General features: G+C 71.8%; 52 protein-coding genes and 2 pseudogenes (1 of these 54 only partly in view). 31 read left to right on the plus strand and 23 right to left on the minus strand.

What is annotated here, in order from left to right; genetic code table 11:
• Positions 1–48 precede the first annotated feature (48 nt).
• Together AB0H82_RS28875 and AB0H82_RS28880 are read right to left on the minus strand one after the other, a co-directional pair.
• Positions 49–1,389, minus strand: coding sequence for an NAD(P)/FAD-dependent oxidoreductase (locus AB0H82_RS28875; RefSeq protein WP_362997800.1), 1,341 nt, complete (start codon positions 1,387–1,389; stop codon positions 49–51).
• 191 nt (positions 1,390–1,580) lie between these two features.
• Positions 1,581–1,976 (minus strand): glyoxalase superfamily protein, encoded by a 396-nt coding sequence (locus AB0H82_RS28880; protein WP_362997802.1) that lies wholly within the window; start codon positions 1,974–1,976, stop codon positions 1,581–1,583.
• Positions 1,977–2,059: 83 nt separating this feature from the next.
• On the opposite strand from AB0H82_RS28880, the gene AB0H82_RS28885 reads away from it, so the two are divergent.
• Positions 2,060–2,611 carry a GNAT family N-acetyltransferase gene (locus tag AB0H82_RS28885; protein WP_362997804.1) on the plus strand — a complete coding sequence of 184 codons (552 nt, stop codon included), beginning with the start codon at positions 2,060–2,062 and terminating at the stop codon, positions 2,609–2,611.
• A gap of 21 nt (positions 2,612–2,632) precedes the next feature.
• Here AB0H82_RS28885 and AB0H82_RS28890 read toward each other — a convergent pair whose 3' ends face one another.
• The 3 genes from AB0H82_RS28890 to AB0H82_RS28900 form a co-directional block, all read right to left on the minus strand.
• Positions 2,633–3,316 (minus strand): glycerophosphodiester phosphodiesterase family protein, encoded by a 684-nt coding sequence (locus AB0H82_RS28890; protein ID WP_362997806.1) that lies wholly within the window; start codon positions 3,314–3,316, stop codon positions 2,633–2,635.
• Between the two features lie 367 nt (positions 3,317–3,683).
• Positions 3,684–4,223 carry a PadR family transcriptional regulator gene (locus AB0H82_RS28895; protein ID WP_362997944.1) on the minus strand — a complete coding sequence of 180 codons (540 nt, stop codon included), beginning with the start codon at positions 4,221–4,223 and terminating at the stop codon, positions 3,684–3,686.
• A gap of 286 nt (positions 4,224–4,509) precedes the next feature.
• Positions 4,510–6,060: a phosphatase PAP2 family protein gene (locus AB0H82_RS28900; RefSeq protein WP_362997808.1), complete on the minus strand. Its 1,551-nt coding sequence runs from the start codon at positions 6,058–6,060 to the stop codon at positions 4,510–4,512.
• A gap of 96 nt (positions 6,061–6,156) precedes the next feature.
• Between AB0H82_RS28900 and AB0H82_RS28905 the strand changes: the two genes are divergently transcribed.
• Positions 6,157–6,351, plus strand: a complete 195-nt coding sequence (locus AB0H82_RS28905) for a DUF488 family protein (protein ID WP_362997810.1) — start codon at positions 6,157–6,159, stop codon at positions 6,349–6,351.
• Positions 6,352–6,366: 15 nt separating this feature from the next.
• On the opposite strand, the gene AB0H82_RS28910 is transcribed toward AB0H82_RS28905, so the two are convergent.
• The 7 genes from AB0H82_RS28910 to AB0H82_RS28940 form a co-directional block, all read right to left on the minus strand.
• On the minus strand, positions 6,367–7,818 hold the full coding sequence (locus tag AB0H82_RS28910; protein ID WP_362997812.1) for a UbiD family decarboxylase: 1,452 nt from the start codon (positions 7,816–7,818) through the stop codon (positions 6,367–6,369).
• 1 nt (position 7,819) lies between these two features.
• Positions 7,820–8,563 carry a hypothetical protein gene (locus tag AB0H82_RS28915; RefSeq protein WP_362997814.1) on the minus strand — a complete coding sequence of 248 codons (744 nt, stop codon included), beginning with the start codon at positions 8,561–8,563 and terminating at the stop codon, positions 7,820–7,822.
• A gap of 88 nt (positions 8,564–8,651) precedes the next feature.
• Entirely contained in the window at positions 8,652–9,584 is a 933-nt protein-coding gene (locus AB0H82_RS28920) for an amidohydrolase family protein (RefSeq protein ID WP_362997815.1), read from the minus strand.
• A gap of 77 nt (positions 9,585–9,661) precedes the next feature.
• Entirely contained in the window at positions 9,662–11,932 is a 2,271-nt protein-coding gene (locus tag AB0H82_RS28925; RefSeq protein WP_362997817.1) for a molybdopterin cofactor-binding domain-containing protein, read from the minus strand.
• A gap of 44 nt (positions 11,933–11,976) precedes the next feature.
• Entirely contained in the window at positions 11,977–12,696 is a 720-nt protein-coding gene (locus AB0H82_RS28930) for a GntR family transcriptional regulator (protein ID WP_362997819.1), read from the minus strand.
• 14 nt (positions 12,697–12,710) lie between these two features.
• Positions 12,711–14,162, minus strand: coding sequence for a nucleobase:cation symporter-2 family protein (locus AB0H82_RS28935; RefSeq protein ID WP_362997820.1), 1,452 nt, complete (start codon positions 14,160–14,162; stop codon positions 12,711–12,713).
• A gap of 117 nt (positions 14,163–14,279) precedes the next feature.
• Positions 14,280–15,695, minus strand: a complete 1,416-nt coding sequence (locus AB0H82_RS28940) for an amidohydrolase (protein ID WP_362997822.1) — start codon at positions 15,693–15,695, stop codon at positions 14,280–14,282.
• A 203-nt stretch (positions 15,696–15,898) separates the two neighbouring features.
• Here AB0H82_RS28940 and AB0H82_RS28945 point away from each other — a divergent pair.
• The 3 genes and pseudogenes from AB0H82_RS28945 to AB0H82_RS28955 all read left to right on the plus strand — a co-directional run.
• Positions 15,899–16,174 (plus strand): annotated as a pseudogene (locus AB0H82_RS28945) (SDR family oxidoreductase); the annotation flags it as partial.
• Positions 16,175–16,348: 174 nt separating this feature from the next.
• Positions 16,349–17,344 (plus strand): alpha/beta hydrolase, encoded by a 996-nt coding sequence (locus tag AB0H82_RS28950; protein ID WP_362997824.1) that lies wholly within the window; start codon positions 16,349–16,351, stop codon positions 17,342–17,344.
• A gap of 59 nt (positions 17,345–17,403) precedes the next feature.
• Positions 17,404–17,871 carry a hypothetical protein gene (locus AB0H82_RS28955; RefSeq protein WP_362997826.1) on the plus strand — a complete coding sequence of 156 codons (468 nt, stop codon included), beginning with the start codon at positions 17,404–17,406 and terminating at the stop codon, positions 17,869–17,871.
• Here the strand turns inward: AB0H82_RS28955 and AB0H82_RS28960 are convergent.
• Positions 17,858–18,655, minus strand: coding sequence for a hypothetical protein (locus tag AB0H82_RS28960; protein WP_362997828.1), 798 nt, complete (start codon positions 18,653–18,655; stop codon positions 17,858–17,860). The two genes, AB0H82_RS28955 and AB0H82_RS28960, sit on opposite strands and share 14 nt — an antisense overlap.
• A gap of 336 nt (positions 18,656–18,991) precedes the next feature.
• Between AB0H82_RS28960 and AB0H82_RS28965 the strand changes: the two genes are divergently transcribed.
• The 10 genes from AB0H82_RS28965 to AB0H82_RS29010 all read left to right on the plus strand — a co-directional run bounded on the left by AB0H82_RS28965 (position 18,992) and on the right by AB0H82_RS29010 (position 29,741).
• The gene (locus tag AB0H82_RS28965) at positions 18,992–20,710 is read left to right on the plus strand and encodes a dihydroxyacetone kinase subunit DhaK (protein WP_362997830.1); all 1,719 of its coding nucleotides are present in this window, start codon (positions 18,992–18,994) and stop codon (positions 20,708–20,710) included.
• A 129-nt stretch (positions 20,711–20,839) separates the two neighbouring features.
• Positions 20,840–21,415 carry a WHG domain-containing protein gene (locus AB0H82_RS28970; RefSeq protein WP_362997832.1) on the plus strand — a complete coding sequence of 192 codons (576 nt, stop codon included), beginning with the start codon at positions 20,840–20,842 and terminating at the stop codon, positions 21,413–21,415.
• Between the two features lie 46 nt (positions 21,416–21,461).
• On the plus strand, positions 21,462–22,649 hold the full coding sequence (locus AB0H82_RS28975) for a GDSL-type esterase/lipase family protein (RefSeq protein ID WP_362997834.1): 1,188 nt from the start codon (positions 21,462–21,464) through the stop codon (positions 22,647–22,649).
• 133 nt (positions 22,650–22,782) lie between these two features.
• The gene (locus AB0H82_RS28980; protein ID WP_362997836.1) at positions 22,783–23,964 is read left to right on the plus strand and encodes an LLM class flavin-dependent oxidoreductase; all 1,182 of its coding nucleotides are present in this window, start codon (positions 22,783–22,785) and stop codon (positions 23,962–23,964) included.
• A complete protein-coding gene (locus tag AB0H82_RS28985) occupies positions 23,961–24,998 on the plus strand; it encodes an alpha/beta hydrolase (protein ID WP_362997838.1) in 1,038 nt (345 codons plus the stop codon). Before AB0H82_RS28980 ends, AB0H82_RS28985 begins: the two co-directional genes overlap by 4 nt.
• Before the next feature lie 81 nt (positions 24,999–25,079).
• The gene (locus tag AB0H82_RS28990) at positions 25,080–26,492 is read left to right on the plus strand and encodes a DUF6421 family protein (protein WP_362997840.1); all 1,413 of its coding nucleotides are present in this window, start codon (positions 25,080–25,082) and stop codon (positions 26,490–26,492) included.
• A 26-nt stretch (positions 26,493–26,518) separates the two neighbouring features.
• On the plus strand, positions 26,519–27,259 hold the full coding sequence (locus AB0H82_RS28995; RefSeq protein WP_362997842.1) for an SDR family NAD(P)-dependent oxidoreductase: 741 nt from the start codon (positions 26,519–26,521) through the stop codon (positions 27,257–27,259).
• 20 nt (positions 27,260–27,279) lie between these two features.
• Positions 27,280–28,350 (plus strand): low specificity L-threonine aldolase, encoded by a 1,071-nt coding sequence (locus AB0H82_RS29000; RefSeq protein WP_362997844.1) that lies wholly within the window; start codon positions 27,280–27,282, stop codon positions 28,348–28,350.
• 94 nt (positions 28,351–28,444) lie between these two features.
• Positions 28,445–29,041, plus strand: a complete 597-nt coding sequence (locus AB0H82_RS29005) for a transglutaminase family protein (RefSeq protein ID WP_362997845.1) — start codon at positions 28,445–28,447, stop codon at positions 29,039–29,041.
• A 13-nt stretch (positions 29,042–29,054) separates the two neighbouring features.
• A complete protein-coding gene (locus tag AB0H82_RS29010; protein ID WP_362997847.1) occupies positions 29,055–29,741 on the plus strand; it encodes a phenylalanine--tRNA ligase beta subunit-related protein in 687 nt (228 codons plus the stop codon).
• A 27-nt stretch (positions 29,742–29,768) separates the two neighbouring features.
• On the opposite strand, the gene AB0H82_RS29015 is transcribed toward AB0H82_RS29010, so the two are convergent.
• Positions 29,769–30,497 carry a lysophospholipid acyltransferase family protein gene (locus AB0H82_RS29015; protein WP_362997849.1) on the minus strand — a complete coding sequence of 243 codons (729 nt, stop codon included), beginning with the start codon at positions 30,495–30,497 and terminating at the stop codon, positions 29,769–29,771.
• A 234-nt stretch (positions 30,498–30,731) separates the two neighbouring features.
• Between AB0H82_RS29015 and AB0H82_RS29020 the strand changes: the two genes are divergently transcribed.
• The 4 genes from AB0H82_RS29020 to AB0H82_RS29035 all read left to right on the plus strand — a co-directional run bounded on the left by AB0H82_RS29020 (position 30,732) and on the right by AB0H82_RS29035 (position 33,855).
• Positions 30,732–31,058 carry a thioredoxin family protein gene (locus AB0H82_RS29020; RefSeq protein WP_362997851.1) on the plus strand — a complete coding sequence of 109 codons (327 nt, stop codon included), beginning with the start codon at positions 30,732–30,734 and terminating at the stop codon, positions 31,056–31,058.
• A gap of 238 nt (positions 31,059–31,296) precedes the next feature.
• Positions 31,297–31,806, plus strand: a complete 510-nt coding sequence (locus AB0H82_RS29025) for a flavin reductase family protein (protein WP_362997853.1) — start codon at positions 31,297–31,299, stop codon at positions 31,804–31,806.
• Between the two features lie 230 nt (positions 31,807–32,036).
• Positions 32,037–32,822 carry an electron transfer flavoprotein subunit beta/FixA family protein gene (locus tag AB0H82_RS29030; RefSeq protein WP_362997855.1) on the plus strand — a complete coding sequence of 262 codons (786 nt, stop codon included), beginning with the start codon at positions 32,037–32,039 and terminating at the stop codon, positions 32,820–32,822.
• A gap of 58 nt (positions 32,823–32,880) precedes the next feature.
• A complete protein-coding gene (locus AB0H82_RS29035) occupies positions 32,881–33,855 on the plus strand; it encodes an electron transfer flavoprotein subunit alpha/FixB family protein (protein WP_362997857.1) in 975 nt (324 codons plus the stop codon).
• Between the two features lie 58 nt (positions 33,856–33,913).
• Here AB0H82_RS29035 and AB0H82_RS29040 read toward each other — a convergent pair whose 3' ends face one another.
• Complete coding sequence (locus AB0H82_RS29040) at positions 33,914–34,813, minus strand: endonuclease/exonuclease/phosphatase family protein (protein ID WP_362997859.1); 900 nt, start codon at positions 34,811–34,813, stop codon at positions 33,914–33,916.
• Between the two features lie 246 nt (positions 34,814–35,059).
• On the opposite strand from AB0H82_RS29040, the gene AB0H82_RS29045 reads away from it, so the two are divergent.
• Positions 35,060–36,352: an aldolase/citrate lyase family protein gene (locus tag AB0H82_RS29045; RefSeq protein ID WP_362997861.1), complete on the plus strand. Its 1,293-nt coding sequence runs from the start codon at positions 35,060–35,062 to the stop codon at positions 36,350–36,352.
• 9 nt (positions 36,353–36,361) lie between these two features.
• Positions 36,362–36,856, plus strand: coding sequence for a hypothetical protein (locus tag AB0H82_RS29050; RefSeq protein WP_362997863.1), 495 nt, complete (start codon positions 36,362–36,364; stop codon positions 36,854–36,856).
• Between the two features lie 11 nt (positions 36,857–36,867).
• Here the strand turns inward: AB0H82_RS29050 and AB0H82_RS29055 are convergent, their stop codons facing one another.
• Entirely contained in the window at positions 36,868–37,422 is a 555-nt protein-coding gene (locus AB0H82_RS29055) for an isochorismatase family cysteine hydrolase (RefSeq protein ID WP_362997865.1), read from the minus strand.
• Between the two features lie 75 nt (positions 37,423–37,497).
• The gene (locus AB0H82_RS29060) at positions 37,498–38,580 is read right to left on the minus strand and encodes a LacI family DNA-binding transcriptional regulator (RefSeq protein ID WP_362997867.1); all 1,083 of its coding nucleotides are present in this window, start codon (positions 38,578–38,580) and stop codon (positions 37,498–37,500) included.
• 107 nt (positions 38,581–38,687) lie between these two features.
• Between AB0H82_RS29060 and AB0H82_RS29065 the strand changes: the two genes are divergently transcribed.
• Complete coding sequence (locus AB0H82_RS29065) at positions 38,688–39,656, plus strand: ROK family protein (RefSeq protein ID WP_362997869.1); 969 nt, start codon at positions 38,688–38,690, stop codon at positions 39,654–39,656.
• A 149-nt stretch (positions 39,657–39,805) separates the two neighbouring features.
• Here AB0H82_RS29065 and AB0H82_RS29070 read toward each other — a convergent pair whose 3' ends face one another.
• On the minus strand, positions 39,806–41,830 hold the full coding sequence (locus AB0H82_RS29070) for an NPCBM/NEW2 domain-containing protein (protein ID WP_362997871.1): 2,025 nt from the start codon (positions 41,828–41,830) through the stop codon (positions 39,806–39,808).
• Positions 41,831–42,576: 746 nt separating this feature from the next.
• On the opposite strand from AB0H82_RS29070, the pseudogene AB0H82_RS29075 reads away from it, so the two are divergent.
• Positions 42,577–42,837 (plus strand): annotated as a pseudogene (locus AB0H82_RS29075) (helix-turn-helix domain-containing protein); the annotation flags it as partial.
• A gap of 54 nt (positions 42,838–42,891) precedes the next feature.
• On the opposite strand, the gene AB0H82_RS29080 reads toward AB0H82_RS29075, so the two are convergent.
• On the minus strand, positions 42,892–43,416 hold the full coding sequence (locus AB0H82_RS29080) for a hypothetical protein (protein ID WP_362997949.1): 525 nt from the start codon (positions 43,414–43,416) through the stop codon (positions 42,892–42,894).
• Between the two features lie 792 nt (positions 43,417–44,208).
• Between AB0H82_RS29080 and AB0H82_RS29085 the strand changes: the two genes are divergently transcribed.
• A complete protein-coding gene (locus AB0H82_RS29085) occupies positions 44,209–44,358 on the plus strand; it encodes a hypothetical protein (RefSeq protein WP_362997873.1) in 150 nt (49 codons plus the stop codon).
• Positions 44,359–44,518: 160 nt separating this feature from the next.
• Positions 44,519–46,420: an SMI1/KNR4 family protein gene (locus AB0H82_RS29090; protein ID WP_362997875.1), complete on the plus strand. Its 1,902-nt coding sequence runs from the start codon at positions 44,519–44,521 to the stop codon at positions 46,418–46,420.
• A gap of 16 nt (positions 46,421–46,436) precedes the next feature.
• On the opposite strand, the gene AB0H82_RS29095 is transcribed toward AB0H82_RS29090, so the two are convergent.
• Complete coding sequence (locus AB0H82_RS29095) at positions 46,437–46,787, minus strand: STAS domain-containing protein (RefSeq protein ID WP_362997877.1); 351 nt, start codon at positions 46,785–46,787, stop codon at positions 46,437–46,439.
• A 405-nt stretch (positions 46,788–47,192) separates the two neighbouring features.
• Between AB0H82_RS29095 and AB0H82_RS29100 the strand changes: the two genes are divergently transcribed.
• A complete protein-coding gene (locus tag AB0H82_RS29100) occupies positions 47,193–48,233 on the plus strand; it encodes an NUDIX domain-containing protein (RefSeq protein ID WP_362997879.1) in 1,041 nt (346 codons plus the stop codon).
• Positions 48,234–48,301: 68 nt separating this feature from the next.
• Here the strand turns inward: AB0H82_RS29100 and AB0H82_RS29105 are convergent, their stop codons facing one another.
• Positions 48,302–49,657, minus strand: coding sequence for a dipeptidase (locus AB0H82_RS29105; RefSeq protein ID WP_362997881.1), 1,356 nt, complete (start codon positions 49,655–49,657; stop codon positions 48,302–48,304).
• A gap of 135 nt (positions 49,658–49,792) precedes the next feature.
• On the opposite strand from AB0H82_RS29105, the gene AB0H82_RS29110 reads away from it, so the two are divergent.
• Positions 49,793–50,995, plus strand: coding sequence for a geranylgeranyl reductase family protein (locus AB0H82_RS29110; RefSeq protein ID WP_362997883.1), 1,203 nt, complete (start codon positions 49,793–49,795; stop codon positions 50,993–50,995).
• A 22-nt stretch (positions 50,996–51,017) separates the two neighbouring features.
• Here AB0H82_RS29110 and AB0H82_RS29115 read toward each other — a convergent pair whose 3' ends face one another.
• Positions 51,018–51,572 (minus strand): nitroreductase family deazaflavin-dependent oxidoreductase, encoded by a 555-nt coding sequence (locus AB0H82_RS29115; protein WP_362997885.1) that lies wholly within the window; start codon positions 51,570–51,572, stop codon positions 51,018–51,020.
• Between the two features lie 267 nt (positions 51,573–51,839).
• On the opposite strand from AB0H82_RS29115, the gene AB0H82_RS29120 reads away from it, so the two are divergent.
• The 4 genes from AB0H82_RS29120 (at position 51,840) to AB0H82_RS29135 (ending at position 56,261) form a co-directional block, all read left to right on the plus strand.
• Positions 51,840–52,544: a TetR/AcrR family transcriptional regulator gene (locus AB0H82_RS29120; RefSeq protein WP_362997887.1), complete on the plus strand. Its 705-nt coding sequence runs from the start codon at positions 51,840–51,842 to the stop codon at positions 52,542–52,544.
• 127 nt (positions 52,545–52,671) lie between these two features.
• A complete protein-coding gene (locus tag AB0H82_RS29125; protein ID WP_362997889.1) occupies positions 52,672–53,592 on the plus strand; it encodes an EamA family transporter in 921 nt (306 codons plus the stop codon).
• 741 nt (positions 53,593–54,333) lie between these two features.
• Positions 54,334–55,599 (plus strand): sensor histidine kinase, encoded by a 1,266-nt coding sequence (locus AB0H82_RS29130; protein ID WP_362997891.1) that lies wholly within the window; start codon positions 54,334–54,336, stop codon positions 55,597–55,599.
• On the plus strand, positions 55,596–56,261 hold the full coding sequence (locus tag AB0H82_RS29135; protein ID WP_362997893.1) for a response regulator transcription factor: 666 nt from the start codon (positions 55,596–55,598) through the stop codon (positions 56,259–56,261). The genes AB0H82_RS29130 and AB0H82_RS29135 overlap by 4 nt, the downstream gene beginning before the upstream one ends.
• Here AB0H82_RS29135 and AB0H82_RS29140 read toward each other — a convergent pair.
• On the minus strand, positions 56,222–56,268 hold the 3' portion of the coding sequence (locus tag AB0H82_RS29140; protein ID WP_362997895.1) for a DUF6332 family protein. The gene runs 229 nt beyond the window's last position; only the last 47 of its 276 coding nucleotides appear in the window; its start codon lies beyond the right edge, outside the window; the stop codon is at positions 56,222–56,224. The genes AB0H82_RS29135 and AB0H82_RS29140 overlap by 40 nt on opposite strands.

The following is a 56,268-nucleotide window of genomic DNA, read 5'->3' on the forward strand; positions in this document are numbered from 1 at the left end:
GACAGGCTCTCAGAGCCTGTCTTTGAACCCCAGCCGGTGCCGACGGGCTCAGGCCACCCTCTTGCTGATCTCCTCCGGCGTCAGATACGCGTCGGTCATCTCGAAGTCCTTGAGGGTGGCGGGGCGCTGGGCCTGGAAACCGGTGCGTACGTAGTCGTCGCCCGCGAGCGCGTTGAGCCCCCAGTTGGCGGCCGTGCGGAAGCGGGCGGTCACGGTGCGCAGGGCGCCCAGGTGATAGCCGCGCGCCACGACCTGGGCCGGCAGCCCCGACAGCTGCACGCCCAGCGGCTTCGACACCGCCTGGATGCCGCCGAGGTCGACGACCAGACCCATGTCCTTGTGCCGGTAGTCGGTGAGCGGGAAGCCGCGCAGCGCCGCGAGGACGTTCTTCGCCGCGGCCCAGCCCTGGCGCATGGCGTGCTGCGCCGTCGGCGGGCAGATCGCGTCGCCGCCCTTGGTCACGTCCGGCACGGCCGCCGCGTCGCCGAGCGCGAAGACGCCGTCGAGCCCGGGGACCGTCAGATCGGCCCTGACGACCAGCCGGCCCTTGTTGGTGTCCGCGCCGAGCGTCGCGATGAGGGGGCTCGGCGCCACTCCCGCGGTCCAGATCAGCGTGCGGCACGGCAGGACACGGTCGTCGGTGAGCGTGACGGTGTCCTCGGTCGCCTTCGCCACGGACACGCCGAGCGAGACGTTCACGCCCCGGCGCTGGAGGATCTCCATCGCCTTGTCGCCGAGCCGCTCGCCCAGCTCGGGCATCAGCTTCGGCGCGACGTCCACCACGTGCCACTTGATCTGCGAGACATCAAGGCCCGGATAGCGCTTGACGGCCGCGCACGTCAGCCGCTGGAGGTACGCGGCGGTCTCCACGCCCGCGTAGCCGCCGCCGACCACCACGAACTGCAGCCGCTGCTCGCGCTCCTCACGGCTCGTGCTCGCCGCCGCCAGGTCCAGCTGGGAGATGACGTGGTCGCGGATCCAGGCGGCCTCCGCGAGCGTCTTGACGCCCACCGCGTGCTTGTCGACGCCGGGGATGTCGAACTGCCGCGTGACGCTGCCGGGGGTCAGGACCAGGTAGTCGTAGCGCTCCACGACCTCCTCGCCGTTGATCTTCCGTACGACCACGGACTTGGACTTGGGATCGATGCCGATGGCGCCGCCGGGCACGATCCTGGTGCGGCGCAGCATCCGGCGCAGCGGCACCGCGACCGACTGCGGAGTGAGGACTCCGGAGGCGACGTGCGGCAGCAGAGGCAGATACAGCTGGTGGTCCATTGGGCTGATCAGCCGCAGCTCCGCCTCATGCGGCGAGAGCTTCTTCTCCAGCTTGTGAGCGCACTCCATGCCGGCGAAACCGCCGCCGACGATGAGGATCCGGGGAGCTGCCATGTGATGTCTCTCCTGGGCTGTTGGAGATCGACTTCAGGGCTGTCGGGCCTGTCGGGTTCTGGCCCTTCGGGCCTGTCAGGGCTGTGGAAGATCTTCTGCGGACCGTACCCGTGGCCATGTACCCCTGCATCCCGGATGGATTGCTCGTGTGACGTGCTTCACATCTGCGGTCCGTCCTGGTCGACGTCCGGTCACTCGATCCCGGGGCGGTAGCGCAGCGGGTGGTCGCGCGGGACCTCGACGAGGACGATCCGGACGCCGTCCGGGTCCGCGATCCACATCTCGATCAGGCCCCACGGCTCCTGGACCGGCGGGCGCAGCACCTCGACGCCGCGCTCCGCCAGCTCCGCGTGCGCCGCCCGGACGTCCGCCACCTGGAGCCACAGCTGCATCCCGGGGGCGGGCGGGGCGTCGGAGCGGCCGGAGAGTTCCAGGAAGCCGCCGCCGAGGAAGTAGACGGTGCCGCGCTCGGGCCCCGTGCCGAACTCCCGGTGGACGGCGAGTCCCAGCGCCTCGCCGTAGAAGGCACGGGAGCGCTCCGGATCCGTGGGGCGCAGCAGCGTCCTGCCGCTCAGTACGTGCACCATGCGGCCGCACCCTAGCTGCCTGCGCCGGGGGTTAGGCTCGGCGGCGTCCCGTATCGCGCCACGAATCTCGGAGAGTCAGCTCCATGGACACCGCCCCGCGCCCCACTTCCGGTGAACTCACCTACCGCGACGCCGGCACCGCCGACGTCGACGCGCTCGTCGCGCTGATCGAGTCGGCGTACCGAGGGGACGCGAGCAGGGCCGGGTGGACCACCGAGGCGGACCTCCTGGAGGGGCAGCGCACCGACCCGCAGGGCGTCGTCGAGGTCATCGAGTCGCCCACGAGCCGGCTGCTCGCCGTCGAGCGGGACGGCGTACTCGTCGCCTGCTGCCAGCTCGCCCACCGCGGTGACCACGCCTACTTCGGAATGTTCGCCGTGAGCCCGGCGCTGCAGGGCGCGGGCCTCGGCAAGGAGATCATCGCCGAGGCCGAGCGGGCGGCGCGCGAGACGTGGGGCGTCCGTGAGATGCACATGACCGTGATATCCGCCCGCGAGGACCTCATCGCCTGGTACGAGCGGCGCGGCTACCGCCGTACGGGAAAGATGACCCCCTTCCCGTACGGCGACGAGCGCTTCGGCATTCCGCAACGCGACGATCTGCAGTTCGAACTGCTGGTCAAGGACCTTGCCTGAGGCCCCGCCGGGGGATGACGCCTAGGCCGTGAAGCGGCCCGTCCGCTTGATCTCGGGGTAGTCGGTGGTCGCTCCGTCCAGCTGCAGCGCCCGTACGAGGCGCAGATCGTCCTGCGTGTTCACGACCCAGCCGATGATCCGCAGGTCGGCCTTCCTGGCGTGCTCGACGATCTCCAGGGTCAGGCGCCGGATGTTGAGGATGAGCGTGGTGGCGCCGACGGCGGTGGCGCGCTGCACGACGTCGGTGCCGTAGCGGCTGGCGACGAGCGCGGTGCGCACCCCGGGGACAAGGCGCGCGATCTCGGCGATCGCCTCGTCGTGGAAGGAGATCACCTCCACCCGGGCGACCAGGTCGCGGCGGTGCATGACCTCGGCGAGGGCGCGCGCGGCGGCGACGTCCTTGATCTCGGCCTGCAGCGGCGCCTTCACCGCGTCGAGGACCTCTTCGAAGACGGGGACGCGCTCGCCGCGGCCGGCGTCGAGCTCGCGCAGTTCGGCCAGGGTCTTCTCGGCGATCGGCCCCTTGCCGTCGGTCGTACGGGCCACGTCGGCGTCGTGCATGACGACGAGGGCGCCGTCCTTGCTCAGATGCAGATCGAGCTCGATGAGATCGAGGCCCGCCGCCTGTGCGGCGACGAACGAACGGAGGGTGTTCTCGGGTTCGACACCCATGACCCCGCGGTGACCGATGGTGAGGAAGTTCAAGATCCACTCGCTTCCGTCGACGGAGGCTCGGCGACCGCGCGGCGAGGACGGATGAAGCCGTGCGGCAATGTCGCAGCCTAATGGCCCGCTCCGGCGTGGGAACCGGGTGGACGCGAGTGAGTGGAGCTGTCCGCTCTGGTTCCCGAGATGCCGAGCAGGAGCCCGGTGATCAGGGCGGCGACAAGGACGGCGCGGGTGCTCACGGGTACGCGGCTCCGTACGGCGGGGGGCGGTTGGCCCGTCCGTCCTACCGCCGGGAGCGCCGCCGGGGCGAGTCGCTTCACCCGGGCGTGGGCGAGTCCTCCACGCGTTGACCGGCGCCCTTCCGCGGTCGGCCCGTCGAGCCCGTCCCGGCCCGTCGCCGTGGTCAATTCGCTGAAGTCGTCCTCGCGTCCAGCTCGTCGAGGTCGCCGAGCATCGCCTGCGCCAGCTCGACCTCCGACTCCAGGCGCCGCTCGCTCCACCGCAGCGCGACCTGGGGGTGCGACCACGCCGGCGCGCCGTCCGCCCGCGCGAGCGCGGCCCTGACCTCCCGCAACTCGTCCTCGGTCCGCGCGATGTGCTCGGCGACCAGCGCCCGCAACTGCTCCGGTGCGGTGAGGTGGCCGAGCCAGATCCGCAGCAGCAGCGGGTGCTTGAGGACGGGCGGGCCCACGTCCTGGCCGCCGCCCGCCCAGGCGGCCAGCGCGGCACGGCCCTCGTCGGTGATGGCGTACGCGCGCTTGGTGCGGGGCGCCTCCGGCCCCGAGCGCCGTGACGTGGCGTACCCGAGCCCTTCGAGGCGGCGCAGCTCGGCGTAGATCTGACTGATGGCGGGCGACCAGTAGAAGAAGCGGAGCGAGGCGTCGGCCCACTTCTTGAGCTCGTACCCGGTCCGCTCCCCGGGGAAGGAGAGCAGCCCGAGCACGGCCCACGCGGTCGGCGGCAGCCCGCCGCTGTCGGGGGTTCCGGTGGCGTCGGCGGCCACCTGCTGCTGCGAGGTCGTTCGACGGGCTGCCATACGCCGCATTGAAGTGAACGGCCCGCTCCCCGCGCAAGGGTGTGCTCGATTCGCTCACCGCCACCACCGGAACAGGGGCGCCCGCGAGGTTCGCGGCGTCGCGGGCCGGCGCGTCACGGCGCGGCTCTCGCTACAGCATCAACAGCTCTTCCCTGTCGGGTAGTTGCCGGTCCGAGGGCGAGAGCGGCAGCGGTCAGGCCGGGTCGCGGCGCGGGCGGTGGCTCGCTGCCCGCGTCATGGTGCGGGCCCGCTGCGCGATCTCGTCCAGGCGTGCGGCCGGGCTGTAGACCGTCAGGGCGGCGTGCCGCTTGTCGAGGTGCAGGGAGTCCGGCGCGGGCGCGGTCTCGCCGTCGTACGCGAGGGTGGCCACGTCCTCCAGGCCGCTGAGCCTCAGCTGTTCGGCACGCTCGGCACGGAACACCCGGGAGCGCCGCAGCGCGCCGCCCAGGGCGGAGAGGGCGACGCGGGTGCGGGCCAGCGGCGCCCCGGCGTCGACGGTGCGGATGTCGAGCAGGCCGTCGTCCATGCGGGGCCGGTGCGTGGGCGCGAGACCGTCCGGCACGTACTGACCGTTGCCCGCGAAGAGCAGCCACAGCACGCGGTCGTGGCCGTCGAGCCGGATCCGCAGGGGCGTCGCCGTCCGCAGCACCTCCACGACCGACCACGCCGCGGCGGGCCACTTGCCGATGCGGCCCTCCAACTTCTCCCGCCTGCGCACCATTTCCGGGTAGAGGCCGATGCTGAAGGTGTTGACGAAACCGGTCACGTCCGCGCCCTCGCCGTCCCGCACCCGTGCCAGGTCGACGCGGACGGCCTCGCCCCGCAGCACGGCGTGCGCGGTGTCCTCGAAGGTGGGCACGCCCACGTCCAGGGCGAAGTGGTTGAGGGTGCCCCCGGGGAACACCGCCAGCGGGAGCCCGGCGTCCGCGGCCCGCCGGGCGACGGCGTTCACCGTGCCGTCGCCGCCGCAGACGCCGAGCACACCGGCCGACCCGCTCGCCCGCGCCACCGCCTCGTCCAGGACCTCACGGAGGTCGTCCGCCGGGCCGCACGCCACGATCTCGGCCTTCGGCAGCAGCAGCTCCAGGTGTTCGCGTGCGGGCAGCCGGCCCGGCACGCCCTTTCCGGAACCGGAGTTGAGGACCACGACAAGGCCCTCGCCCTCCGGCAGGGCGGGCACCCGCACCCGGGTCCGCCGCTGCCGCTCGGGCGAGGGGCGCGGCGGCCACCAGTAGCAGGTGACCGCGGCGGCGGCCGCCCCCAGCGCGCAGCCCGCGAGCACGTCGCCGGGATAGTGGACCCCCACGTACACCCGGGAGAAGGCCACGGCCGCCGCGACCGGCGCGATCAGCGCGCCGTACCGGGGCGCCTCCAGGGCCACCCCCACGGCGAACGCCGCCGCCGAAGCGGAGTGCCCGGACGGGAACGACGACGTCCACGGAGACTTCGACAGGCGCCGTACCACGGGGACCGCGTCCAGGCCGGGGCGGCGCCGGCGCACGGCGTACTTGGCCGCCACGTTCGTCGTCAGCGAGGCCAGCGCGAGGGAACCCACCCCGCGCCGCGCGGCACGCCGGGCCGCGGGGCCGCCGACCGCCGCGAGGGCCGCCGCCGAACCGAACCACAGCCGCCCGTGGTCGGCCGCGGCGCTGAGCGGCGGCAGCACCTGGTCGGCGCCGGGCAGCCGCGCCGAAGCCACCCGTTCGAACCACCGCCGGTCGATGCTGCCGATCCGTCGCCTCATGGCCTCACTGGAACAGGGCGCGGGGGCCACGGCCCGCGCTGGTCGCCCGAACGGGTCACGCGCGCGGTCCGCGCCCGGCGGCAGCACGATGTCGACATGATGACGACCCGCCCTCTCGACGCACGGGTCAAGCGGATCCACGACACTGTGGAGCGGGACGACGGCGCCCGTGCCCTCGTCGACCGGCTGCGCGCCGTCGCGCGCGCGGGGCGGCTGGCCCTGCTCACGGCGGCCAAGGACCTGCCGCACGGACATGCGCGGGTCCTGGTCGACGTACTGAAGTCACCGTGAGCCGGTGCGGAGACCTCAGCCGCGTGGCCCGTCCCCGTCGAGCAGGCGTCGCGCGGTCTCCATGCGCCTCGGCTCTACACGGATGCGTACGCCGTGGAAGTCCGCGCCGCGCGTCGCGTCGAGGGCCATGCGGGACGTGGTGCCGTCCGTGGTCGACGACGGGTCGAGGGGGCTGCCGGGGAGGCCGTCGACGACGAACAGGTCGCGGTGCGGCTGCAGATGGGCGGCCATCGCCCACAGCACGTCCGTGTCACGGGTGACGTCCACGTCCTCGTCGACCGCGACGACGGTCTTCAGATACGGGTCCCAGCCGAGCAGCGCGAGCATGACCTGCCGCGCCTGGCCGGGGCGGGCCTGGCGGAGGGCGACGTACGCGTGGAAGTGCGTCCCGGACGTGGGGTAGTGCAGGGCGGTGACCTCGGGAAAGCGGCGGCGGAGCTGGTCGGCCATCTCCGCCTCGCGGGGCAGCCGGGCGAGGTTGAGGTGCTCGGCCGTGTTGCCGCCGACGACATCGAGGAGGAGGGCGTCACGGCGGCGCAGGACCGTCTCCACGGTGAGGACGTTGTTGGTGGAACGGTCGGAGGAATAGCCGGAGAACTCCCCGAACGGCCCTTCCGCGGCCCGCCGTCCCGGATCAATGAACCCTTCCAGGACGATCTCGGCCCCGGCCGGCACCCGGATGCCGCGGCGCGGGGTCCGCACGACGTCGAGGGGAGCGCCGAACAGGCCGCCCGCGATGGTGCGTTCGTCGACGTCGGGGCCGACCCGGGCCGACGCGGCGAGCAGGAACAGCGGATGCGCGCCGATCACCATCGCCACCGGAAGCACCTCGCCCCGCTCCTCGGCGAGCCGCAGGAGCTGCCACAGATGGCCGCGCGAGTGCAGGCTCGTGGCGAGTTCGGTGCGGGAGTGGACCATGGAGCGGTGGTAGCTGAGGTTGCCCGCGCGGCCGGGTGTGCCGGGTGTGCCGTGTGTGCCGTGTGTGCCGGGTGTGTCGGGCGGTGCCTCCGCCGTGATGATGCCGTTGGTGATGTACGGGGCGCGGTCGGAGGCGAAGTGCCGGATCAGCGGCAGCGTGCCGAGGTCCACCGCGTCGCCCTCCTCGACCACCTCCAGGACAGGACCGTCGTCGACCACGCGCGGCTCCCAGCGGCGCGCGGCGGCCGCCTGGTAGGCGCGGTGCAGGCCCGCGCGGTCCGTACCGAGCAGCCGGGCGATGCGGTCCCGCGACGCGAAGACATTGGTGATCAGCGTCGTGCCGAGCCCCGCGACCCGCGGGCACATAAGGAGGTCGGCACGGCCCCGCCCGGCGAGCTCCATGACCAGCGCGGCCACGTCCTCGCCCTCGATCTCCTGCGTCACGGTCAGTACGTCGGCGGCCTGCCCCGGGCCGTGGGCGCGCAGGAACGCGCGCAGATCCTGCGCACTCGTGTACGCGGTCTCCGTGGTCGCCTCAGTGGATGTCACCTCAGTGTGTGTCACAGCACACTCCCGTGTGGGCGCCGGAGGTGAACAGCCGACCCCAGACAGGCGAGTCGACATGCAGTCCCAGGAGCTCCAGGCCCGTGTGCACCGCGACCCGCGCCCCGTCGAACACGGGCTTGCCGAGCTCCCGCTCCACGAGCGCCGCCACCGGCGCCACCGGCAGCTCCGTGCCCGCCACCACCAGACACCGCGCGTCGTCGGAGCCCGCGTCGAGCAGCAGCCGCCGCAGCCGCGCCACCGGCAGCTCCGCCGCCTCCCGGGGCGTCCCCAGGCCGAGCGCGGTGACCGAGGTGACGCGCAGCCCCGCGGCGACGTACGTGTCGGCGACGCGCCCTGCGCTCTCCCGCGATCCCGCGGCCACCAGGGCCAGGGAGGGCAGGGCGTGGCGGGCCAGGAGGTCGAGCTGGCCGAGCGTGACCGTGGAGACCGGCACGCCCGCCGTGGCCTCGATCGTGCGGGCGACGGCCCGGGCGTGCGCCAGGCCGTGCAGCCCGCACGAGCCGCCGTTCCACACGACGGCGTCCGCGCCCGCCTGCGCCAACTGGGCGGCGCCGCGCGCAAGTTCGGCGGCCTGGGCGCCCGCGATCGCGGGACCGCACAGCTGCTCGGGCAGTGCGGCCCGCGCCGTGGGGTGTGCGGCTTCCACCGAGAGGGGTGCGCAGATCTGCGCCGCCCAGCGGTCGGCGCCGAGTGAGGTGGAGGGGAGGAGGTGGCCGATGCGCCGCATGGGGAGCTCCGTTTCTCGTCGCCGCGAACACGGGCAGAGGGCAGGGCGGGCCGCCCCCGGTCTCCCGAGGGCGGCCCCGAGGACGCGGTTACGGCCCCGACAGCGTGGCCGGCGAGGAGGCGTACGTGTCCTTCAGGCGCAGCTGCGCCTCCACCCGGTCGCGCGGCGGGGGAGTGGGCTTCAGGCCGAGCAGCTTGGCCATGTTGTTCCCGAGGTAGCCCTCCAGGTCGTCCTCGGACAGGTGCATGCCCTGCGGCGGCGGGCCGCACAGCACCTCCAACTCCCGCGCCCACATGCCCGGTTCGTTGGGCGGCGAGTCCGTGCCGAACACCAGCTGGTGGCGCTCCATCTGCTGGGCGAACTCCACGATCCGCGACTGCAGCAGCCAGCCCGACTCCCCGTACACGTTGGGCGAGTCGAGGATCATGTACAGCGCCTCGAAGCAGTACACCCCGCCCGTCTGCACCCCGAAGTGCGCCAGGATGAAGTTGACGTCCTTGAACTCCCGGATGATCGGGTAGAACTGCGTCGGAATGGAGTAGGGCCCGTCCCCGGTGTGGATCAGGACGACGAGCCCCAGCTCGTCGCAGACCCGCAGCACGGGGCGGAGCCAGTCCAGAGCCCGGTCCGGACGGTAGGCGTGCATGTTGGCATGCAGCTTCACCATCTTGTAGCCGTACTCCTTGACGTGGAACTCCAGCTCCTTCGCGCCGTTCTCGGGGCCGAAGCGCGGGTTGTACATGAAGTTCCCGATGAAGCGGTCCGGGTGCCGCTGGACCAGTTCGGTGATGTACGCCATGTAGTCGCGGATGCCCTCGCGGCCGGTACGCATCCCGTCCTGCCAGACGCTGTTGCCGGGCGGCGGCATGATGCAGCCGTAGTCGATGCGGCGCGGCTTGCCGTTGATCATGTACGGGCCGTCCATCATCTCGATGGTGCGCTCGCCCGTGAACGGGGAACCGTCGTGCCGCCACGCCTGGTCCACGACGTTCGTGGGATGCATGTGGGTGTCGATGATCAAGGTGCTCGTTCCTTCCCGGCTGGTACCGACCGTGTGTCTGCTGGTGGACCGTTTGGGGACCCGGGGCAGGGCCCGCCTCACCTCCCTTCCGTGTCGTGGGGACCCTGGGGGCCGCCGTCGGTGGGCCCGAGCCCGGTGATGTCCTCGGGGCGCACCGGCACCCTGGTCAGGTCCAGGCCCGTCGCGTCGCGCAGCGCGTTGACGATCGCGGGCGTCGACGACAGGGTCGGCGGCTCGCCCACGCCGTTCAGGCCGTACGGCGCGTCCGGGTGCGGGAGTTCGAGCAGGTCGATGGGGACGGGCGGCATGTCCGCGATGGTGGGGATCAGGTAGTCGGTGAAGGACGGATTGCGCACCCGCCCGCCGGAGACCCGCAGCTCCTCCATGAGGGCGAGGCCCAGGCCCTGCGCGCTGCCGCCCTCGATCTGCCCCTCCACCGCCAGGGGATTCATCGCTTTGCCGACATCCTGCGCGGTGGCCAGCTCCACCACCTTCACCAGGCCGAGGTCGGTGTCGACATCGACGACCGCCCGGTGTGCCGCGAACGCGAAGGCGATGTGCGCGTCGCCCTGTCCACGCTCGGGATCGACGGGGTACGTGCGGCGGTGCGCGAACTCGTACTCCGCCTCCAACGGGCCGTGCTCGGTCAGGAGTTCGGGGAGCGGCCGGTCGCCGAGACCGGCGAGCCGCTCCCGCAGCTCCTTGCACGCGCCCTGGACCGCGCCCCCGCTCATCCAGGTGATCCGCGACGCGGACGCCGAGCCCGCGTCGCCGGCCCGGGTGTCCGCGGGGAGGACCACGACCCGGTCCACGCCCAGCTCGGTGCGGACGATCTGCGCCTGGACGGTGACGATGCCCTGCCCGCACTCGGCCGCCGCCGTGCGGATCTCGGCGACGGGTTCGCCGTTCACGAGGGAGAGCCGCACGCGAGCCACCGAGCGGTCGTCGACGCCACCGGAGAAGCCGATCGCCTTGACCCCGATCGCGTAACCGACACCACGCCTGACGCCCTCGCCGTGCGAGGTGTTGTTGAGGCCGCCGGGGAGGCCGAAGGGACCCTCGGCGGCGGCCGGGAGCGGGCGGGCGCGGAGCCTCTCCAGAAGTTCCGCGGCGGGCGCGGGCCCGTCCACCGCCTGCCCGGTCGGCAGTACGGTCCCGGTCCGCATGGCGTTGCGTACGCGTAACTCGACCGGGTCAAGGGCCAGTTCGCGTGCCAGCTTGTCGAGGTTGGACTCCACGCCGTAGCAGGACTGGACGGCCCCGAAGCCGCGCATCGCCCCGCAGGGAGGGTTGTTCGTGAAGACGGAGTAGCCGTCGATCTCCACGTGCGGCACGTCGTAGGCGCCCGCGGCGAAGTACGAACCGTTCGCGATGACGACCTGTGACGTGGAGGTGTACGCCCCGCCGTCGAAGAGCAGCCGCGCCCTGACGAATACGAGCCTGCCCTCGCGCGTGGCACCGTGCTCGAACCACATCCGCGCCGGATGGCGGTGCACGTGCCCGAAGAAGGACTCCTCACGGTGGTAGCTCATCTTCACCGGACGGCCCGTGTGCAGCGCCAGCAGCGCCGCGTGGATCTGCACCGACACGTCCTCGCGCCCGCCGAACGCGCCGCCCACGCCGGACAGCGTGAGCCGCACCTTCCCGGGCGGCAGACCGAGCGCCGCGCACATCTGGCGCCGGTCGTCATGGAGCCACTGCGTGGACACGTACACGTCCACGCCGCCGTCCTCGCCCGGTATCGCGAGCCCCGCCTCCGGGCCGAGGAAAGCCTGGTCCTGCATCCCGACCTCGTACGTCCCCGAGACCATCACGTCCGCCGACCTCCGCGCGGCGGACAGGTCCCCGTGCCGGATGCGGACATGGCGTACGACGTTGCCCCGCCCGCCGTCCACACGCCGCTCGTGGACCGGCGGTCCCGTGCCGGCGAGCGCCTGCCGGGGGTCGGTGAGCGCGGGCAGCTCCGCGTATTCCACCTCGATGAGGCGCAGCGCCCGGCGGGCCGTCTCCGGGTGTTCGGCGGCCACCAGGGCGACCGGCTCCCCCTGATGGCGCACGCGGTCCCCGGCGAGCACCGGCTGGTCGGCGACCTTCATCCCGTACAGCCGCCGCCCCGGCACGTCCTCGTGGGTGAGCACCGCCACCACGCCCGGCAGCCGCATCGCCCGGGTGGTGTCCAGGCGCAGGATGCGGGCGTGAGGGTGCGGGCTGCGCAGGGTCGCGCCCCACACCATGCCCTCCCAGCGCAGGTCCGACGCGTAGGCGAAGTCGCCACGGACCTTCAGCCTGCCGTCGGGGCGCCGGACGCTCTCGCCGACGCCGCGACGCACACCGGTGGCGGTGTTCACGGGCAGTCACATCCCTTCGCTGGTACGGGTGATGGGCCGTGCTGCTACGCGATGGGGCGTACCGCCCGGCGGTCCGTGTCCTGCGCCGGGTCCGCCGTCACGGCCTGGGAGAGGCGGGTCCGCAGGCGCCTGATGTGGTCACGGGCGGCCTGCTCGGCGGCGTCCGGGTCGCCCGCCGTCATCGCCTCGAAGATGCGCCGGTGCTCGTCGACCGCGAGCCGCGGGGCCTGCGGGCTGCGCCACAGCGAGTGGAGGGCCAGATGTGCCTTGCCCTGAATGGTGTCGAGGGCGGCGGTCAGATGGTCGTTCCCCGCCGCCTCGCGGATCAGCCGGTGGTACGCCATGTCCATCTCGATGTGCGCCTGCTCGTCGAACTCCGAGGCGACGACGGCCTCGTGGCGCTCCAGGAGGCGGCTCAGCTCGTCCACCGTGGCGGCGTCCAGACGCTCCGTCGCCAGCCGCGCCGCCAGGCCCTCCATCACCTCACGCACGACATAGAGCTGACGCACGTCCTCGATGTCGACCGTGGAGACGACGGCGCCCCGGTGGGCGGCGTGGGTGGCGAGGCCGTCGTGGATGAGCCGCTGCACGGCCTCGCGGACGGGGCTGCGGCTGATGCCCATCTGCACGGCCAGCGCGGGCACCGACAGGGCGTCGCCGGGGCGCAGCCGGCCCGCGAGCACGGCGCTCTTCAGCTCCTCGTACGCGCGCTCCGCCAGCAGGCTGCCCGCCGCCACCGGATTCACCGCCCTCTGCGTGGACATCCCCAACTCCCTTGTCACGAAGCCTCTTTGGCCGGTGTGCCGGACCCGGCCACCTGTTCTTCATGTTGCATGTAATGTTCCGACCGGTCAATGGAGCGTGCGTGCCTCTGTCCCGGCAGCCTCAGGTGGTGGAAGAAGAGGTTGAGCAGCACCGCCGTGAGGGTGCCGAGGATGATGCCGTTCTCGAAGAGTGCATGCAGTTGCCGCCCCGGCATCTGCTCGGCGAACTGCGGGAACGCGGTGGGCAGGAAGCCGACGCCGACACTGGCCGCGACGAGGATGGTGTTGCGCTGGTCCGTCAGGTCTGCCTGGCCGAGTATCTGCACGCCGACCACCGCGATCGTCGAGAACAGCACGATCGTCGCCCCGCCGAGCACGGACGTCGGCATCGACGCCACCACGGCCCCCACCTTCGGCACCAGACCGAGCAGCATCATGATCACGCCGCTCGCCGCGACGATCCAGCGCGACTTCACCCGGGTCAGCTGGATCAGCCCGATGTTCTGCGAATAGACGGTGCTGGGAAAGGAGTTGAGGGCGCCGGCCGCGGCCGTGGCCAGGCCGTCGGCCCGCAGGGCGCGGGTGACGTGCCGGCCCGACACCTCCCGGCCCACGATCCGCCCGACGGCGAAGAACTGTCCGATGGACTCCACCGCGATGATGACCATGACGAGGAAGACGGAGAGCACGGCGACCGCGTCGAGCCGTGGCGCGCCGTAGTGCAGGGGCGCCGCCACGCCAAGCCAGGCGGAGTCCCCGATCCCGGAGAAGTCCGTACGGCCCGCGAGCGCGGCGACCACCGTGCCGATGGCGAGTCCGGCCAGGACGGCGACGGTGGCGAGAAACCCCCGCGAGAGTTTGTTGAAGAGCAGGATCGCGGCCAACGTGACGCCTGCCAGGCCGAGTTGGGAGGGCGAACCGAAGGAGCTGGCCGACGGGTCGCCGCCGCCGACCTGCCGCGCGGCCACCGCGAGCAGGGTGATGCCCACGATCGTGACGATGGTGCCGGTGACCAGCGGCGGGAAGAACCGCACCAGCCTGCTGAAGACGGGCGCGATCACGAACAGCGCGAGCCCGGCGGCGATCACCGCGCCGAACACCGTCGGCAGCCCGGCCTTCGCACCGCCCGCCGCGAGGCCGACGGAGACGAGCGAGGGGACGGCGGTCGTCGACGTGCCCTGGACGACCGGCAGCCGGATGCCGACCCCCGGCAGCCCCACGGACTGCAGCAGGGTGGCGATGCCGCAGGTCAGGAGCGAGGCGTTGACGAGCAGGCCGATGTCGTCGCCCGACAGGCCGATGCCCTCGGCGACGAGCAGCGGCATGACCACGGCCCCGGCGTAGAAGGCGAGGACGTGCTGCAGGCCGTAGACACCGAGCCGCCAGACGGACGGCACGGCCTCGACGGGATCCGGGACCTCTTTCCGGTGCGCTGTGTGGTTCCGGGTTCGCTTCCGGTGCGGCATGTGCGTTCTCCCTCCGCCCTTGGGGCGTGAGCCGACGACCCGACGGGACGTGACGTGTGGCGCACGTACGAGGCCGCGGACGGGCAGCCGGAGAAACTTTGAGGCAAGGGGGACTCTTCAGTGCAGCCACGGTGTGCGCAGACCGCCGAACGACGCCCGCTCCACCAGGTGTTCGGCCCGCTCCTGCGCCTCGGTGAGCAGCGCTTCCTCGTCGACCAGCGGGCAACGGCCGTCCTCGAAGACGACCCGTCCGTCGACGATGGTCATGTCGACGTCCGCGCCGCGCGCCGCGTGGACGAGCGTCGCCACGACGCGGTGCAGCGGGCGCAGATGCGGCCGGCCGAGGCCGACCACGACGAGATCCGCGGGCGCGCCGACGCACAGCGACCCCGCGCCGGCCCAGGGCACCCCCGTGCCGCCCTGCATGGGCCCCGCGCCGACCGCGGCGTACCTGCCGCCCTCGCGCGTCGCCAGCTCCAGGGCTTCCTCGGCCCGCAGCACGGCCGGGTCCAAGGTGTGCTGACGCTGACCGAACACGGCCTGCTTCATCACCTCGAACATGTCCTGCCGGTGGCCGGCGGCGGGCCCGTCCGTGCCGAGCGACACCACGGCCCCGGCCTCCCGCAGCGCCCGCAGCCGCATGACCCCCGAGGCGAGGTACGCGTTGGACGCCGGGTTGTGGGCGACGCCCGCCCCGCGCTCACCCAGCCAGGAGATCTCGTCGTCGTCCAGCCACACGGCGTGCGCGAGCGTCGCCCGCTCGTCGAGCAGCCCCGCGCGTTCGAGCCACTCCACCGGGCGCAGGCCGTACGCCTCCCGGTAGCTCACCGGATCCTTCGCACCTTCGCAACAGTGCGTGTGCCAGCGTGTGTTGAACTCCTCGGCCAGCGCCACCGAGCCGGTGACCAGCTTCTGGTCCACGTAGCTGAGGTTCAGCGGGGCGGGCCACACGCTCACCCTCGAACCCGGTGGACGCCTCGTCAGACAGTCGCGGGTGAGCTCCAGTTCCTCGGCGGTGGAGTGGCGGAACAGCTCCTCGGGCAGGCGCCGCGCCGCCGCCACGGCCGTCCGGTCGCCCAGCATGCCGCGGGCTATCGCGCCGCGCAGACCCGCCGACTCGACCGCGTCGGCCACGGCGAGGACCGTCTCGGCGTCCGTGGGCGCGTAATGGTTGTCGACGACCGTCGTGATGCCCGAGCGCAGGGCCTCCACCGCGCCGAGGGCCGCCGCCACCCGGGCGTCGTCCGGGCCCATGGCGATGGAGTACGGCCACATGAACTCGCACAGCCACGGCCAGATGGGCAGTCCCTCGCCCAGGCCGCGGGCGAGCGACTGGAACAGATGGGTGTGCCCGTCGGTGAAGCCCGGCAGCACCGCCCGGCCCCGGCAGTCCACGGTCCTGGCCGCCCGCCAGGCCGCGTCGACCTCGGCCGCCGGCCCCACGGCCGCGATACGGCCGCCCACGACGGCGACCGACCCCGGCTCGTACACCGCCCGGCGGTCGTCGACGGTGACCACATGGGCGTACGACAACAGGAGATCGCACGGGCGCGGTCGTTGATCGCTGGTGTGTGGCACAGAGCCCCCGGTTGTTCGACGGCATGTTCCATATTGCATGTAACGTATTCCGGCCACCGGGTGTGTCAACCCCCGGCGCAGGGACGGGACTTGGCGTATGTCTGGGGAAGGGGAGTGGATATCGGGGTGAAGCGCAGGGCTTCGAAGCGGTGCCGCACACCGACGTCCTCGTCAACAACGTGATCGCGGGGCCGACGCACACCGGCGGCGGCGTCGAGGACTTCGTCCACGAACTGGTGGACCGGTCCCTGCCCCGGGACGAGGCACAGCGGAAGCTCATGACCGAGCACCGCCCCCAGTCGCTGATCCAGCGGCTCATCGAGCCGGAGGAGATCGCGCACATGGTCGTCTACCTCAGCTCCCCGCCGGCGTCGGCGACGACGGGCGGCGCGGTGCGGGTGGACGGCGGGTATGTGGACTCGATCGTTCCGTAACCGGTGCCGGTGCCGGTGCCGGTGCCGGTGTCGGCGGCCGGTGGAGAGGCGGCTCGGGCCCGCGCCGCTTTGCCGGAACGGCAACAAACGTCGTCCTGCGGCCGGCCCGCGTCGCATGCTCGTGGCCCGAGTCGTCGCCGGAGCCCAGAAGGGCCCGTGCCGCCAGGAGGATTCATGTCCCTGACCCAGTCCCCGACTGCCACCGACCGCACCCACCGCCTCATCCCCTCACCGGCGGGCCGGATCCACCTGGTGGAACAGGGCATGGGCCCCCTCGTCCTCCTCGTGCACGGCTTTCCCGAGTCCTGGTACTCCTGGCGCCACCAGCTGCCGGCCATCGCCGCGGCCGGATACCGGGCGGTCGCCGTCGACGTGCGCGGCTACGGCCGCTCGTCGAGGCCCGCGGAGGTCTCCGCGTACCGGATGCTCGACCTCGTCGAGGACACCGTCTCCGTGGTGCACGCCCTCGGCGAGGAGACCGCGGTGATCGTCGGGCACGACTGGGGCGCGACCGTCGCCGCGCACGCCGCGCTCGTCAGGCCGGACGTCTTCCGCGCGGTCGGCCTGCTGAGCGTCCCCTACACGCCGCCGGGCGGCCCGCGCCCCAGCGAGGTGTTCGCGGGAATGGGCGGCGACGAGGAGTTCTACGTCGCGTACTTCCAGGAGCCCGGCCGCGCCGAGGCCGAGATCGAACCCGACGTCCGGGGCTGGCTCGCGGGCTTCTACGCCGCGTTCTCCGGCGACACCATGCCGGGTCCCGACGCGCTGGACCCGCACTTCGCGAGCCGCGGCGGCCGGCTGCGGGACCGGTTCCCCTGCGGGCGGCTGCCCGGCTGGCTCACCGGGCGCGACCTCGACGTCTATGCCGGGGAGTTCGAGCGGACCGGCCTGACCGGCGCGCTCAACCGCTACCGGAACATGGACCGCGACTGGGAGGACCTCACCCCCGGCTTCGCGGGCGCCCCGATCACGCAGCCGTCCCTGTTCATCGGCGGCGCGCTGGACGCCTCGACCACCTGGCTCGCCGACGCGATCGCGGCCTTCCCCGACACGCTGCCCGGACTGTGCTCCTCGCACGTCCTCGACGGCTGCGGCCACTGGCTGCAGCAGGAACGCCCCGCGGAGGTCAACCGGCCGCTGGTCGACTGGCTCGCCGGCCTGCCGGGCTGACGGCCGTATCGTGACACCCCGGCGGGGGCTGCTGGTGGACACGGGGCGGGAGACGCGGTGTGAGTGGTGGTGGTCGGCGTACGACGGGCAGCAGCCGGAGCGGAATCCGCGGGGTCCTGACGGTGATGGTGTGGGCGGCCGTCCTGACGGCCTTCGCCCTCCCGCTGCGTCACGCGCTCGTCGCCACCGACACCTACCTCTCCGGGTACTGGGCGACGGTCACCGACGGGGACGAACTGGACCACTTCGCATGGCGGGACCCCCAGGGCCGCACGGTGCGCGGCGCCGTCCGGGGCGTCCCGGAGGACGGCGTGTGGGACGAGGAGGGGGAGGGGACGAGCAGCATCACCGGCGACCGCGTCTGGGTGTCGGCGCAGGGCGTCGCCCACATCAGCGAGTCCCCCGCCCAGCAGGACATGGTCGTCGGATACGCCGGGGCAGGGGCGGTCCTCGGCGTCGCGCTGCTGGTGACGCGGGCCCGCCGCCGGGCGCGGCGGGGCCCTCACCCTGTTCTCAAGGAAACATGACGGCCGGGTCCACCGGGGTGAGGACCAGCCAGCGCAGCGACGTGTCGCCGAACCGGCCGTAGGCAGCGACGCGCACGTCGACCGGATCGGGCGCCACCAGCGGGAAGTACATGGGGAGCGCCGCGTCGCCGGAAGGGCCCCGGACATCGGCCGTACGCTCCCACAGCTCGGCGACGCCCGGCTCGCGCCGCACGGTCCGCACCACCTCGTCCAGGCGCTCGTTGTCCGGCCAGCGCTGCCAGGCGAGGCGCAGCCGCCCGAGCAGCGGCGCGGCCCACTTCGTGTCCCAGTCCCGCAGCTGATACCGCGCCTCGGCGGAGAACGCCCAGGTCATGACGTTGGCACCGGTGCGGGCCAGCCAGGGGCAGTGGCGCGCCGCCACGGCATTGGCGGCGAGCACGTCCCAGGCCTGGTCACAGATCCAGCTCACCCGGCGCTGCTGGTGCAGCAGGTCCAGCAGCGCGGCGTCCGGCCGCGCGCCCTCGGCCCGGTGGCGTGGCGGCTGGTGGCCGGTGCCCCGGTACAGAGCGGTCGCCTGCCGGGGGGAGAGGTCCAGGATGCGCGCGACACCGGCGATCATCCCGCGCGCGTACTTGCGGTCCTCGCCGCGCTCCAAGGCGCGGTACCAGCGTTCGGAGACGCCGAGCAGCAGGGCCATGTCGAGCTGGGTGAGATATCTCCGGTGGCCGCGGAAGGGCACGGGGCCGGGCAGCAGCGCGGGGTCCCGCGCCATCCGCCAGGCCCGCAGCATCCGTCCGAGATCCTTGCGCCGCGCGTCCAGCAACTGTAAAGACCTCGCAAAGATGGGGCTGTCGTACGAAGAGTGCCGCGCCCGCAGCGGATCGCCGCCCGCGCCGGTGCGCGGTGCCAGCCTCGCACAAGGACCCGGCCACCGGAACGCGGGAGTGCCGGTATCCGTGAGTGCCGACCTTGGGGCGGGGCGGACGGCCATGGTGAGCGCCGCATCACCTGGCACGGCCGGAACTCCGAGGTGCCGGGTGCCGGATGGGGTGCCGGGTGCCGGAAGCAGTCGTACGTTGTACGCCTCACGCCCGTTGCCCGCATGCACGCCGACCGCCGCGTACGCCACGCACCACCGCACACTTACGGAGAGCCGCCGATGAGCCACTTCCTGCCGGAGACCGACGCCGTGCTGACCGCCGCCCGCGGGCTGGCCCTGGCGCATTCCGGGTTGATCGAGGTGAACAGCAGCCCGCTCTACCTGCGGGCGCGCGACGCCGACCCGGCCCGCACGGTCGCACTGGTCTCCGGCGGCGGCTCCGGGCACGAGCCGCTGCACACGGGCCTCCTGGGGCGGGGCGGCCTGGACGCCGTCTGTCCCGGCGAGATCTTCGCCTCCCCGCACAACCGGCAGATCTACGAGGCGAGCGCGGCGGCCGCCAAGAGCGACGGCGTCCTGCACATCGTCAAGAACTACACCGGCGACGTGATCAACTTCCAGATCGCGGCGGAGCGCCTGCGGCACGACGGGATCCCCGTCGCCACGGTGCTCGTCGACGACGACCTGGCCACCGACAGCGCGGACAGCGCCACCGGCCGCCGGGGCACCGCCGCCACGGTCGTCGTCGAGAAGCTCCTGGGCGCGGCGGCCGACCGGGGCGCGACGCTGGAGGAGCTCGCCGATCTCGGCCGGCGGGTCGTGGCCCGGTCCCGCAGCATCGCCGTCGCGGCCCGCGCCCAGACGTCGCCCACCACGGTGAGCCCCGCGTTCGCACTGGAGCAGGGAACCCTCGACTACGGAGTCGGCATCCACGGCGAGCGCGGCACCCGCACCATCGCCCGGCCCGCGACCGGCGACCTCGTCCGGCGCATGACGGACGACCTCCTCGACGCGCTGCCCGACGGCCCCGACGAGGTGCTCGCCCTCGTCAACGGCCTCGGCGCCACCACCGAGCTGGAGCTCAACGCCATCGCGGTGCTGCTGAGCGACGAACTCACCGCCCGCGGCCTCCGGCCGGTCCTGGTCGTCCCCGGCACCTTCACCGCGGCCCTGGACATGGCCGGCTTCTCCCTCACCCTCACGCGGCTCGAAGACGGGTGGGCCGACCTGTGGACCGCCCCCACCCGCACCCCGCTCGTCCTGCCGCGCCCCTCGCTCGCCCCGGGCGAGTCCGTGCCGCCGGTGCCGACGTCCGCGAGCTCCCCGGCTCCCGCGCCGCGCACGGGCGGCGACCGCGCCCTGCTCGACCGCTACGCACTCACCGTCACGCAGGTGCGCGACAACCTCACCAAGCTCGACCAGCTCGTCGGCGACGGCGACTTCGGCGACAACCTCGCGGGCGGCGTACGCCGTGCGGTGAAGCTCGCCGACGAGACCGGCGTGGACGGCACGACAGCGCTGGCCGAGGCCTTCCTCAACGACGTCGGGGGCACCAGCGGGCCCCTGTTTGGGCTCCTCTTCCAGCACCTGGCCGCCGCGTCGCCCGCGGACGGCGGGGCGCCGTCGGTCGCCGCGCTCGCGGAGGCCGCCGCGGCCGGCCACGCCGCCATCCACCGGGTGGGAGGCGCGGTCCCCGGCGACTGCACGCTGGTCGACGCACTCGCACCCGCCGCCGCATCCCTGGCGGCGGCACGGGCCGACACCCCGCTCACCGAGGCCCCGCTCACCGACGCCGCCCAAGCGGCCATCCGCGGCGCCCTCGCCACCGCGTCCCTGCGCCCCCGGCGCGGCCGCGCCAGCTACGTCGGCGACCACGCCCTCGGCGTCCCGGACCCCGGCGCCCTCGCCGTCGCCCTGCTCTTCATGGCCCTCGCGGACATCCACGAACCGGCCACCGCGCCGCGCCTGCCCGCCCCCGGCCACATCACGGTGCCCTGACCGGGGGGGGGAGAGAGCCCGAGCGCGACGCGCTCCCTCATCTGCATGGCGGACCCCTAATCGACATGCCGGTTTGCCTAAAGGCTTTAGGCAACTGCATAATCGGTTATGCCGAGAGAGGGGTACGCCATGGTGCGCGTGGGGCTGACCACGGAACGTCTGGTCCAGGCAGGGGCCGAGCTGGCCGACGAGGTCGGCTTCGACCAGGTGACCGTCTCGGCGCTCGCCCGCCGTTTCGACGTCAAGGTCGCGAGCCTGTACTCGCACGTGAAGAACTCCCAGGACCTCAAGACCGGGATCGCCCTCCTCGCCCTGGCCGAGCTCGCCGACCGGGGCGCGGACGCGCTGGCCGGCCGGGCGGGCAAGGACGCGCTGGCCGCCCTGGCGAACGTCTACCGCGACTACGCCCGTGAGCACCCCGGTCGCTACGCCGCCGCCCAGCTGCGGCTCACCCCCGAGGCGGCCGCGGCCAGCGCCGGCGGCCGCCACGCGGAGATGACGCGGGCGATCCTGCGCGGGTACGACCTGACGGAACCCGACCAGACGCACGCGGTCCGCCTCCTCGGCAGCGTCTTCCACGGCTACGTGAGCCTGGAGCTCGGCGGCGGGTTCAGCCACAGCGCGCCCGACTCGCAGGAGACGTGGACGCGCGTCATCGACGCCCTGGACGCCCTGTTGCGCAACTGGCCCGCACCGGCCGCCTGAGCAGCCCAGTCCACATACTTGATTCACTTGATCACAGGTTGAGGCCATGCATACCGACCACCACCACTGGACCGCCACGCCCATCACCGCCGAGCTGCTGCGCGGCGCGCTCGACGTGGAGCACACCGAGCACGGCGTGCTGCCGCACCGGCTCCCCGCCTGGGCCCGCGCCCAGAACACCGACGGCCAGCTCGCCATGGCCGAGTCCCAGCCCTCCGGCGTACGCCTGGCGTTCCGCACCCGCGCCACCGCGGTCGAGCTCGACACGCTGCCCACGAAGCGGTTCTACGTGGGCGCGCCGCCCCGCCCCGACGGCATCTACGATCTGCTCGTCGACGGCCGCCCGGCCGGCAGCGCGAGCGTGACGGGCGGCAACGTCCTGACCATCGACATGACCGCAGGGACCGCCGAGCGCACCGCCGGGGACCCCGGCACCCTGCGCTTCACCGCGCTGCCCGACGGGATGAAGGACGTCGAGATCTGGCTGCCGCACAACGAGACCACCGAGCTCATCGCCCTGCGCACCGACGCCCCCGTCGAGCCCGCACGCGACCCGGGCCGCAAGGTGTGGCTGCACCACGGCAGCTCGATCAGCCACGGTTCCGACGCCGCGAGCCCCACCGCCACGTGGCCCGCGCTCGCCGCGTCGCTCGGCGGTGTGGAGCTGATCAACCTCGGTCTGGCCGGCAGCGCCCTGCTCGACCCGTTCACCGCGCGCACCATACGGGACACCCCCGCCGACGTGATCAGCGTCAAGATGGGCATCAACGTGGTCAACGCCGACGTGATGCGGCTGCGCGCGTTCGCCCCCGCGGTGCACGGCTTCCTCGACACCATCCGCGAGGGACACCCCGAGGCGCCCCTGCTGGTCGTCTCCCCGATACTGTGCCCCATCCACGAGGACACCCCCGGGCCCAGCGCACCCGACTTCAGCGACTTCGGCGAGGGGCGGCTCCGCTTCAAGGCCATGGGCGACCCCGCGGAACGGGCGATGGGCAAGCTCACCCTCAACGTCATCCGCGACGAGCTGGCCCGCATCGTGAAGCAGCGCTCCGCCGACGACCCGAACCTCCACTACCTCGACGGCCGCGACCTTTACGGGCCCGACGACGCCGAGGAACTCCCCCTCCCCGACGACCTCCACCCGGACGCCCCCGCCCACCGCCGCATGGGCGAACGCTTCGCGGCCCGAGCCTTCACCCCGGGCGCCCCCTTCGCGGACACCCCTGCCTGACCCCCGAGGCGCCCGCTCCGGGCCGCGGATTTCCCGCACGTGTCCCTTGCGACTTCACGACCTGACGGCTAGTCATATGACTAATCGAAACACCAAGGGCCATGCCGTAACGGCACAACTCCCTGGAGGGCACGTGAAGTTCTCCGTCATCTTCGAGGCGCAGCTCGCCGACCCGACCGTCGAGCGCGAGCATCAGGTCATCCACGACTGCGTCGAACAGGCCGTGCTCGCGGAGGAGATGGGGTTCGACCGCGTCTGGGCGGTCGAGCACCACTCCCTCAAGTGGTACGCGCACATGAGCGCACCGGAAATCTTCCTGACCTGGGTCGCCGCACGCACCAGCACCATCCGCATCGGCCACGGCGTCGTCTGCATGCCGTTCAACTTCAACCACCCGGTGAGGGTCGCCGAGCGCGCCGCCATGCTGGACCTGCTCTCCGGAGGACGGCTCGACCTGGGTGCCGGGCGGGGCGGCACCGAGCAGGAGACGTCGCTCTGCGGGGTCGACAGGGAACGTACGGCCCAAGAGGTCGAGGAAGCGCTGCGGATCATCGGGAAAGCCTGGGAGAAGGAGGAGTTGGAGCATCACGGCGAGCTCCTCGACATCGGTCCGCACCCGATCCTGCCGCGCCCCAAGCAGACCCCGCACCCGCCGCTCTTCCTCGCGTGCAGCAGGACCGAGACGCTGACCCAGGCGGCCGAACTCGGCGTCGGCGCCCTGGTGATGGGCTTCGCGGGACCCGAGTCCATCGCCGGGATGCGGCAGGCGTACGACGCCGCCATCGCGGCCCGCACCGACGCCCGCCTCGTGTCGAGCGCCGTCAACGACCACTTCTCCGTGCTCTGTCCGACGATCGTGCTCGACGACGGGGAGGTGGCGCGGCGCGTCGGCATCCGCGGGCAGCGGTTCTTCGCGCAGTCCATCGGGCACTGGTACGGCGGCGCCGGCATCCCCGACGAGGCGGTCGTCGAGGGCAGCGACGAGGCCGCCGAGATGCGCAAGGCCGCCGAGCAGGTCGTGGCACGCCTGCACGAGCACGACATCCCGGTGCGGCCCACCTCGACCGCCACGTTCAACGCCGACCACGCGTACGGCACCGCGAACGACGCCATCGCCTATGTGGAGCGGCTCCGCGACGCAGGGGCCGACGAGATCATGTGCCTCGTCCAGATGGGCACCGTCCCGCAGGAGGCCTGCCTGGAAACCCTGCGGCAGTGGGGCGAGAAGGTCATCCCGCACTTCCGCGCCCAGGAACGGGAAGCGGCGACGGACACGGCGACGGAAGTGGCAGCGGCCGGAACGGGCCTGACGTGACGCGGCCCGAGCCGGCCCGGCCCCCGGACCGGCTCGACCCCCTCGCCCGCCCCCTCGTGAACGCCCTGGCCGCCGCCTTCCCCGACCTCGGCGGCACCGTCACCGACGCCGTCGAGGCCCGCCGCGTCCTGGCTGCCGCGCCCGCCTCAGGGAAGACACCGACCGCCGTCGGAGCGGTCGTGGACAGGACGATCCCGGGGCCGCCGGGCGCGCCCGACATCCCCGTACGCGTCTATCTCCCGGACCCGGACGCACATCCATACCCACGCCCGGGCCCCCGCCCCACGGTCGTCTTCTTCCACGGCGGCGGTTACACCCTCTGCGGCCTCGACTCCCACGACGCCACGGTCCGCGGTCTGGTCGCCCGGTCCGGTGCCGCCTTCGTCTCCGTCGGCTACCGCCTCGCCCCCGAACACCGGTTCCCCGCCGCCGTCGACGACGCGTACGCGGCGCTGTGCTGGGCCGCCGGCGAGAGCGCCGCCCTCGGTGGCGACCCGAGCGCCCTCGTCACCGCGGGGGACAGCAGCGGGGGCGGGCTCGCCACCGCCGTGACCCTCAGAGTGAGGGACGCGGGTGGCCCCGCCGTCGCGCTGCAGGTCCTGCTCTACCCCGTCCTGGACGCCGCCCGGGACACCGTCTCCTACCGGGAGAACGCGGACGGATACTTCCTGACCGCCGCGCACATGCGCTGGTTCTGGGAGCAGTACCTCGGCCCCGACGGCGACGGCACGCATCCCCTCGCCCACCTCGCCTCGCCGCTGCGGGCCGCCGACCTCACCGGACTGCCGCCCGCGCACCTCGTCACGGCCGGCTGCGACCCGCTGCGCGACGAGGGGCTGGCCTACGCCGAGCGTCTCCGGGCAGCCGGAGTGGAGGTCACCGCGCACCACTACCCGCGCATGTTCCACGGCTTCCTCGGCTTCCCCGACGTACTCCCCGATGCGGCGAAGGCACTCCAGGAAGCGGCAGAAGCAATCGAGTCAACAGCGGGTGGCAGGAAAAACAGCGGTGCAGATGGGGGTGGCGCAGGATAATTTACGGAGGCCCCCCTTGTCGCGGAGAACCCCGCATGCATACGGTGTCCTGACGTGAGGTTCTCCCGTGGAGGATGGGGCATGACGGAAATTCTTGTGCAGTCGGGTACGGAGGGTGCGGTTCTTTCCGCCAGTGAGCCCGGTGAGCGGGTGGTGGACCACCCGGCGTGGCCGGTGCTCAAGGGTGCCGTGGAGGAGATCCGGCCCTGGCAGTCGCCCGACGGCTCCATCGACTTCGAGGCGGCCGGCGCCCCGGCGAAGAGCATCGCCGAGCTCGCCGTGGACCGCGTGACAGCCGCGGTCGAGGAGCTCTCCCCGCTCCTGCCGCACGACGCCGCGTACCACCGCGCGCTCGTCGCGGACCTGCGCCGCTGGGCCGAAGGCGGCTTCGCCGTGCCGGACTTCCTCGACTCGCTGCTCGCCTTCCAGCCCGCGGCGCACCGCGAGGACGGCCTCCAGCACCTGGTCGTCTTCCCGATGTACACGCAGAACGGAAACCCGGACCGCAACTTCGAAGCGGTCGTGCTGCGCATGGTCTGGCCCGACTGGCTGGCCGATCTTGAGCGCACGCGCTACGACAACCCGCTGTTCTGCGGCATCACCTTCGAGGACTTCACCGCCGGGTACGACACCAACTCCGCCGTCCTCTTCCCCGAGACCATCGCCGTGCGCGAGGCCCCCGAGCGGTTCTCCTGGGGCGGCATCTTCTGCGACCGCGAGGCGGCCCGCTTCCGCCGCGTCACCGCGGCCGCCGTGGACCTCCTCGGGCTCGAACTGCCCGACGACATCCGCGCGATGGTCGGCGACCAGGACCGCTGCCAGCAGGCGTTCGTCCTGTGGGACATGGTCCACGACCGCACCCACAGCCACGGCGACCTGCCGTTCGACCCCTTCATGATCAAGCAGCGCCAGCCGTTCTGGATGTACGGCCTGGAAGAGCTGCGCTGCGACCTCACCGCCTTCAAGGAGGCCGTGAAGCTGGAGGCCGAGGGCGTCCCGCAGGCGCGCGACGTGCAGTACGCCGTCCTCTTCGACCGGATGTTCCGCTTCCCGGTCACCGGCGACCGCGTGAAGAACTACGACGGGCTCGGCGGCCAGCTCCTCTTCGCCTACCTCCACAAGCACGACGTGGTCCGCTGGACCGACAACCAGCTCAGGATCGACTGGCAGCGCGCGCCGGAGATCACCAACCAGCTCTGCGGCGAGATCGAGGACCTGTACCGCGCGGGCATCGACCGCCCCAAGCTGGTCCACTGGTTCGCCGCGTACGATCTGGTGTCCACGTACCTCGCCCCGCACCCCGGCTCGCGCTGGGCCAAGGGCCCGGACGCCCTCGACACGTCGCTGCCGCCGCGCAAACTCGTCGACGAGGTGCTTCCCGACGAGTTTCCGCTCAGCATGTTCTATGAGGCGCTCTCCAAGAAGCTGAAGCACGTGATCGCCTCCACCAAGGGGATCACCGCTTCCACGGGCGCCGAGAAGGCCGCCGCGTGAGCGGCCGCCAGGAGGAGGCGAGGAAGATGTCCGCACTCGATGGAGCCGTGGTCGCGGTGGCGGGGGCGGCCGGACCCGCGGGACGCGCCACTCTGCTGAGGCTCGCGGAGGCCGGCGCCACGGTCGTGGCCTCCGACGCCGATCCCGCCCGCCTCGCCGAGGCCGTGGACGCCGCGCGGTACGCGCACGGCGGGGCGACCGTCATCGGTGACACGGTCGACCTCCTGGATCTGGACGCCGCCCGTGAGTGGGCGACGCGCACGGAGAAGGAGTTCGGCCGGATCGACGGCCTGGTCCACCTCGTCGGCGGCTGGCGCGGCAGCAAGAGCTTCGCCGAGACCGACCTCGCCGACTGGGACCTCCTCGAAAAGCTCCTGATCCGCACCGTGCAGCACACCTCCCTCGCCTTCGAGGCCGGTCTGCGGCGCAGCGACCGCGGCCGCTACCTGCTGATCAGCGCGGCCGGCGCGGCCAAGCCGACCGCGGGCAACGCGGCGTACTCCGCCTCCAAGGCGGCGGCCGAGGCCTGGACGCTCGCGCTCGCCGACGCCTTCCGCAAGGCAGGGGGCGAGGAGGGACCGCGTGCGGCGGCTGCCATCCTGGTGGTCAAGGCGCTGGTGCACGACGCGATGCGCGCGGAACGGCCCAACGCGAAGTTCGCGGGCTTCACGGACGTCAGGGAGCTGGCCGAGGCCATCGCCGGCGTCTGGGAGAAGCCTGCCGGGGAAGTGAACGGAAACCGCCTGTGGCTGACCGAGAAGCCGTGACCGCTGCCGCAAGAGAAGCAGTGAACCCGCCGAAGACGGACGCCCGGCGCCACCACGACCCGGACGTCCGCGGCTTCGCCAGCGACAACTACGCGGGCGCGCACCCGGAGGTCATGGCCGCCCTCGCCCTCGCCAACGGCGGTCACCAGATCGCGTACGGCGAGGACGACTACACGGCCGGCCTCCAGCAGGTGATCCGCGGCCACTTCGGACCGACCGCCGAGGCCTTCCCGGTCTTCAACGGCACGGGTGCCAACGTCGTCGCGCTCCAGGCGGTCACCGACCGCTGGGGCGCCGTGATCTGCGCCGAGTCCGCGCACATCAACGTGGACGAGGGCGGCGCCCCCGAGCGCATGGCCGGCATCAAGCTGCTCACCGTGCCCACGCCGGACGGGAAGCTCACCCCTGAGCTGATCGACAAGCAGGCGTTCGGCTGGGACGACGAGCACCGCGCGATGCCGCAGGTCGTCTCGATCGCGCAGAACACCGAACTGGGCACGCTCTACACGCCCGACGAGATCCGCGCGATCTGCGACCACGCGCACCGACTCGGCATGAAGGTGCACCTCGACGGCTCCCGGATAGCCAACGCCGCCGCCGCGCTCGACGTCCCCATGCGGACGTTCACGAACGCGGTCGGCGTCGACATCCTGTCGCTCGGCGGCACGAAGAACGGCGCGCTGTTCGGCGAAGCCGTCGTGGTCATCAACCAGGACGCCGTGCGTCACATGAAGCACCTGCGCAAGATGTCCATGCAGCTCGCGTCGAAGATGCGCTTCGTGTCGGTGCAGTTGGAGGCCCTGCTCGCCAAGGACCTGTGGCTGCGCAACGCCCGGCACGCCAACGAGATGGCGCAGCGCCTCGCCGAGGGTGTCCGCTCCGTGCACGGTGTGGAGATCCTCTACCCCGTACAGGCCAACGCCGTCTTCGCCCGGCTGCCGCACGACGTGAGCGAACGCCTCCAGAAGAAGTACCGCTTCTACTTCTGGGACGAGGCGGCGGGCGACGTCCGCTGGATGTGCGCGTTCGACACCCGCGAGGACGACGTCGACGGGTTCCTGGCGGCGCTCAAGGAGGAGATGGCGCGCTGACCGCCTTCTCTCCGCCCGCATAGAACTGCATAGATATACGGTTGCCCGTAAAGTCATTGACGTACGGGTGGCCGTATTCCTATGCTCCCGTGGCATGCAGCTGATCCAGGAAAACCCCGACCTGTCTGCGTACTTGGCCGCGGACGAGGTCGTCGACCACCACCATCCGCTGGTTCGCGAGACAGCGGCCGGTCTCGCAAGAACATCCGCCGATACGTACGCGTATGCGCGCGCCGCCTTCGAGTTCGTGCGCGACGCCATTCCGCACTCGCAGGACTCGGGCCGCATGGAGGTCCCCTGGCGCGCCTCCGACGTCCTGCGCGAGCGCACCGGCATCTGCACCGCCAAGTCCCACGCGCTGGCCGCCCTGCTGCGGGCCGAGGACATCCCGACGGGGTTCTGCTATCAGCGCCTGCGGGACGACGACACCAGCGGCTACTCCCTGCACGGTCTGGTCGCCGTGCGGCTCGACGGCGCCTGGCACCGGCAGGACCCGCGCGGCAACATCCCGCCCGGCGTCGACGCGCAATTCCGTCTCGGCGAGGAGCGGCTGGCCTGGCCGGTGGATCCGGAGTCCAATGAAGTGGACTACGCAGTCCTCTATGCTGAACCGAGTCCCGTGGCGCTCCGCGCACTCAAGGAGGCCCGGGACCGACTCCACCTCTGGCAGATCTACCCCTCAGAACTGTGAGGCACGACGGACCATGACCATCGACCTGACCGTCTCCGACGAGGTCCGCGCCCTCGCGCCCGGCTTCACCCACGTCGCCATCGAGGCCCGCGGGCTCGTCAACGGCCCCAGCACGGAGGCGACCGCCGCACTCCTCGACGACGCCGCCCGCCGCCTCGCCGTACGCCTCGACGGGCGCGCCCCGCACGAGGACCCGCACATGGTCGCCTGGCGCGCCGCGTACACGGCCTTCGGCGCGAAGCCCTCGCGCACCCGCAACTCCGCCGAGGCGCTGGCCAAGCGCGCGCTCGCAGACGGCGGCCTGCCGCGGATCAACGCCCTCGTCGACGTCTACAACGCGATCAGCGTGGCCCACCTGATCCCGGTCGGCGGCGAGGACCTGGACCGGATCAAGGGCGGCATGCGCCTCGTGCGGGCCACCGGCGACGAGGACTTCGTGACCGCGGCCGCGGGGGAGCGGGTCGTGGAGCACCCCGACGCGGGCGAGGTCGTGTGGTGCGACGACGAGGGCGTCACCTGCCGCCGCTGGAACTGGCGCCAGGGCCCGCGCACCCGCCTCACCGAGGAGTCGGTGAACGCGATCTTCCTGCTCGAAGGCATGGGACCGGACGCCGGCCTCGAAGCGGCGGGCGCCGAACTGGCCGAACTGCTGGCGAAGGCCGGCCCGGACGCACGGATCACCGTCCACCCGCCGCGCTAGACGGACCCTGGCCCGGCCGCGGCCGGTTCAGCCGGCCTCGGCGGCCTTCACCTCGGCCGGGGTCGGCGCGGTGCCGCCCAGGTGCGCCGGCATCCACCACGTGTCGTCCGGACCCTTGGGGCGCACCGGGTAGGCGCGCTGCGCGGCCTCCAGGAGCTCCTGGCAGCGCTCGCGCAGCCGCCGGGTGATCGCACCCGCGTACTGGTCCTTCGGCGCCTCCACCGGCTCGCCGACACGGATCGTGATCGGCAGGTGGCTGCGCCTGAAGTTGCGCGGGTGACCCTTGGTCCACAGGCGCTGCGTCCCCCACAGGGCCATCGGGATCAGCGGCACCCCGGCCTCCTGGGCCAGCCGCGCGGCACCGGACTTGAACGTCTTCAGCGTGAACGACTGCGAGATCGTCGCCTCGGGGAAGACGCCGATGATCTCCCCGGAGCGCAGCGAGTCCAGCGCGTGCGCGTAGGCCGTCTCGCCCTTGTCGCGGTCGACGGGGATGTGCTTCATCCCGCGCATCAGCGGCCCGGAGATCTTGTGCCGGAACACCGACTCCTTCGCCATGAACCGCACCACACGCTTCTGCGGCAGCGCGGCGAGACCGTCGAAGATGAAGTCGAGGTAGCTGATGTGGTTGCTGACCAGGACGGCACCACCGGAGCGCGGGATGTTCTCAGACCCCTTGCAGTCGATCTTCAGGTCCCATGCCTTGAACAGGGTTTTGGCGGCACCGATGACCGGACGGTAGACAAGCTCTGCCATGGGTGGGGAGGGCCCTTCGTTTCTGCCTGGGGAGGGGGCTCCCGGCGGGAGGTTACGCAGCCGTAGGTTTTTCGGCGTTGCGCAGATCGTGCCTGAAGAACGGACGAGTGACCAGCCTTGGTGCCTTCAATCCGGGAGATTCTCGTCACGTAGGAATCATCCGGGGACGGCGGACGCTGTACCCCAGAGCGATCGGAACAGGCGCGCGCGGAGCGCGTCGGGGCGGAGGCACAGGTGCGGACAGGCGGGACCGGGCGACCGCTCGGCGCGGCGGACATCGGCGAGCGGCTCGGGGAGCGGGCCACGCTCGTGCAGTTCTCCAGCGCCTTCTGCCAGCCCTGCCGGGCGACCCGCAGAGTCCTCGCGGACGTGGCGGAGATGGTGCCCGGCGTGACCCACGTGGAGATCGACGCCGAAGCGCGCCTCGATCTCGTACGGGAGCTGCGCGTCCTCAAGACCCCCACCGTGCTCGTCCTGGACGCGACGGGACAGGTGGTGCGCCGGGCCGTCGGGCAGCCCCGCAAGGCCGATGTGATCGCCGCCCTGGGGGAGGCCGTGTGACCGGCCGCCGCGCAGGTCGCGAGGGGCGGCCCAGGAGCGTGACGCTTCTTTCACATTGCGGAACGGACTTGACTGCACGCGGCATCTATCGCGAGCCTGCCTCCATGCCCCGGGATCTCCTTCTGTACGAGCGCGTCCACGTGGACCTCGGCCGCCACGCCAGCGCGCGCTGTCCGCAGTGCTGAGCAACGACGCCTCCGCTCGCACCTCCGGCAACCCCCGGCAGAAGGACAACTCCATGACGGCACCGTCAGCCCTCACCACCCCCCGCCTCGCCACGCCCGAGCTGCTGCGCTCGGTCTTCCGGCAGCACGCCGCGGGCGTCGCCGTGATCACCGCCACGCACGGCTCCCGCCCCGTCGGCTTCACCGCCACCTCGCTCGCCTCGGTCTCCGCCGAGCCCCCGATGCTCTCGTTCGGCATCGGCACCGGCTCCTCCTGCTGGCCCGCGCTCTCCGAGGCCACGCACGTCGGCGTCCACATACTCGCCGAGCGGCAGCAGGAGCTCGCCGCCACGTTCGCGCGGAGCGGCGCCGACCGCTTCGGCGCGCCCACGAGCTGGCGGGAGGGGCCGGAGGGCGTGCCCGTGCTCGACGGCGCGCTCGCCTGGCTGGTGTGCCGGATCGTCGCGCGCGTCCCCGCCGGCGACCACCGGATCGTGCTCGCGGAGGCCGTCGTCGGCGACCGCGAGGACGAGGGGCGCCCGCTCCTGTACCACCAGGGGCGCTTCAACGCTCTGCGCGACTGAGAGTTCCCGCGGGACGGGCGCTCCGGGCGATTACGGAGCGTTGGGAAGGTCACAGTTCAAAGCGCTTGCTCAGTGGGAATGAACTGGGTGTACTCATGAGTAATATTTCGGTCGGAGCGCGGGCCGCCCCGACCGGGATCCGCCGCTTCAGGCGCCTATGCTGCCTGCAAGAAGGCAGTGGCCAAGCCAAGGCAGCAGCCCAATAAAGACGATGCAGTAGGAGAGCCGGCGTGAGCTTGAGGATCGTTGTCTGTGTGAAGTACGTGCCCGACGCCACCGGCGACCGGCACTTCGCCGATGACCTGACCGTCGACCGCGACGACGTCGACGGCCTGCTGTCGGAGCTCGACGAGTACGCGGTCGAGCAGGCGCTGCAGATCGCCGACGAGGCGGACGACGCGGAGATCACCGTGCTGACCGTCGGCCCCGACGACGCCAAGGACGCGCTGCGCAAGGCGCTCTCCATGGGCGCCGACAAGGCCGTCCACGTCGAGGACGACGACCTGCACGGCACCGACGTGATGGGCACCTCGCTGGTGCTCGCCAAGGCCATCGAGAAGACCGGTTACGACCTGGTCATCGCCGGTATGGCCTCCACCGACGGCACCATGGGCGTGCTGCCGGCGATCCTCGCGGAGCGCCTCGGCGTCCCGCAGGTCACGCTGCTCTCCGAGGTCTCCGTCGAGGACGGCGTCGTCAAGGGCCGCCGTGACGGCGACAGCGCCAGCGAGCAGCTGGAGGCGTCCCTGCCGGCCGTCGTGTCCGTGACGGACCAGTCGGGCGAGGCCCGCTACCCGTCCTTCAAGGGCATCATGGCCGCCAAGAAGAAGCCGGTGGAGTCGCTCGACCTGGACGACCTGGACCTGGAGGCCGAGGAGGTCGGCCTCGAAGGCGCCTGGACCAAGGTCGACTCCGCCGCGGAGCGTCCGGCCCGCACGGCCGGCACGATCGTCAAGGACGAGGGCGAGGGCGGCAAGCAGCTGGCCGAGTTCCTCGCCGGCCAGAAGTTCATCTGAGCTTCAGTCATCCCCTCAACCGCCCCAACTTCTTCGTATCGCAGGAGATTGAAGTCCCATGGCTGAAGTTCTCGTCTACGTCGACCACGTGGACGGCGCCGTCCGCAAGCCCACCCTGGAGCTGCTGACCCTGGCCCGCCGCATCGGCGACCCCGTCGCCGTCTCCCTCGGCGCCGGCGCCGAGGCCACCGCCGCCACGCTCGCCGAGCACGGCGCGGTGAAGGTGCTCACCGCCGACGCCCCCGAGTTCGCCGACTACCTCGTCGTACCGAAGGTGGACGCGCTCCAGGCCGCCTACGAGTCCGTGTCCGCCGCGGGCTCCCTGGTCGCCGTGCTCGTGCCCTCCTCGGCCGAGGCCAAGGAGATCGCGGCCCGCCTCGCGGTCCGCATCAAGTCCGGCATCATCACGGACGCCGTCGACCTGGAGGCCGGCGACGAGGGCCCGGTGGCCACGCAGTCCGTGTTCGCCGCCTCGTACACCACCAAGTCCCGGGTCTCCCAGGGCACCCCGGTCATCACGGTCAAGCCGAACTCGGCCGCCGTGGAGGCCGCCCCGGCCGCGGGCGCCGTCGAGGCCCTCACGGTCTCCTTCTCCGAGAAGGCCACCGGCACCAAGGTCGTCTCGCGCACCCCGCGCGAGTCGACGGGCCGCCCCGAGCTGACCGAGGCCGCGATCGTGGTCTCCGGCGGCCGCGGCGTCAACGGCGCCGAGAACTTCTCGATCATCGAGGCCCTGGCCGACTCGCTCGGTGCCGCCGTCGGCGCCTCGCGCGCCGCGGTCGACGCCGGCTGGTACCCGCACTCCAACCAGGTCGGCCAGACCGGCAAGTCGGTCTCCCCGCAGCTGTACATCGCCTCCGGCATCTCCGGCGCGATCCAGCACCGCGCCGGCATGCAGACCTCGAAGACCATCGTGGCCATCAACAAGGACGCCGAGGCCCCGATCTTCGACCTCGTCGACTACGGCGTGGTCGGCGACCTCTTCGAGGTCGTCCCGCAGCTCACCGAAGAGGTCAAGTCCCGCAAGGGCTGAGCCTCCTTCCGGTACGAGGCCCCCGCCCCGCGCAGAGCGGAGCGGGGGCCTCGCCGCGTCACAGCGTCATCGTGACCTGGACGGCCCAGTGGTCGCTCGGGTACTGCCCGCCGAGCGAGAAGGTGTTCACCGACGCGGCGTGCACCGTCGCCGTCGGCCTCGTCAGGACCCAGTCGATGCGGCCGCCGCCCAGGACGGGCGGCTTGTAACCGCCGAACGTGCCGTACGCCGGGCCGCGTTCCTCGGCGACGTCCCAGGTGTCGACGAGACCGGCGCCGAGCATCGTGGTGTAGACGGAGTTGTCGTGCGCCGTCGCGTTGAAGTCGCCCGTCACGATGAGGGGCGTGGTCGTCTTCATCAGGGCGATGCGCTCGACCATGAGGCTCGCCGAACGCTCGCGCGCGTTCTGGCTGACGTGGTCGAAGTGCGTATTGAGGACGTACAGCTGGGTGTTCGTGACCAGGTCGAGGAAGCGCACCCAGGAGGCCATGCGGGGCGAGTTGGCACCCCAGGTGTTCGAAGCGATGGTGTAAGGGGTGTCCGAGAGCCAGAAGTGTTCGTATTCGAGCGGGAACAGCCGGCGGTTGTCGTAGAAGACGGCCATGAACTCGTCGCGGCTGCCACCCCCGACGCCCGTGCCGACCCAGTCGTAGTTCGCGCCGAGATCCGTCTCGATGTCCTGCAGCTGGTAGTAGAGGCCCTCCTGGGTGCCGATGATGTGCGGCTGGGCGCGCAGGAGCATCTCCTTCATGACCGGGCGGCGCTCGGCCCAGGTATGCGGTGGTCGGCTGCTCGCGAAGCGGACGTTGTACGACATGACCTCCAGGCGCGCTTCCGGCGCTTCGGCGGCGTGGGCCGGGCCGCCGGACAGTGACGTGCCGGACAGCGGGAGCGCCACGGCGGCGGCGAGCGCGGTCCGCAGGACGGAACGGCGCGTGAAGGGGGAGTCGATGGCCACGCAGGCTCCTTCGGTTCGGCCCGCGCGGTCGGCACCGGGGCGCGCGGGAGGATGTGGGCCACAGACTGGCCGGGTCGGTCCCCGCCGGGGCCCGGGACACGCGTCAACGTGCGCGGTCCGCTACGGATGCAGGACACGGGAGGGTGTTGACCAGCACGAAGGTCACAGATAACTTCGCTATACGGATTGTTGATTCCGTGAAGCGGAAATGCCGGGCGCGGCACCGAGCGTGTGGAGGATGCAGGAATGGGTCAGCAAGAGAAGGTGGCGACGAGCCTCGCCGGCGCGGTCAGCGAAGGCATCAGCGCTTCCCTCGCCCCGGTGGACGCGGAGCTCGACCGCCGCTACCCCGGCGACCCCGGCACCCGCCAGCCCGTCCACACCGTCTACGTGCCCGGTGAGCGGTTCGCCGCCGACACCATCCGCACCTGGGGCGACCAAGCCCTGGAGATGCTCGACGAGCACGCCCCGGACGCCGCCTCCTTCGCCGCCGTCCTCGGCCTGGGCGACGACCTGGCCGACGCGGTCTACACGCGCGTGCGCACCAAACTGGAGCGCGAGCCGGTGGAAGACCTGCGCATCGACTTCGAGGACGGCTACAAGGGCGCCGACGAGGACCAGGACGCCGCCCGCGCCGCCCGTCTGGTCGCCGCCGCGTACGAGAACGGCACCGCCGCCCCGTACATGGGCATCCGCATGAAGTGCATGGAGGAGGCGGTACGCGACCGCGGCATCCGCACCCTCGACGTCTTCCTGTCCGGCCTCATGGAGGCGGGCGGCCTGCCCGACGGACTCGTCCTCACCCTGCCCAAGGTGACGTATCCGGAGCAGGTCACCGCGATGGTGCGCCTCCTGGAGGAGTTCGAGAAGGCGCGCGGCCTGGAGCGGGGCCGCATCGGCTTCGAGATCCAGATCGAGACCAGCCAGTCCATCCTCGCCACCGACGGCACCGCCGCCGTCGCCCGCATGATCCAGGCCGCCGAGGGCCGCGCGACAGGGCTGCACTACGGCACCTTCGACTACAGCGCCTGCCTCGGCGTGAGCGCCGCCTACCAGGCGAGCGACCACCCGGCGGCCGACCACGCCAAGGCCGTCATGCAGGTCGCCGCCGCGGGCACCGGGGTGCGCGTCTCGGACGGCTCCACCAACGTCCTGCCCGTCGGCTCCACCGAGAAGGTCCACGACGCCTGGCGGCTGCACTACGGCCTCACCCGGCGCGCCCTGGCCCGCGCCTACTACCAGGGCTGGGACATGCACCCCGGCCACATCCCCACGCGCTACGCCGCGGTGTTCGCGTTCTACCGCGAGGGCTTCGAGGCGGCCGCCGCCCGCCTCGCCGCGTACGCCGGTCACCACGAGGGCGGCGGCGTGGCCGACGAGCCCGCCACCGCCAAGGCCCTCGCCGGCTACCTGCTGCGCGGCCTCGACTGCGGCGCCCTCGACGCCGGCGAGGTCACCCGGCTCACCGGCCTCGCCCTGGCCCGCCTCCAGGGCTTCGCGGGCCCCCGCCGCGGCGATCTCACGGGGTCGGGCAAGTAGCATCGGCCGATGCACGGAACCTCCGACCCAGGCGGCACCGAGGCGCTGTACGCCCGCGTGGCGGCCGCCACCGCCGCCGCAACCGGCACGTCGTACCGGTTGCGGCGGACGGAGCCCGGGTTCGACCTGATCGCGGACGTCCCGCAGATCAGCCGGCGCGTCACACAGGTGCACACCTACCGCGTCGAACTGCGCCCGCGCGAGAAGACCTTCACCATCACGGACATCGTCCGCACCCACGAGCGCGGCCCGTTCGGAGTGCCGCGGAGCACGGTGGAGATCGGCCGGAGCCGCTACCGGACATGGAGCCGCTCACTGGACGGCAGCGAGCGGACGTCCTTCTCGTCCGCCGACGGCCACCGCCTGATCCGGGGCGCCGCCGGGGAACTGGGCTGGACGGAGCTCCGGCCCGCCGCTCAGCGGACCGCCCTCGTCCTCGGAGCCGTCGGCGGACTGCTGGCCCTCGGCACGCTGATCGCTCTCGCCGTCGCCTTCCGGCCGTAGCCGACCCGCCGTCAGAGGCGTTCCCCCGGCCAGGCGGCGCAGGGCACGACCTCGAATCCCCGGCTGGGGAAGACGGAGTCCATGAAGAAGTCGTGCACGGCCACATCGCCGTCGGCGCACCCGTCACGCAGCACGGTCACGCGGTAGTCGCGGTCCGCCGCGTCGTAGCACGTCGCGGCCACCATCGCGCTGGTCGCGACGCCGGCCACCGCGAGCGTGCTGATGCCGCGCGCGCGGAGCACGAGTTCGAGGTCCGTGCCGGCGAACGCGCTGGCGCGGCGCTTCAGCACGACGACGTCCTGGTCGTCGACCGGCAGCGCGATCCCGGTCCCGGCCGACCCCTCGTGGAAGGTGTCCCCGGTTTCGTAGAACGTCCTGAACAGTTCGTTGCCCGGCGGCAGGTCGGATCCGTTGTCCCGGATCGCGAAGCGCACGAACACGATGAGGACGCCGGCCGCGCGGGCGCGGGGGATCAGCTCGGTGAGCGGCGGCACGACACGCCTGGCGAAGGGGTAGCCGTCCACTATGCCCTGCTGGACGTCGCCGATGATCAATGCGGTGGTCATGACAGGCTCCCTTCCCCGAGTCGGCCGAGTCAGTCGGTCCTGCCGATCCGGTCGAGCGGGTTCGAGCCGGTCGAGTCACCCGGCGGGCGGCAGCTCCCCCGATCCGCGCGTGATGAGGCGCGTCGGCAGCTCGACCCGCTCCGGCGCCTCCGCAACGCCGTCGAGCTGCCGGAACAGCCGCTCCGCCGCCGTCCTGCCCAGCTGGGCCGCGTCCTGCGCCACGACCGTCACGCCCGGGCTCAGCAGGTCCGCGAGCTCGATGTCGTCGAAGCCGACCAGGGCCACGGGACGGTCGAGGGCGGCGAGGACGCGGACGACGGTGACCGTCACCCGGTTGTTGCCCGCGAAGACCGCCGTGACCGGCTCGGGGCCGCTCAGCATCGTCTCGGCCGCCGTCCTGACCCGCTCCGGATCGGTGACGCCGAGCGACACCCACGCCTCGTCGACGGGGATGCCGGCGTCCTCCATCGCCGCGCGGTAGCCGCGCAGCCGTTCTATGGCGGTGTGGATGCGCGGCTGGTCACCGATGAAGCCGATACGGCGGTGACCGTGGGCGATGAGGTGCGCGACGCCGTCCCGCGCACCGCCGAAGCTGTCGGAGAGCACCACGTCGGCGTCGATCTTCCCGGCGGGCCGGTCGACGAAGACGGTGGCGACCCCCGCGGCGATCTCCGGCTCCAGATAGCGGTGGTCGTCACCGGCCGGGATGACCACGAGCCCGTCGACCCGCCGCGCGCACAGGGCGAGCACCAGTTCCTGCTCGCGGTCCGGGTCCTCGGCGCTCGATCCGTTGATGAGCAGCGCGCCGTGCGCCCGGGCGACCTCCTCCACGGCGCGGCTCAGCGGGCCGTAGAACGGATCGGCCAGATCTTCCAGGACGAGGCCGATGCTGGCGGTGCGGCCCTTGCGCAGCACCCGCGCGCTGTCGTTGCGGCGGAAGCCCAGGGCCTCGATGGCCTCCTGGACGCGGCGCTCGGTGTCGGGCGTGACGCCCGGCTCGCCGTTCACGACGCGCGAGACCGTCTTCAGGCCGACTCCCGCGCGCGCGGCCACGTCTTTCATGGTCGGCCGGTTGCCGTAACGGTTCTCGGGTCGTCGAGCGGCGGTCTCGGCCACGGTGCGCAGTCCTGTCCTGTCGTCCACGGAGTCGTCGAGCATATGGCGACGAGCATAGGGCCTGGACAACGTTGTCAGATCCGGGGGAGACTGACCTTCGCACTCTCCGGCCTGCCGATACAGCCGATACACCAGGAGACCCGACACAGATGCACATGGACCTCGTCGCCGCACTCGACATCGGCGGCACCAAGATCGCCGGAGCCCTGGTGGACGGGCGCGGCCGGATTCTCCTGCGCGCCCAGCGGCCGACACCCGCGCGTGAGGACGGCGACACGGTGATGCGGGCGGTCGAGGAGGTCCTCACCGAGCTGACCGGCGGGGAGCTGTGGGGCCGGGCGGCGGCCGTGGGCATCGGCAGCGCGGGCCCCGTCGACGCGTCGGCCGGCACGGTCAGCCCCGTCAACGTCCCGGGCTGGCGCGGCTATCCGCTGGTCGACCGCGTCCGCGCGCTCACCGGCGGCCTCCCCGTCGTCCTGGTCGGCGACGGGGTGGCGATGACCGCCGCCGAGCACTGGCAGGGCGCCGCCCGCGGCCACGACAACGCGCTGTGCATGGTGGTGTCGACGGGCGTCGGCGGCGGCCTCGTCCTCGGCGGCAAACTGCACCCGGGCCCCACCGGGAACGCGGGCCACATCGGCCACATCAGCGTGGACCTCGACGGCGATCCCTGCCCGTGCGGGGCGCGCGGCTGCGTCGAGCGGATAGCGAGCGGCCCGAACATCGCACGCCGCGCCGTGGCCAACGGCTGGCGCCCGGGCGCCGACGGCGACACGTCGGCCGCCGCGGTGGCGGCGGCCGCCCGCGCCGGGGACCAGATCGCACTCGCCTCCTTCGAACGGGCCGCCCAGGCGCTGGCCGCCGGCATCGCCGCCACGGCCACGCTCGTCGAGATCGACATCGCGGTGATCGGCGGGGGAGTGGCGAAGGCGGGCGACGTGCTCTTCACGCCGCTGCGCCGCGCCCTCCGGGACTACGCCACGCTCTCCTTCGTCCGCCGGCTGACCGTGGCCCCCGCACTGACGGGCACGGACGCGGGCCTGGTGGGAGCGGCGGCGGCCGCGCTCGACGGGGCGCCGAGCGCGGCCGTGGACCTGCGGTACCCCGTGGGGGGCTGAGAGCCTGTCTGTGATCCCCCGCCTGCGCCCCGACGCCCGGCACGCACGCCGATCGCACGCACCGAACGCCGCTGCGCCCGCGCTCCGCGCGAACGACGGGGGTTCAAAGACAGGCTGAGGCGACGGGCGGAGGCGCTCGGCGCCCTGCGTCAGCAGCTCAGGGTGGCGTCCGCCCAGTCGCCGTGGTCCGAGTCGATGCCGTCCCCGCCGTCCGTGACGACGAGGCGGACGACCTGGGCGCCGCTCACGTCCGCGGACAGTTCCTGCGCGGGCATGGCGTTGGTGAGCACTCCGGTCGACGCGGCCTTCTCGCCGTCCGCCCAGATCTCGAAGGCGATCGTGCCCTTGACGATCGTCTCGTCGTCGACGCCGACCTGCGCCGTGACCTTCTCGCAGGCCGCTCCGGCGTAGTACTCGACGGCGCTCTCCGCGTGCACTCCGAGGCCCTTCGCGTACACCTTCCCGCCGATGGTGATCGGCCTGCCGTCCCCGAGGCCCCTGTCGCCGTTGCTGGTGTTGCGCTCCACGGGCCCCCAGCCGTTGGTCGCCGACAGCCACGGGAGATCGCCCAGCAGGGAGCCGCCCGCCGGTGGCGCGACGACGACCTGGGCCGTGAGCGGCAGCACCTTCTCGGCCCGCGCGCCGTGCGGCGAGCGGTAGGTGGCCTTGAGGCGCACGTCGTACGGGCCCGGCTGCGTGCCCGCGGGCGCGGTGACCGTCCAGGACGTGGCGAGCGTCCGGCCGGTCCGCAGCGAGCGTGCCGTGCTCGGTGAGGTCGCCCGCACGGTCCAGCCGGAGGGCGCGTCGAGCGTCACGGCGACCCGCCGGGCGGCCGTGCGGCCCAGGTTGGCGACCTCGGAGGTGACCTTCGCGGGCTTGCCCGCCTCCACGAACAGGCCGCCGTCGAGGCCGAGTTCGGCGGCCGGCGGGTGGTGCGCCCACTTTCCGCCGGCGGACACGCGCAGCAGCACGGTGCCGTGCGCCGGGACGGTCGCTGCGATCCGGCCCGCCGTGTTGTAGCTCTTGTGCTCCCACAGGTCGCGCAGTGTGTACGCGTCCGCGCCGGGGAGGCCGACCGCCTTCGCCGTCGTGGAGACGGACTGCGCGGTGCCGGTCTCGTTGAAGAGGGCGACGGCACGGCTCCCGTCCTTCATCTCCTTGGCGACGACCCACCGCCCGCCCTGGGACGAGACGACCTCGCCCTGCTTGCCGAGCGGGTCCTGGTCGACGGCGATGACCTCTTTGTTGCCGAGGATCTCGAAGGTCTCGGGGGACGCCTTGCGCAGGTCGGAGCCGATGAGCAGCGGCGCGGCCATGATCGACCACATCGAGAAGTGCGTGCGGTACTCGGTGTCCGTCATGCCGCCGTTGCCGACCTCCAGCATGTCGGGGTCGTTCCAGTGGCCAGGACCCGCGTACTTCGCGAGCGGCAGGTTCCGCTTCATGATCGACACCATGGAGCCCCAGTTGTCACTGATGTCACCCGTGGTGCGCCACAGATGGCCGACGTCCGCCGCCCACTCCCACGGTTTGTTCTCGCCCCATTCGCAGATGCTGTAGACGATGGGCCTGCCGGTGGTCTCGGAGGCTGCCTTCAGCGCGTCCCGCATCGCGATGTACCGCTTCTTGGCGTCCACGCCCTGGTTGTTGCAGTTGTCGTACTTGAGATAGTCGACGCCCCAGTCGGCGAACTGCTGGGCGTCACTGCGCTCATGGCCGAGCGCACCAGGAAAGCCCGCGGAGTTGCAGGTCTTGGTGCCCGCGCTGGTGTAGATGCCGAGCTTGAGGCCCTTGGAGTGGACGTAGTCGGCGACCGCCTTGATCCCGTTCGGGAATCGCACCGGATCGGGCACCAGCTTGCCGTTCGCGTCGCGTTGCGGCAGCGCCCAGCAGTCGTCGAGATTGACGTACTCGTATCCGGCGTCCTTCAGGCCCTTCTCGACAAATATGTCGGCGATCCCTTTGATCATCGCCTCGTCGAACTCTGCTCTGCAGTGGGTGGAGTTCCAGTTGTTGAAGCCCATGGGCGGGGTCAGAGCCAGGCCGTCGGGGAGTTTCACGCGGGGTGCGTCGGCGGTCTGCCCGGTGGTGGACGGGATGGCGGTGTCACGGGCCGCGGCGGGCGCGGCGAGCCCGCCGGCGCAGAGCAGGGCGACGGTCAGCGATCCGATCACTCTTCGGCGGGTGGTGCGGATGGTGCGAGTGGTTCGGATGGTTCGGTTGGTGCGGCCGGGAAGATGACGCATCGTTACGTTCCTCCGTACTCGCGGAAGATGGAGGGTTTGCATGCACGTCTCACGCGGGCGCTTACGGTAGGGCTTGTTGGACTCTGTTGGAAGGGGAGCGTTACCGGTTCCACCGCCCGGCGCCGAACCCCTTGACGGCGGTGCCTCTTGGGCGTGGGATCCAGCCCTCGCGTGCGGTTGTGTTCGGTTGAACGGCACGTACGAGAAGAAGACCGGGCACGGCAGTAGTCACCGTGCGGGGAACCGGATACCCCATGACTCCTCCTCCAGGAGGAGCCCATTGGCCAGACAGCTGATGGTTCGATACCAGTCGATCAGTACGAGCAGCTCCAGTAGTTGAGCCTCTTCGTAGTACACCTGCAGGACATCCCAGGCGGACTGTGTGAGCCGGGCCGTGTCATTCAGTTCGTCGACGGCGTGGAGCAGTGCCGTATGGCGTGGCGACCATGGAGCGCTGACTGCTGCGTCGGGTCGGGCAGTCGCCCGGAGTTGTTCCGTGCTGAGTCCGGCCTGCGGCGCCAGGGTCGCGGCGTGGACGCCCCCTTCATAAGCGCAGTTCGTGAGGCCAGCTCCGGGTTGCGGTGCAGTACGCGGAACAGCGCGAGTGGCTCGTGCGGCCCGGAGCGCCCCGTCCGGGTGTGCCGGTACGAGGGTCCGAATCGGGTCGTCCAGTGATGGCCGCACTCGTCCTGCTCGGACGGCGCTGGACGATGCGGATCCTGTGGGAACTGAGTCAAGCTCCGGCCGGCTTCCGCGAATTGCAGCGCCGATGCGAGCGCATGTCCTCCAGCGTGCTCAGCACCCGGATCGAGGAACTGTCCGACGCCCGCCTGCTCGCCCTGCACGGCGACGGATACCACCTCACCCAGCTGGGCCAGGACCTTGTCGACGCGCTGAGCCCACTGGACGCCTGGAGCCGACGCTGGGCCGAGGAAACGGGACCCGACGCGGAGTTGACGCTGCGCGCCGGGTGGGGGTATCGCTCGGCGCTAGATTTGAGTTCGTATGACAACGCTGACACCACCGAGAATGAGCAAGATGATGGCGAGCGCGGTCAATGTCCAGCCTGCGTTGACGAAGCGATGCTTGCGGAGCACGACACGCGACAGGTGCAGCAAGTTGTAAGAGAGAGCTTGTGTCTCAAACGCGCGATCGGCCCTACTGATCAATGAGGCGGCCGGTTCCATTTGCAGATGGGCCAGATCCCCGAAATACCAAAGTGCTTCTGGCCGATAGGAGTCGACGTCCTCAGGATTTACACCGAGGAGAGCGAAAGTCCCTCGCGTGTTCCTCACATGCAGCGACCACAGGCACGCTGCCGCACAGGCCACTGCCCCGGCAAGTGCGCCTGCGGAGGCAAGAAAGAAGACCCACGTCTCGACGCCCGATATCTTGGCGAACTCACGCTCCTTCGCAGCGTTGCCTGCGACGGCTCCCAAAAGAAGAGTCACCAGCAAGCCGTTGAGCGTAAGAATCAGTTGCGCCTTGGATTCCGAAACCTTGTACCAATCCATCGCTTGCTGATAGGCGCGCCGAACGTACTCCGCGTCGGCCTGGTTTTCGCTTGAAGATGGGGGAGATCCGTCGGATCCCGAATCGTCTCCACCGGCTACCATTCAAGGAACCTCCGAGCATCTTTCGAGCGTCTTCTGACCTGATCGCCACCGACAGGCGAAGACTGCCGCGCCGCGCGACCCGGCCGGGACGTCGTGGTGCGCCTCTGGTCCTGAGTACGGCACGAGGGTATGCCTCGTATGGGGTGGTCCGATGGCCGACGACAGCGATGTGCTACTGGAGCTGTGGCGCGACCAGCGCCAGGCGGCTGTCCAGTCCGAGAACCAGCGAGCGACGCTGTCCAGCATCGTCATCTTGGCTCGTCAGTTGAGGGACCAGCTGACCGCCTTGCATCCAAGGCTGCACGTCCAAGCGGCCTGGCCTGCCGCTTTCGAGCGGCACCTGCGCGCTGGTCGAGGACGGCGAGAGGAAGGGCCGAGACCGCTTCGTTGCCGCGTACTGCATCCAGAACCGCCCCCGAAGGCGAAGTACCCGGCGCAGGGAACGACTCGGCACCCCCGACCGAGCACGCCCCTGCGCCGCCGCTGGCGTCGGGTGTTCACGCACCCCGACGCCAGCGGCATGAAGGACGGCATGAAGGGCACGAGACACGCACATTGGGTGCCGCGCTTTGCCCTACGGCGTTCTACGGTCACGTCAGGACTGATCAAGCAACGCGGAGTCACCATGAAAGTGCGGCACCCTCAGACGGGTCGGCCAGAGACCGGGGAACAGGTCGAAGGGGGAGCGGCATGACGCGGGCGTCCGCCGTCGAGAGACAGGGCCGGCTCCTCGATCACCTCGACCAATGCGCGGTCTGCCAGCGCTTCAAGTACTGCCCCGTCGGCAGACTGCTCCAGCGGCAGGTCCGGGAGGCCCGCGGTGCTCTGCGCCCGATGTGACCGGCCGATCCTGCCGGGCCAGCCGTACACCACCCACGACATCCACAGCGCGTCCGCGGGAGGGGCGACGGTGCGGGTGCATGTCGCCTGCCCGGCGAATCCGCGCAAATGAGGCCCGGGCGCACCGTCACTGTCAGTGGTGGATGCCACGATGGCGTGCATGGAGATCTTCGAGTGGGGGCCGCTGCTCAAGCGGTGGAGCGAGGAATGGCTGGACGCGCTGGCCGCGAGCGAGCCGGAGGAGTTCGAGGAGCTGGACGAGGACATCGTGCGGGGGCGCTGGCTCGGGTTCGGGCCGGCCGACCCGGCACGCCTCGCGGACCTGGAGGAGCGAGTCCGGGGCCTCGGAATAGACGTGCCGCTGCCGCCGTCCCTCCGCTCTTTCCTGGAGACGACGGACGGTTGGCGCTTCGCGGGCGGTTTCGTCTACCTGCTGGCGGGGGCGGAGGACATCACCTCGTACGGAGATCCGTACGACCTGCAGAAGATGTACGAGAAACACCAGGACGAGAGCGCCACCGAGCAGGAGGTGTTGCGGAACGGCATGTGGGGGCGGGCCCTGCAGCTGGCGGTCGACTCGGACATGACGGACGTGCTGCTCGACCCCGGCGATGTGGACGCCGACGGCGAGTGGGCGGTGTACGTACGCCATGGGTGGAGCGGCGAGGGCCCCGATCGGTACGGATCGTTCCGCGTCTTCATGGAGGAGATGTACAAGGAGTTCTACCGCCTGGGCGGTGGCGACGCCGACTTCGGGAACGGGGTGACGCGGGAGCTCGACGACAAGGTGGAGCAGGCCCGACTCGCCTGCCTGCGAGGGGAGTTGGACGCGGCGCTCACCGTCTTCGACGAGGTGGGGGAGTTCGGCAGGCCGCGCGCGGGCCTGCTGGCCGCACAGCTCCGGGTGCTGCTCCACGGGCGGGGCTGGGTGCCGGTCGACCCACGCATGGACGATCCGTTGTACGCGGGCGAGGTCCTGCCGGTGAAGGTCCGCGACCACCTGCGCGAACACCGCATGGACGACGCTTTCGTACTCGGCCCGGTGACCGATGACTACGCCACGGACAGAGAGCGTGCCAAGGCCGTCCTGGAACAGATCAGGCGGCGCACGTACGAGTACGCCTCGCCCGGTCCCTTCGGGCGCGCGGTCCAAGAGGCCAGGGAACTGGCGCGCTGGGGCGACACGGACGGCGCCTGGCGGACGATCGCGGCGGCGGTCCCGCAGTGGGAGCCGTACGGCGAGGACCATGTGGCGCCCTTCGGCCTTCTCGGCGATCCCGTGCTCGGGCCGGTCCTCACACCGGAGCGGAGTCGACAGCTGCTGATCACCCCGCGGGGTGATGGCGCGGGGGCGACGTCCGTGCCCGCGCCCGGGTCCGCGGCCGACCCGGAGGCGGCGCGTGACGGGCTCGGATGGCTGGCCCGGGACGCGAGAGGCGGACCGCGCCGGGACACGTACCGGTTCGTCCTGGTCGAGGGCGTGCCTCCTGAGGAACTGGCGGAGCGGTTCGGCACCGGACCGCTGGAGCCGGTGGCGAACGAGGCCGAGGTCTGGGAACTCCAGTTCTCCCAACTCCCCCGACAGCAGCCGGGGCGCCGGGGCCCCGTGGCCCGGATCGGTGCCCGGGACGGCTGGAGCTTCGCCTTCGAGTCGGCCCGGCGGCTCGACTTCAACCCCGACCGCCTGGCCCACCCGGGCGCCGAGCTGTCGCGCGGCACCCGTGCCCTCACGGTCTGGTGGCGGCAGGACCTGTTCCACTTCGCCTGCGCCGAGGACGGCGCGGAGCGGTACGGCTTCACGGTCCACGGGGCCGAACGGCACGAGTGGGGCGACCTCCCGGCCGCGCTCTCCCCCGGCCACCTGTTCCCGGACCCCGCAGGGCCCGCCACCGACCGCTCGGACGAGAGCCGTGCCCTGGACGCGATAGCGGCGACGTTCGACGTATCGCTGCCCCGGTTCGCCCTCGACCACGGCAGGCTGCCGACACTCCGGACCAAGCCGTGGACCAGGACGGCGGGACCGGGACAGGGGTACGTGACGATCACGGTCACGCCCAGGTAGGGAAGCCAGTCGGAAGTCAGTCCGCGTCGTGCTTCTGCGGTTCGCGCAGCGCCGCCTCCAGTGCCGCCTCCAGCGTCGGTGCCGGAGACAGGACCGACATGAGCTTCGTGACGCGCAACATGCGCAGCGTCATCGGCTGCGTGCAGACGAGACGGAGACGGCCGCCTCTGTGCGTCACCCGTCGGTGGGCCCGCATCAGCAGGGAGAGCCCGGAGCAGTCGAGGAAGGTGACCGGGGTCAGGTCGACGATCACGAGGGGTTCGGACCCCGCGGTCACGGCGTCCAGCAGCGGAGCCATCCGCTGGTAGGCCACGACGTCCAGCTCTCCGTGCATCTCGATCACGATCGCGTGGTCGAGTCCGTACACCCTTGGAGCGTGGTCGCAGTCTTCGCGTGCGTATTCGAGCAGTTCGTGTTGGAGCATCCATCCCCCCCAGCGCCGGCGCCGAGGTGCTCCCGGGGGAGCGTGGCGCAACCGGTGTGTGCCAGTCATCAGGACACCGGGGGCCGGGGTGCCTGTCGGAGAACGCTAGCGACGACTGGGGCGCTGCGGAGTGAGGGAACGATTCATGAAGGACGCCACCACACATTGGGGTGAACTTGAGGCGAATTTCTTGACGTGTCGGCTTGCGTCTACTGGGGGCGGGTGGCGGAGACTCCAGAGGCGTCGCGACACCGCTGTGCCGCGGGTGACTGCGCTCCCGACAGCGCCGGGTTTCCGTGGCAGGGTGTTGCGGGCAAGCCACAGGGGGCCAACAGAAGAGGGGGAACCGTGATCGTCTGGATCAACGGCGCGTTCGGTGCGGGAAAGACCAGCGCCGCACGGGAACTGATCGAGCTGATCCCGAACAGCACACTCTTCGACCCCGAGGTCATCGGCGGGGCGCTGCCCTACCTGCTGCCGCCCAAGCGCCTCGACGAGGTGAGCGACTATCAGGACCTGCCGATCTGGCGCCGCATGGTCATCGACACGGCTGCCGCCCTGTACGCCGAGGTGGGCGGCGTCCTCGTGGTGCCGATGACGCTGCTGCGCCAGGAGTACCGCGACGAGATCTTCGGTGGCCTCGCCGCGCGCAGGATTCCCGTACGGCACGTCCTGCTCGCCCCGGACGAAACGATCCTGCGCGAGCGAATAGCCGGCCGGCCCGTGCCGCCGGACCTCCCGGACGGCGACCTGCGCGTACGGCAGTGGTCGTTCGACCACATCGAGCCGTACCGCGCCGCCCGCGCCGCCTGGCTCGACGTGGACGCCCACCTCGTCGACACCAGCACCCTGACCCCCTACGAGACCGCCGAACACGTCGCCGACGCCGTCCGCAGCGGAACCGCGCCCGTCTGCGACATCGTGCAGACACCGGAGCCCACCGCGGAGACACTCGCCGCCGGGGTGCTGCTCTTCGACGAACAGGACCGGGTGCTGCTCGTCGACCCCACGTACAAAGCGGGCTGGGAGTTCCCCGGCGGCGTCGTCGAGCCCGGCGAGGCCCCCGCGTGCGCGGGCGTGCGCGAGGTCGCCGAGGAGACCGGAATCCAACTGACCGACACGCCCCGCCTGTTGGTCGCCGACTGGGAGCCGCCGAACCCGCCCGGCTACGGAGGGATGCGGTTCCTCTTCGACGGCGGACGGCTCGACAGCGGTGCGGTCCGCCTGCTGCTGCCGGGGCCTGAACTCCGCGGCTGGCGCTTCGTCACCGAGCAGGAAGCCGCCGACCTGCTGCCCGCCGTACGCTACGAACGGCTGCGGTGGGCGCTGCGCGCCCGGGAGCGCGGGGTCACGCTCTATCTGGAGGCCGGCGTTCCGATCGGCGGATAGCCCCGGCGGACAGCCGAGCGCGGCACCTCGGGGGCCCAGCACATCGCCGGGCCCCCGTGCCGCACCGGTCAGTTAGCCGCGTACTTCCGCAGGAACAGCGCCTCGGCCACCGAAAGCCGCTCAAGCTCCTCGGGCGACACGCTTTCGTTGACCGCGTGGATCTGTGCCTCCGGCTCGCTCAGGCCGATCAGCAGGATCTCCGCGTTCGGGTAGAGCGACGAGAGGGTGTTGCACAGCGGGATGGAACCGCCCTGCCCCGCGTACTGCATCTCCTCCCCCGGGTAGGCCTCGCTCATCGCCTCGGCCATCGCCGCGTACGCCGGGCTCTTCGTGTCCGCGCGGAACGGCTGGCCCTGCCCGATCTGCTCGGTCCGCACCCGGGCACCCCACGGGGTGTGCGCCTCCAGGTGCGCCCGGAGCAGCTTCGTCGCCTCGGCCGCGTCCACGCCCGGCGGCACCCGCAGACTGATCAGCGCCCGCGCGCTCGCCTGCACCGACGGCGTCGCGCCGACCACCGGCGGGCAGTCGATACCGAGGACGGTGACGGCGGGCCGCGCCCAGATGCGGTCGGCGACCGTTCCCGTGCCGATCAGCTCGACACCGTCGAGGACCTTGGCGTCCTTGCGGAAGACGGCCTCGTCGTACTGCAGTCCGTCCCACGCCTCGTCGCTCGTGAGACCGTCGACCGTCGTCGTCCCGTCCTCGGCGCGCAACGAGTCGAGGACACGCACCAGCGCGGCGAGGGCGTCCGGGGCCGCGCCGCCGAACTGCCCGGAGTGCAGGTTCCCTTCGAGGGTGTCGACGCTGACGCGGACGAGCGTCATGCCGCGGAGCGTCGACGTCACCGTCGGCAGACCGACCCGGAAGTTGCCCGCGTCACCGATGACGATCGTGTCGGCCGCAAGGAGCTCCGGGTGCGCTTCCGCGTACCGCTCCAGGCCGCCCGTGCCCTGCTCCTCCGAGCCCTCCGCGATCACCTTCACGTTCACGGGGACGCCGCCGTTCGCCTTCAGGGCGCGCAGCGCGAGCAGGTGCATGATCACACCGCCCTTGCAGTCGGCACTGCCCCGGCCGTACCAACGGCCGCCGCGCTCGGTCAGCTCGAACGGCGGAGTGGCCCACGCGGCCTCGTCGAGCGGCGGCTGCACGTCGTAGTGCGCGTAGAGGAGCACCGTCGGCGCGCCCGCCGGGCCCGGCAGGAAGCCGTACACCGACTGCGTGCCGTCCGGGGTGTCGAGCAGCGCCACGTCCTCGAAGCCCTCGGCGCGCAGCGCGTCGGCCACCCAGTTGGCGGCGGCCTCGCTCTCGCTCCTCGGGAACTGCTCGAAGTCCGCCACCGACTTGAACGCCACCAGTTCGGTGAGCTCCGCCTTCGCCTTCGGCATCAGTGAGGCGACGGTCTCGGCGATCGGATCGGGCGACATGGGCACGCTCCTCGTAGGTGCGACGTTGTATGTGTGGGTCCATGTGATCCTCCCACAGGCGGCGCCGCCGGACCTCCGCCGTAGGATGCCTGGGGAAAGCGCGGCCAACAGCGGGATCAGGAGCGGTAGACCAACGTGAGCAGCGAGAACTCAGCGGACGACACCCGGCACGTGTGGGACGTCGTCGTGGTCGGAGCCGGTCCCGCCGGTGCCTCGGCGGCATACGCGGCAGCGGTCGCGGGACGCACCGTCCTCCTCCTGGAAAAAGCCGAGCTCCCCCGCTACAAGACGTGCGGCGGCGGCATCATCGGCCCCTCGCGCGACTCCCTGCCGCCGGGCTTCGAGCTGCCCTTCCGGGACCGGGTGCACGCGGTGACGTTCACCCTCGACGGCAAGTTCTCCCGCACCCGCCGCTCCCGGCAGATGCTCTTCGGGCTGATCAACCGTCCCGAGTTCGACCAGCAGCTCGTCGAGCACGCCCAGAAGGCGGGCGCCGAGCTCCGCACCGGCGTCACCGTCGCGCGCGTGGAGCAGCACGGACCCGAGGTGCCCGACCGGCGCACCGTCGCCGTCGTGCTGCAGGGCGGCGAGACCGTCCTGGCCCGCGCCGTGGTCGGCGCCGACGGCAGCGCCAGCCGCATAGGCGCGCACGTCGGCGTGAAGCTCGACCAGGTCGACCTGGGCCTGGAGGCCGAGATCCCGGTTCCGGAGACCGTCGCTGAGGACTGGGCGGGCCGGGTCCTCATCGACTGGGGCCCCATGCCGGGCAGTTACGGCTGGGTGTTCCCCAAGGGCGACACCCTCACCGTCGGCGTGATCTCCGCGCGCGGCGAAGGCGCGGCCACCAAGCGGTACTTGGAAGACTTCATCGCCCGGCTCGGCCTCGCCGGCTTCGAGCCCAGCATCTCCTCCGGGCATCTGACGCGGTGCCGCAGCGACGACTCGCCGCTCTCCCGCGGCCGGGTCCTCGTCTGTGGCGACGCCGCGGGACTCCTGGAGCCGTGGACCCGCGAAGGCATCTCCTTCGCGCTGCGCTCCGGACGGCTCGCGGGGGAGTGGGCGGTCCGGATCGCCGAGGCACACGACGCGGTGGACGCCCGCCGCCAGGCCCTGAACTACGCCTTTGCCATCAAGGCGGGCCTCGGCGTGGAGATGAGTGTGGGACGCCGCATGCTCAAGACCTTCGAGCGCCGCCCCGGCATGCTGCACACGGCGATCACGGGCTTCCGCCCCGCGTGGAACGCCTTCGCGAAGATCACCCGCGGCTCGACGACGCTGGGCGAGCTGGTCCGTACCCATCCGATGGTGGGCCGCGCACTCCAGGCCCGGGAGCGCTAGTCGGCCACCGGCTCTTCCCGCCTCACCGTCCTTTCCGCGACCGCCCGGCGCCGGAGGTGATCCGGAAGACGGGGTGGTCGGGCGCGGCCGCCAGGATCTCCTCGTCGGAGGAGGCGGCGGTCACGCCCCGGAAGTACTGGTTGACCTCCCAGCCCCACTTCTCCAGATAGCCGCGCAGCAGCGGCACCTTCTCGGCGTCGGGCACCTCCACGGCGGTGAACTCCCGCACCTTGCGCCCCACCCGCAACTCCCCACCGCCGGCCGCGCGCATGTTCCGCACCCACTGCGAGTGCCCGCGCGCCGATACGAGGTACTGGCCGCCGTCACTCTCATGCGCATACGGGTTCACGGGGACGCGCTGCATCTTGCCGCTCTTACGGCCTCGCACGGAGAGCTCGGCACTGCCCATGAGGCTGATCCCGTGCCGCGCCAGCCAGCCGATCACGCTGTTCAGACGGACGTTGAGGCGGCCGCCCTTGAGGTAGTGGGGGGAGGGGGCGGATGGGGCAGACGGGGCAGATCGGGCTGACGGGGTTGAGGGGGTGATCGGGGAGGGAGTGGCGGATGTCGAAGACATTGGGGCCTCCTTGGGCCGCGCCGCGCCGGGGCGGAGCCGGTTCCGAGAGCGGTGCTCTCGCTTGAGAGCAGTGTGCATGAGAGCAGCACTCTGAAGCAAGAGCAGTGCTCTCGAAAGTGGCTAGCGCTCGCTTTTGTGTGCACCGCTCACTTTGGTGTGCACCACTCTCGACGGTGTGCGCCGCCGTCGCCCGAGTGCGCCGCTCTTGAATGTGTGCGCTGCTCTCGACCGTGTGCAGTGCTCCAACCCCATGGCACACTGGCCCGCATGAGCAGCACCAGCGCCACCAAGGGAGCGCGGGCCCGTGCCCGCGAAGAAGTCACCGCGGCGATCAAGGACGAGGCGCGCAGACAGCTGGCCGCCGACGGTGCCGCGAAGCTCTCCCTGCGTGCCGTCGCCCGCGAGCTCGGCATGGTGTCGTCCGCGCTCTACCGCTACTTCCCCAGCCGCGACGACCTGTTGACCGCGCTCATCATCGACGCGTACGACTCTCTCGGGGCTGCCGCCGAGGCCGCGCACGCCGGTGTCGCCACGGAGGAGCCCGTGCGGCGGTGGACGGTGGTGTGTGAGGCGGTGCGTTCGTGGGCGCTGGAGCATCCGCATGAGTACGCGCTGATCTACGGTTCGCCCGTCCCGGGCTACAGCGCGCCGGACTCGACCGTCCGGGCCGCCGCGCGCGTGGGCCAACTGCTCATCGACATCGTGCGCGACGCCCACCAGGGGCGGGGCATCGCCCTCCAGCCTCTGCCGGGGACCTTGCGCACCGAGGGCGAGCGGCTCGCGGCGGACCTCGCGCCCGATCTGCCGCCGGCGGCGATCACGGCGATGGTCGCGGCGTGGGCGCAGCTCTTCGGGCTCGTCGGGTTCGAGGTGTTCGGGCAGTTCAACCGCCTCGTCGAGGAACGGTCGGCGTTCTTCACGCACGCGGTGCGGCAGTTGGCCAACGGTGTGGGGCTGCTGCGGCAGAGCTGACACTCACTAGGGGGAGTAGGGGGAGTAGGGGGAGTAGGGGGAGTAGGGGGAGTAGGGGGAGTAGCGGGAGTAGTGGGGCTGTGCGGTAGGGGCGGGTCAGAAGTGAACCGAGGGGCACCCGCAAAGAATGGGCGCTCTTCTCGCACTGGCCTCCGCGGCCTGCTACGGCATCGTCGACTTCGCCGGGGGCCTGCTGTCACGCCGGATCCACTTCACGGTGGTGACGTTCCTCGGGCAGATCGGAGGGTTGCTTCTCGCCCTCGTGATCGCCCTCGCGGTGCCCGCGGAGGCGGTCCGGTTCGCGGACGTGGCGTGGGGAGCGCTCTCCGGAGTGGGCAGCGCCGTGGCGATGCAGTTCCTCAACCGCGGTCTCAGCCGCGGCGCCATGAGCGTCGTGATCCCGGTCAGCGCCGTCACGGGAGTGGCGCTGTCGGTGCTGTGCGGTGTGCTGTTCCTGGGAGACCGGCCCACGCCACTGGCCTGGCTCGGCATCTGTGTCACCGTGCCGGCGCTCTGGCTCGTATCGGCGGGCGGTGCGGCAGGTGGTTCGGGGGAAGGTTCGGCGGGCGGCGGTGACGGTGCGGCGCCCTCCGCGCGCGTGCCCGTGGACGGCTTGATCGCCAGCGCGGGCGTGGCGGTGCAGTACATCGGGCTCGCGCAGGCGGGTGCGGCGAGCGGCGTGTGGCCCGTGGCCGCCGGACGCCTCGCGGCGGTTTTCCTGCTGTTGCCGAACGCGTGCCGATACGCCGCCGCCCTCCGCCGACCGGGGCCTGGGGCTGGGCCCGGGCCCAAGCCCGGGGCCGGGCCCGCCGGGCTGCCCGGCCTCGCCCTTGCCGTACTGATCGGTGCGGGCGCGGCCCTCGGGCTCATCCTCTACTTCTGGGCCACCCAGCAGCAGATGCTGGCTGTCGCCGTCGTCCTGGCCTCCCTGTATCCGGCGGTGCCGACGGCACTGGGGCTCGCGGTGCTGGGCGAACGAGTCACCCGGGCGCAGACGAGGGGCCTGGTGGGAGCGGTCGCGGCGGTCGTCCTGCTCACCCTGGGATGAGCGCTGCCCGCTACTGGGTGCGGAGAGTGGCCCCAACGGCGCGGCATTATCAGCTACTTCTGGCTTTCGCGCGTACAACTTCCGTAATGCGGCGCAAACTGCTGAAGCGGCGAAGGGGCCACCCATAGAGTGACTCGCGAGTCATCGAGCAGATCGAGCAGCCACCCCCGAACTTTTCCGAGGACGTCCCGGAAGAGAAAGGAGGGTGGTCAATGCGCAAGCTCGATGAGTCGTCAGACTGGACGTACTGGAGTCTGGTGGTCATGTTGATCCAGATGGCGCTGGATCTGACCCTGCAGATCAGCCGTCTGGTCTGACGCGCTCACCCTGGGGGTCGGCCGCAGGCCGGCCCCCACCTCTTTGTGTTTCCGCAACCGACCGTACAGGCCGGTCCCGACGGGTACCTGCCGGTTTCAGCAGGTGCCTGCGTTTCAACCTATCCCCGCGGGTCGCCGGAGGCCAGGAATCCAAGATCGCTCCGGGCTGCGGGCGCGTTTCTCTGACAAGGCGGGTCCACGGGTGCCACTATGCCCCGCCACACGTACTCGGATACGTCTTCCCGGATACGTCTCCGGAGATACGGATTCTCCGATACGTCTCCGGAGATATGGCTTCTCCGATACGGCTCCTCAGATACGTCTCATCGGTTCGTCTCACGTCACGTCTACTCCCTCGGAAGTACGCGTGACCGCCACGCCCGTCGGACGCCCGCGGGGCCCGCGCCGGTCTAGCGTGGCCGTCATGGACGAGCAGCGCGAACGCGGGCCCGGCGGCGGGCCACCCTGGTGGAACTCCGGGGCCGATGCCGGGCCCGGTGCCGGTGCCGGGGACTCCGCGCGCCGCCGGCTGCCGTGGCTGACGACGGCCGCGCTCACCGTTTTCGTGCAGGTCGGTTCCGGGTTCGCCGGGCACGGCCAGGCCGAGCGCGCGGACCTCGGCCCCTTCGCGCGGGTGCTGCTGTTCCTGGCCACGGCGGTCCTTCTGCTGCGGCACCGCCACCCCGTGCCCGTCGTCTGCGCCACGGCAGGGCTCACCCTCGTCTACATCGGCGCAGGGTTCCCGTACGGGCCGGTCTTCCTCGCCGTCGCCGTGGGCTGCTTCGCCGCGATCGTCGCGGGGCACCGGCGCGCGGCCTGGGGCGTCGTCGGCGGACTCTGGGCGGGACATCTGCTGATCGCGCACTGGCTCTACGAGTGGCTGCCGCCCGCTGACGACGGCCCCAGGCCCTGGGGCGAGGAACTCGTGGCCGCTGTCTGGGTCGTCGCGATCGTCGCCGTGTCCGAGCTCGGCCGCGTACGACGTGAGCAGTGGGCCAAGGAGCGGGCCGAGCGCGCGCGGGCCGCCGAGCGGCGCGCGGACGAGGAACGGCTGCGAATGGCGCGGGAGTTGCACGACGTCCTCGCGCACAGCATCTCTGTCATCAACGTCCAGGCGGGGGTCGGTCTCGCGCTGCTCGACTCCGACCCGGAACAGGCCCGCACCGCGCTGACCACCATCAAGGCCGCGAGCAAGGAGGCGCTGGGGGAGGTGCGGCAGGTCCTCGGCACTCTGCGCGCCCCCGGGGAGGCGCCGCGCGCCCCCGCACCGGGCCTCGACCGGCTGCCCGAGCTGGTCGAGCAGGCGAGGAGCGCGGGGCTGACGGTCGCGGTCACGACCGAAGGCGCCGGGGCGAAGGTGGCGCCGGGCACCGACCTCGCCGCGTTCCGCATCGTGCAGGAGGCGCTGACGAACGTCGTACGTCACTCCGGTTCACGCCACGCGCGCGTGCTGGTGCGCCACGGAACGGCGTCGCTCACCCTGCGGATCGACGACGACGGGCCCGCCACCGCCTCCGAGGCGGGCGGCAGCGGCAACGGACTTGCCGGGATGCGGGAGCGGGCCGCCGCCCTCGATGGCACGATCGAGGCGGGCCCGCGTCCGGACGGCGGCTTCCGCGTGACCGCCGTACTGCCGACGGGGGCGGGCCGCGATCCCGAGGCCCGCACCGCACCCCGGGAGGACCAGTGATCCGCGTACTGCTCGCCGACGACCAGTCGTTGGTCAGGGCAGGCTTCAAGGCGCTCCTCGACGCGCAGCCGGACATCAGGGTCGCCGGGGAGGCCGCGGACGGCGAGGAGGCGGTGCGGCTGGTGCGGGAACTGCGCCCCGACGTCGTCCTGATGGACATCCGCATGCCACGGCTCGACGGGCTCGCCGCCACCCGCCGCATCACCGGCGAGCCGGGCCTCAAGGACGTGAAGGTGGTCATGCTCACCACCTTCGAGCTCGACGAGTACGTCTTCGAGGCGATCCGCTCCGGAGCGTCGGGGTTCCTGGTGAAGGACACCGAACCGGAGGAACTGCTGCGCGCGGTACGGGCGGTGGTCGCGGGTGACGCGCTGCTCTCCCCCGGGGTGACGCGCCGCCTCATCGCCGAGTTCGCGGCCCGCTCCAAGGAGCCCGCGGCCGCCGACGCCCTGGACGCGCTGACCGAACGGGAGCGGGAGGTCATGGCCCTGGTCGGCATCGGCCTCTCGAACGAGGAGATCGCCCGCCGCCTCGTGGTCAGCCCGCTCACCGCCAAGACGCACGTCAGCAGGGCCATGGTGAAGCTGAACGCCCGGGACCGCGCCCAACTCGTCGTCCTCGCCTACGAGTCGGGGCTCGTCCGACCCGGCTGGCTGGGCTGACGCGTCG

This window comes from Streptomyces sp. NPDC050732 (assembly GCF_040654255.1).
Lineage (GTDB): Bacteria > Actinomycetota > Actinomycetes > Streptomycetales > Streptomycetaceae > Streptomyces.

Excerpts from the sequence above, each read along its gene's own strand:
- AB0H82_RS29060 (WP_362997867.1), bottom strand. The coding sequence starts at position 38,580 with ATGCTCGACGACTCCGTGGACGACAGGACAGGACTGCGCACCGTGGCC.
- AB0H82_RS28885 (WP_362997804.1), top strand. The coding sequence starts at position 2,060 with ATGGACACCGCCCCGCGCCCCACTTCCGGTGAACTCACCTACCGCGAC.
- AB0H82_RS28975 (WP_362997834.1), top strand. The coding sequence starts at position 21,462 with ATGCATACCGACCACCACCACTGGACCGCCACGCCCATCACCGCCGAG.
- AB0H82_RS28990 (WP_362997840.1), top strand. The coding sequence starts at position 25,080 with ATGACGGAAATTCTTGTGCAGTCGGGTACGGAGGGTGCGGTTCTTTCC.
- AB0H82_RS28935 (WP_362997820.1), bottom strand. The coding sequence starts at position 14,162 with ATGCCGCACCGGAAGCGAACCCGGAACCACACAGCGCACCGGAAAGAG.
- AB0H82_RS29045 (WP_362997861.1), top strand. The coding sequence starts at position 35,060 with ATGGGTCAGCAAGAGAAGGTGGCGACGAGCCTCGCCGGCGCGGTCAGC.
- AB0H82_RS28915 (WP_362997814.1), bottom strand. The coding sequence starts at position 8,563 with ATGCGGCGCATCGGCCACCTCCTCCCCTCCACCTCACTCGGCGCCGAC.
- AB0H82_RS29080 (WP_362997949.1), bottom strand. The coding sequence starts at position 43,416 with ATGGATTGGTACAAGGTTTCGGAATCCAAGGCGCAACTGATTCTTACG.
- AB0H82_RS29120 (WP_362997887.1), top strand. The coding sequence starts at position 51,840 with ATGAGCAGCACCAGCGCCACCAAGGGAGCGCGGGCCCGTGCCCGCGAA.
- AB0H82_RS29125 (WP_362997889.1), top strand. The coding sequence starts at position 52,672 with ATGGGCGCTCTTCTCGCACTGGCCTCCGCGGCCTGCTACGGCATCGTC.
- AB0H82_RS29015 (WP_362997849.1), bottom strand. The coding sequence starts at position 30,497 with ATGGCAGAGCTTGTCTACCGTCCGGTCATCGGTGCCGCCAAAACCCTG.
- AB0H82_RS28905 (WP_362997810.1), top strand. The coding sequence starts at position 6,157 with ATGATGACGACCCGCCCTCTCGACGCACGGGTCAAGCGGATCCACGAC.
- AB0H82_RS28880 (WP_362997802.1), bottom strand. The coding sequence starts at position 1,976 with ATGGTGCACGTACTGAGCGGCAGGACGCTGCTGCGCCCCACGGATCCG.
- AB0H82_RS29130 (WP_362997891.1), top strand. The coding sequence starts at position 54,334 with ATGGACGAGCAGCGCGAACGCGGGCCCGGCGGCGGGCCACCCTGGTGG.
- AB0H82_RS29105 (WP_362997881.1), bottom strand. The coding sequence starts at position 49,657 with ATGTCGCCCGATCCGATCGCCGAGACCGTCGCCTCACTGATGCCGAAG.
- AB0H82_RS29115 (WP_362997885.1), bottom strand. The coding sequence starts at position 51,572 with ATGTCTTCGACATCCGCCACTCCCTCCCCGATCACCCCCTCAACCCCG.
- AB0H82_RS29050 (WP_362997863.1), top strand. The coding sequence starts at position 36,362 with ATGCACGGAACCTCCGACCCAGGCGGCACCGAGGCGCTGTACGCCCGC.
- AB0H82_RS29025 (WP_362997853.1), top strand. The coding sequence starts at position 31,297 with ATGACGGCACCGTCAGCCCTCACCACCCCCCGCCTCGCCACGCCCGAG.
- AB0H82_RS29035 (WP_362997857.1), top strand. The coding sequence starts at position 32,881 with ATGGCTGAAGTTCTCGTCTACGTCGACCACGTGGACGGCGCCGTCCGC.
- AB0H82_RS28970 (WP_362997832.1), top strand. The coding sequence starts at position 20,840 with ATGGTGCGCGTGGGGCTGACCACGGAACGTCTGGTCCAGGCAGGGGCC.
- AB0H82_RS28950 (WP_362997824.1), top strand. The coding sequence starts at position 16,349 with ATGTCCCTGACCCAGTCCCCGACTGCCACCGACCGCACCCACCGCCTC.
- AB0H82_RS29090 (WP_362997875.1), top strand. The coding sequence starts at position 44,519 with ATGGAGATCTTCGAGTGGGGGCCGCTGCTCAAGCGGTGGAGCGAGGAA.
- AB0H82_RS28930 (WP_362997819.1), bottom strand. The coding sequence starts at position 12,696 with ATGTCCACGCAGAGGGCGGTGAATCCGGTGGCGGCGGGCAGCCTGCTG.
- AB0H82_RS28995 (WP_362997842.1), top strand. The coding sequence starts at position 26,519 with ATGTCCGCACTCGATGGAGCCGTGGTCGCGGTGGCGGGGGCGGCCGGA.
- AB0H82_RS29055 (WP_362997865.1), bottom strand. The coding sequence starts at position 37,422 with ATGACCACCGCATTGATCATCGGCGACGTCCAGCAGGGCATAGTGGAC.
- AB0H82_RS29065 (WP_362997869.1), top strand. The coding sequence starts at position 38,688 with ATGCACATGGACCTCGTCGCCGCACTCGACATCGGCGGCACCAAGATC.
- AB0H82_RS29010 (WP_362997847.1), top strand. The coding sequence starts at position 29,055 with ATGACCATCGACCTGACCGTCTCCGACGAGGTCCGCGCCCTCGCGCCC.
- AB0H82_RS29085 (WP_362997873.1), top strand. The coding sequence starts at position 44,209 with ATGACGCGGGCGTCCGCCGTCGAGAGACAGGGCCGGCTCCTCGATCAC.
- AB0H82_RS29005 (WP_362997845.1), top strand. The coding sequence starts at position 28,445 with ATGCAGCTGATCCAGGAAAACCCCGACCTGTCTGCGTACTTGGCCGCG.
- AB0H82_RS28900 (WP_362997808.1), bottom strand. The coding sequence starts at position 6,060 with ATGAGGCGACGGATCGGCAGCATCGACCGGCGGTGGTTCGAACGGGTG.
- AB0H82_RS28965 (WP_362997830.1), top strand. The coding sequence starts at position 18,992 with ATGAGCCACTTCCTGCCGGAGACCGACGCCGTGCTGACCGCCGCCCGC.
- AB0H82_RS28875 (WP_362997800.1), bottom strand. The coding sequence starts at position 1,389 with ATGGCAGCTCCCCGGATCCTCATCGTCGGCGGCGGTTTCGCCGGCATG.